General features: G+C 38.4%; 50 protein-coding genes, 4 pseudogenes and 1 riboswitch. Of the genes and pseudogenes, 28 read left to right on the forward strand and 26 right to left on the reverse strand.

All coding sequences use genetic code 11. The features are described 5' to 3' along the window. Nucleotides 1–164: 164 nt before the first annotated feature. The 4 genes and pseudogenes from Q0Y52_RS13050 to Q0Y52_RS13065 all read right to left on the reverse strand — a co-directional run bounded on the left by Q0Y52_RS13050 (nt 165) and on the right by Q0Y52_RS13065 (nt 5,973). The gene (locus Q0Y52_RS13050) at nt 165–689 is read right to left on the reverse strand and encodes a cupin domain-containing protein (protein WP_297822418.1); all 525 of its coding nucleotides are present in this window, start codon (nt 687–689) and stop codon (nt 165–167) included. A 57-nt stretch (nt 690–746) separates the two neighbouring features. After that, nucleotides 747–1,862 (reverse strand): annotated as a pseudogene (locus Q0Y52_RS13055) (purine nucleoside permease); the annotation flags it as partial. A 32-nt stretch (nt 1,863–1,894) separates the two neighbouring features. Beyond that, a complete protein-coding gene (locus Q0Y52_RS13060) occupies nt 1,895–4,300 on the reverse strand; it encodes a TonB-dependent receptor (RefSeq protein ID WP_297822236.1) in 2,406 nt (801 codons plus the stop codon). Nucleotides 4,301–4,605: 305 nt separating this feature from the next. After that, nucleotides 4,606–5,973, reverse strand: coding sequence for an 8-oxoguanine deaminase (locus Q0Y52_RS13065; protein ID WP_297822238.1), 1,368 nt, complete (start codon nt 5,971–5,973; stop codon nt 4,606–4,608). Nucleotides 5,974–6,411: 438 nt separating this feature from the next. On the opposite strand from Q0Y52_RS13065, the gene Q0Y52_RS13070 reads away from it, so the two are divergent. Further along, a complete protein-coding gene (locus Q0Y52_RS13070; RefSeq protein ID WP_297822240.1) occupies nt 6,412–7,245 on the forward strand; it encodes a sulfurtransferase in 834 nt (277 codons plus the stop codon). Between the two features lie 82 nt (nt 7,246–7,327). On the opposite strand, the gene Q0Y52_RS13075 is transcribed toward Q0Y52_RS13070, so the two are convergent. From Q0Y52_RS13075 to Q0Y52_RS13100, 6 genes are all read right to left on the reverse strand, one after another. Beyond that, nucleotides 7,328–7,540, reverse strand: a complete 213-nt coding sequence (locus tag Q0Y52_RS13075) for a hypothetical protein (protein WP_297822242.1) — start codon at nt 7,538–7,540, stop codon at nt 7,328–7,330. A gap of 91 nt (nt 7,541–7,631) precedes the next feature. Further along, a complete protein-coding gene (locus Q0Y52_RS13080; RefSeq protein WP_297822244.1) occupies nt 7,632–7,844 on the reverse strand; it encodes a hypothetical protein in 213 nt (70 codons plus the stop codon). A 370-nt stretch (nt 7,845–8,214) separates the two neighbouring features. Further along, a complete protein-coding gene (locus Q0Y52_RS13085) occupies nt 8,215–9,993 on the reverse strand; it encodes a sugar phosphorylase (RefSeq protein WP_297822246.1) in 1,779 nt (592 codons plus the stop codon). Nucleotides 9,994–10,003: 10 nt separating this feature from the next. Continuing rightward, complete coding sequence (locus Q0Y52_RS13090) at nt 10,004–11,227, reverse strand: glycosyl transferase (protein ID WP_297822248.1); 1,224 nt, start codon at nt 11,225–11,227, stop codon at nt 10,004–10,006. A gap of 12 nt (nt 11,228–11,239) precedes the next feature. Further along, on the reverse strand, nt 11,240–12,076 hold the full coding sequence (locus Q0Y52_RS13095; protein WP_297822250.1) for a mannosyl-3-phosphoglycerate phosphatase: 837 nt from the start codon (nt 12,074–12,076) through the stop codon (nt 11,240–11,242). Then, on the reverse strand, nt 12,069–12,959 hold the full coding sequence (locus tag Q0Y52_RS13100) for a kinase (protein WP_297822420.1): 891 nt from the start codon (nt 12,957–12,959) through the stop codon (nt 12,069–12,071). Before Q0Y52_RS13100 ends, Q0Y52_RS13095 begins: the two co-directional genes overlap by 8 nt. Before the next feature lie 216 nt (nt 12,960–13,175). Then, nucleotides 13,176–13,346: riboswitch (molybdenum cofactor riboswitch) on the forward strand. Here Q0Y52_RS13100 and moaA point away from each other — a divergent pair. From moaA to Q0Y52_RS13155, 11 genes are all read left to right on the forward strand, one after another. Further along, on the forward strand, nt 13,340–14,308 hold the full coding sequence (moaA, locus tag Q0Y52_RS13105) for a GTP 3',8-cyclase MoaA (protein ID WP_297822252.1): 969 nt from the start codon (nt 13,340–13,342) through the stop codon (nt 14,306–14,308). (Overlaps the previous riboswitch by 7 nt.) A 46-nt stretch (nt 14,309–14,354) precedes the next feature. Continuing rightward, on the forward strand, nt 14,355–14,957 hold the full coding sequence (locus tag Q0Y52_RS13110; protein ID WP_297822254.1) for a molybdenum cofactor guanylyltransferase: 603 nt from the start codon (nt 14,355–14,357) through the stop codon (nt 14,955–14,957). 2 nt (nt 14,958–14,959) lie between these two features. Next, nucleotides 14,960–15,499, forward strand: coding sequence for a molybdenum cofactor biosynthesis protein B (gene moaB, locus Q0Y52_RS13115; protein WP_297822256.1), 540 nt, complete (start codon nt 14,960–14,962; stop codon nt 15,497–15,499). 8 nt (nt 15,500–15,507) lie between these two features. Further along, nucleotides 15,508–15,993: a cyclic pyranopterin monophosphate synthase MoaC gene (moaC, locus tag Q0Y52_RS13120; protein ID WP_297822258.1), complete on the forward strand. Its 486-nt coding sequence runs from the start codon at nt 15,508–15,510 to the stop codon at nt 15,991–15,993. Continuing rightward, the gene (gene moaD, locus Q0Y52_RS13125) at nt 15,987–16,247 is read left to right on the forward strand and encodes a molybdopterin converting factor subunit 1 (RefSeq protein WP_297822261.1); all 261 of its coding nucleotides are present in this window, start codon (nt 15,987–15,989) and stop codon (nt 16,245–16,247) included. Before moaC ends, moaD begins: the two co-directional genes overlap by 7 nt. Before the next feature lie 8 nt (nt 16,248–16,255). Beyond that, nucleotides 16,256–16,717, forward strand: a complete 462-nt coding sequence (gene moaE / locus Q0Y52_RS13130) for a molybdopterin synthase catalytic subunit MoaE (protein WP_297822263.1) — start codon at nt 16,256–16,258, stop codon at nt 16,715–16,717. Between the two features lie 177 nt (nt 16,718–16,894). Continuing rightward, nucleotides 16,895–17,590, forward strand: coding sequence for a HupE/UreJ family protein (locus Q0Y52_RS13135; RefSeq protein ID WP_297822265.1), 696 nt, complete (start codon nt 16,895–16,897; stop codon nt 17,588–17,590). Nucleotides 17,591–17,626: 36 nt separating this feature from the next. Then, a complete protein-coding gene (locus tag Q0Y52_RS13140; protein WP_297822267.1) occupies nt 17,627–18,163 on the forward strand; it encodes a hypothetical protein in 537 nt (178 codons plus the stop codon). A 19-nt stretch (nt 18,164–18,182) separates the two neighbouring features. Beyond that, nucleotides 18,183–18,509 carry a DUF6488 family protein gene (locus tag Q0Y52_RS13145; RefSeq protein WP_297822269.1) on the forward strand — a complete coding sequence of 109 codons (327 nt, stop codon included), beginning with the start codon at nt 18,183–18,185 and terminating at the stop codon, nt 18,507–18,509. A 287-nt stretch (nt 18,510–18,796) separates the two neighbouring features. Next, entirely contained in the window at nt 18,797–19,978 is a 1,182-nt protein-coding gene (locus Q0Y52_RS13150) for an MFS transporter (RefSeq protein ID WP_297822271.1), read from the forward strand. Between the two features lie 353 nt (nt 19,979–20,331). After that, nucleotides 20,332–21,150: an HAD family hydrolase gene (locus tag Q0Y52_RS13155; protein WP_297822274.1), complete on the forward strand. Its 819-nt coding sequence runs from the start codon at nt 20,332–20,334 to the stop codon at nt 21,148–21,150. Nucleotides 21,151–21,464: 314 nt separating this feature from the next. Here the strand turns inward: Q0Y52_RS13155 and Q0Y52_RS13160 are convergent, their stop codons facing one another. Beyond that, the gene (locus Q0Y52_RS13160; RefSeq protein ID WP_271863711.1) at nt 21,465–22,619 is read right to left on the reverse strand and encodes an acyl-CoA dehydrogenase family protein; all 1,155 of its coding nucleotides are present in this window, start codon (nt 22,617–22,619) and stop codon (nt 21,465–21,467) included. Nucleotides 22,620–22,781: 162 nt separating this feature from the next. Between Q0Y52_RS13160 and Q0Y52_RS13165 the strand changes: the two genes are divergently transcribed. Further along, entirely contained in the window at nt 22,782–23,816 is a 1,035-nt protein-coding gene (locus tag Q0Y52_RS13165) for an AraC family transcriptional regulator (protein ID WP_297822279.1), read from the forward strand. A 376-nt stretch (nt 23,817–24,192) separates the two neighbouring features. Then, nucleotides 24,193–25,401 (forward strand): MFS transporter, encoded by a 1,209-nt coding sequence (locus Q0Y52_RS13170; protein WP_271863713.1) that lies wholly within the window; start codon nt 24,193–24,195, stop codon nt 25,399–25,401. Between the two features lie 195 nt (nt 25,402–25,596). Here the strand turns inward: Q0Y52_RS13170 and Q0Y52_RS13175 are convergent, their stop codons facing one another. Continuing rightward, complete coding sequence (locus Q0Y52_RS13175) at nt 25,597–26,268, reverse strand: nitroreductase (RefSeq protein ID WP_271863714.1); 672 nt, start codon at nt 26,266–26,268, stop codon at nt 25,597–25,599. Nucleotides 26,269–26,766: 498 nt separating this feature from the next. On the opposite strand from Q0Y52_RS13175, the gene Q0Y52_RS13180 reads away from it, so the two are divergent. Further along, nucleotides 26,767–27,423: a lysoplasmalogenase gene (locus Q0Y52_RS13180; protein WP_297822283.1), complete on the forward strand. Its 657-nt coding sequence runs from the start codon at nt 26,767–26,769 to the stop codon at nt 27,421–27,423. A 39-nt stretch (nt 27,424–27,462) separates the two neighbouring features. Here Q0Y52_RS13180 and fur read toward each other — a convergent pair whose 3' ends face one another. From fur to Q0Y52_RS13205, 5 genes are all read right to left on the reverse strand, one after another. Then, nucleotides 27,463–27,882, reverse strand: a complete 420-nt coding sequence (gene fur / locus Q0Y52_RS13185; RefSeq protein WP_271863716.1) for a ferric iron uptake transcriptional regulator — start codon at nt 27,880–27,882, stop codon at nt 27,463–27,465. 108 nt (nt 27,883–27,990) lie between these two features. After that, nucleotides 27,991–28,515, reverse strand: a complete 525-nt coding sequence (fldA, locus tag Q0Y52_RS13190) for a flavodoxin FldA (RefSeq protein WP_297822286.1) — start codon at nt 28,513–28,515, stop codon at nt 27,991–27,993. A 69-nt stretch (nt 28,516–28,584) separates the two neighbouring features. Next, nucleotides 28,585–28,794 (reverse strand): DUF2788 domain-containing protein, encoded by a 210-nt coding sequence (locus tag Q0Y52_RS13195; protein WP_271863718.1) that lies wholly within the window; start codon nt 28,792–28,794, stop codon nt 28,585–28,587. 85 nt (nt 28,795–28,879) lie between these two features. Next, a complete protein-coding gene (locus Q0Y52_RS13200) occupies nt 28,880–29,653 on the reverse strand; it encodes an alpha/beta fold hydrolase (RefSeq protein ID WP_297822290.1) in 774 nt (257 codons plus the stop codon). Between the two features lie 3 nt (nt 29,654–29,656). Then, nucleotides 29,657–31,309, reverse strand: a complete 1,653-nt coding sequence (locus tag Q0Y52_RS13205) for an electron transfer flavoprotein-ubiquinone oxidoreductase (protein WP_297822422.1) — start codon at nt 31,307–31,309, stop codon at nt 29,657–29,659. Between the two features lie 440 nt (nt 31,310–31,749). On the opposite strand from Q0Y52_RS13205, the pseudogene Q0Y52_RS13210 reads away from it, so the two are divergent. Both Q0Y52_RS13210 and Q0Y52_RS13215 read left to right on the forward strand, forming a co-directional pair. Further along, nucleotides 31,750–32,500: pseudogene (locus tag Q0Y52_RS13210) on the forward strand (electron transfer flavoprotein subunit beta/FixA family protein). Next, nucleotides 32,500–33,425 (forward strand): annotated as a pseudogene (locus Q0Y52_RS13215) (FAD-binding protein). Before Q0Y52_RS13210 ends, Q0Y52_RS13215 begins: the two co-directional pseudogenes overlap by 1 nt. Nucleotides 33,426–33,857: 432 nt before the next feature. Here Q0Y52_RS13215 and Q0Y52_RS13220 read toward each other — a convergent pair. The 3 genes from Q0Y52_RS13220 to Q0Y52_RS13230 all read right to left on the reverse strand — a co-directional run bounded on the left by Q0Y52_RS13220 (nt 33,858) and on the right by Q0Y52_RS13230 (nt 37,059). Next, nucleotides 33,858–35,384 carry a DUF3336 domain-containing protein gene (locus Q0Y52_RS13220; RefSeq protein WP_297822292.1) on the reverse strand — a complete coding sequence of 509 codons (1,527 nt, stop codon included), beginning with the start codon at nt 35,382–35,384 and terminating at the stop codon, nt 33,858–33,860. A 98-nt stretch (nt 35,385–35,482) separates the two neighbouring features. Beyond that, complete coding sequence (locus tag Q0Y52_RS13225; protein ID WP_271863723.1) at nt 35,483–35,791, reverse strand: isoamylase early set domain-containing protein; 309 nt, start codon at nt 35,789–35,791, stop codon at nt 35,483–35,485. A 293-nt stretch (nt 35,792–36,084) separates the two neighbouring features. Beyond that, nucleotides 36,085–37,059 carry a helix-turn-helix domain-containing protein gene (locus Q0Y52_RS13230; RefSeq protein WP_297822294.1) on the reverse strand — a complete coding sequence of 325 codons (975 nt, stop codon included), beginning with the start codon at nt 37,057–37,059 and terminating at the stop codon, nt 36,085–36,087. A gap of 180 nt (nt 37,060–37,239) precedes the next feature. Here Q0Y52_RS13230 and Q0Y52_RS13235 point away from each other — a divergent pair, with 180 nt between their 5' ends. The 3 genes from Q0Y52_RS13235 to Q0Y52_RS13245 are packed head-to-tail and all read left to right on the forward strand — an operon-like array spanning nt 37,240 to nt 40,903. After that, nucleotides 37,240–39,045, forward strand: a complete 1,806-nt coding sequence (locus tag Q0Y52_RS13235; protein WP_297822296.1) for an acyl-CoA dehydrogenase — start codon at nt 37,240–37,242, stop codon at nt 39,043–39,045. Between the two features lie 47 nt (nt 39,046–39,092). After that, entirely contained in the window at nt 39,093–40,097 is a 1,005-nt protein-coding gene (locus Q0Y52_RS13240; protein WP_297822299.1) for an NADP-dependent oxidoreductase, read from the forward strand. Nucleotides 40,098–40,138: 41 nt separating this feature from the next. Further along, the gene (locus tag Q0Y52_RS13245; RefSeq protein ID WP_297822301.1) at nt 40,139–40,903 is read left to right on the forward strand and encodes an SDR family oxidoreductase; all 765 of its coding nucleotides are present in this window, start codon (nt 40,139–40,141) and stop codon (nt 40,901–40,903) included. Nucleotides 40,904–41,062: 159 nt separating this feature from the next. On the opposite strand, the gene Q0Y52_RS13250 is transcribed toward Q0Y52_RS13245, so the two are convergent. Next, a complete protein-coding gene (locus Q0Y52_RS13250) occupies nt 41,063–42,274 on the reverse strand; it encodes an IS256 family transposase (RefSeq protein ID WP_297816481.1) in 1,212 nt (403 codons plus the stop codon). Between the two features lie 213 nt (nt 42,275–42,487). Continuing rightward, a protein-coding gene (locus Q0Y52_RS13255; RefSeq protein WP_297817896.1) for an IS3 family transposase occupies nt 42,488–43,677 on the reverse strand; the annotation gives its coding sequence in 2 pieces (ribosomal slippage) (nt 42,488–43,419 and nt 43,419–43,677; 1,191 coding nt in all). 310 nt (nt 43,678–43,987) lie between these two features. Here Q0Y52_RS13255 and Q0Y52_RS13260 point away from each other — a divergent pair. Next, nucleotides 43,988–46,477: a prolyl oligopeptidase family serine peptidase gene (locus tag Q0Y52_RS13260; protein WP_297822303.1), complete on the forward strand. Its 2,490-nt coding sequence runs from the start codon at nt 43,988–43,990 to the stop codon at nt 46,475–46,477. Nucleotides 46,478–46,899: 422 nt separating this feature from the next. On the opposite strand, the gene rrtA is transcribed toward Q0Y52_RS13260, so the two are convergent. The 3 genes from rrtA to cysK all read right to left on the reverse strand — a co-directional run bounded on the left by rrtA (nt 46,900) and on the right by cysK (nt 49,674). Next, on the reverse strand, nt 46,900–47,502 hold the full coding sequence (gene rrtA / locus Q0Y52_RS13265) for a rhombosortase (RefSeq protein ID WP_297822305.1): 603 nt from the start codon (nt 47,500–47,502) through the stop codon (nt 46,900–46,902). Between the two features lie 600 nt (nt 47,503–48,102). Further along, on the reverse strand, nt 48,103–48,546 hold the full coding sequence (locus Q0Y52_RS13270; RefSeq protein ID WP_297822307.1) for a hypothetical protein: 444 nt from the start codon (nt 48,544–48,546) through the stop codon (nt 48,103–48,105). A gap of 162 nt (nt 48,547–48,708) precedes the next feature. Beyond that, nucleotides 48,709–49,674 (reverse strand): cysteine synthase A, encoded by a 966-nt coding sequence (cysK, locus tag Q0Y52_RS13275; protein WP_297822309.1) that lies wholly within the window; start codon nt 49,672–49,674, stop codon nt 48,709–48,711. A 261-nt stretch (nt 49,675–49,935) separates the two neighbouring features. Between cysK and Q0Y52_RS13280 the strand changes: the two genes are divergently transcribed. The 7 genes and pseudogenes from Q0Y52_RS13280 to glnS all read left to right on the forward strand — a co-directional run bounded on the left by Q0Y52_RS13280 (nt 49,936) and on the right by glnS (nt 56,745). After that, on the forward strand, nt 49,936–50,772 hold the full coding sequence (locus tag Q0Y52_RS13280; protein ID WP_297822311.1) for a MoxR family ATPase: 837 nt from the start codon (nt 49,936–49,938) through the stop codon (nt 50,770–50,772). Continuing rightward, on the forward strand, nt 50,772–51,956 hold the full coding sequence (locus Q0Y52_RS13285; RefSeq protein ID WP_297822313.1) for a VWA domain-containing protein: 1,185 nt from the start codon (nt 50,772–50,774) through the stop codon (nt 51,954–51,956). The genes Q0Y52_RS13280 and Q0Y52_RS13285 overlap by 1 nt, the downstream gene beginning before the upstream one ends. Before the next feature lie 352 nt (nt 51,957–52,308). Further along, nucleotides 52,309–52,749, forward strand: a complete 441-nt coding sequence (locus tag Q0Y52_RS13290) for a hypothetical protein (RefSeq protein WP_297822314.1) — start codon at nt 52,309–52,311, stop codon at nt 52,747–52,749. A gap of 49 nt (nt 52,750–52,798) precedes the next feature. After that, nucleotides 52,799–53,155, forward strand: a pseudogene (locus Q0Y52_RS13295) (RDD family protein); the annotation flags it as partial. A gap of 635 nt (nt 53,156–53,790) precedes the next feature. Next, nucleotides 53,791–54,465: a rhomboid family intramembrane serine protease gene (locus tag Q0Y52_RS13300; RefSeq protein WP_297822315.1), complete on the forward strand. Its 675-nt coding sequence runs from the start codon at nt 53,791–53,793 to the stop codon at nt 54,463–54,465. An 8-nt stretch (nt 54,466–54,473) separates the two neighbouring features. Further along, nucleotides 54,474–54,953, forward strand: a complete 480-nt coding sequence (locus Q0Y52_RS13305) for a thioesterase family protein (RefSeq protein ID WP_297822319.1) — start codon at nt 54,474–54,476, stop codon at nt 54,951–54,953. A gap of 124 nt (nt 54,954–55,077) precedes the next feature. Beyond that, the gene (gene glnS / locus Q0Y52_RS13310) at nt 55,078–56,745 is read left to right on the forward strand and encodes a glutamine--tRNA ligase (RefSeq protein WP_297822321.1); all 1,668 of its coding nucleotides are present in this window, start codon (nt 55,078–55,080) and stop codon (nt 56,743–56,745) included. Nucleotides 56,746–56,844: 99 nt separating this feature from the next. On the opposite strand, the gene Q0Y52_RS13315 is transcribed toward glnS, so the two are convergent. Continuing rightward, complete coding sequence (locus Q0Y52_RS13315) at nt 56,845–57,588, reverse strand: YciK family oxidoreductase (RefSeq protein WP_297822424.1); 744 nt, start codon at nt 57,586–57,588, stop codon at nt 56,845–56,847. Between the last annotated feature and the right edge of the window lie 83 nt (nt 57,589–57,671).

Here is a 57,671-nt window from a genome sequence, read left to right on the forward strand (position 1 = left end):
TTTTTCTCAACGTTAAAATGAATTAAAAAACAATACTGATTAAATAGTATCAATACCTAGCAAAGTTAACAGCCTATTTTTGACTCAGTTCTTCAATGATTTGTGTATGCTGTGGAAACTGCTTCAACAACATAGCGGTTTTACCTAACTGCATATCAGGGTACTCAAAACCAGGGAGCTACGGCTTCACCAATGAGGCCGTATCCATATTTACCACCGGAAGAGATTTTCGATGCCTTCCAAGTCCCACCTTTAACCATCATTTGCATTTGATGCCCTTTGATGGGATCTGGCCCTAATATAGTTTGCTGTAAACTACCGTCGGTATTAAGCATGAAGTAGGTAATAGGATCGCCCATATGAAAATAATGCATGATATCTGATTGATTCATATGAAAATGGCCAATAGGGGATTGGGCACTTAACAAGTAATAAATACTGCTCATGGTCACTCTGTCGCCATTTTGAGTAGCAATAGTAGGCCGGTGATCCGCTTTAAATGTTTGCCGAAAATAGCCACCTTCAACATGTGCCTCTAGGTTCAAGGCTTTAGCCAATTGATTTGCGGTCAATAGGTTTTCGCTATCAGTGATACTCGATATTTTATTGATTGAGGCAGAACTCTCATTGCTTTGGGTAAGCTGCTGTTGGCTAACTTCATCTATATTGCCTTTTACTTCATAGGGCATAGTGGATTTGTATTGTGACCAATTAGCGACAATAGTATCCACTACTTTACTGCCTACTAAATAGGCTGATTCTAGGGCGGAACGCATGCCTGCATAACCATCTTCACCACTTTCAAGTCTTAAATTTTCAATTGCGGATAAATCAGGTGGTGGCATAGAGTAATTACTGCCTGTGCGAACCACCATAAAACGAGATTTATCCACTTTATCTGCATTGTCTAAATAAATCATGGACTGGTAACTGCCAGTATCTTCCATACCCGAGCTAACAAAATTTCCTTGTCCAGCTGTCCAGTAGTGAGTCTCAGTTATTCGCCCACTGATTTAATAAATCGCCATGCCAAAAAGTGGATGCGGCTAAATGTTTCACCTTTTAATACAAATGGTGGTTCTTTGTGCATTTGGATACCCGATGTATTTGTCTCGCAGAGCTTGCATAACCGGATAATCATTTAACGCAACATCTTTGGTCAGTGTGTATGCCCAATCAACCAACTGAGAGTTGAGTTGGTATACTTCGCCATTTGTGGACTGACCATGTCTATTGAGCTTACTAACGTTTAGAGTTTGCTTTTCCAATAATGGGTCGGTGGTAAATAGTGGAAAGTAACCGTTTGACCAGCTATCAGGTATTTCTCTGGCATCAATTTGATGGGCTAAATCACCGTCGAGTAACCAGGTCGCCCAAGCGGCAGAGCCTATGGATGCATCAGCAGGATCAAATCCTGCTATCCCAGCCACTAACCAATAAGCATGGGTTAAATCAAACCTAGGATCTAAACCTAATGCCATAATAGCCGAGGCTGCTTTGGCGGTGCCCATACCTGTAACTATGCCCATAACGCCGGTATCGGTATTAATACAAATATCATGGTGTGAAACGGCAAAAGGTAGACAAGTGTCAAGCTTCTGGCCTGATTTCCATAATTGAAACTCACCCGGTTTATCGCCTTCATCAGCACCAATTTCAAACATAGTGACAACGACCACTTTTATTTCTATGGGGGGAGTAACATTAGTTTGAATTAATTTACTGTTATCCTGGCAACTGCTCATTAAAAAGAGGGTTAAAACAACGATATTAAAAATAGTTAATCGTTTAAAAATTAATTTGCGCATACTTTTTGTCCCAATAAAAAAGGGTAAGTACGCATGACACATACTTACCCTCATAGAGTTTAATTTTTTGTATAGTTTAACTTCTATTAAAACTTATAGCTGAACTTCGCTTGGTAATGACGTGGGAGTTCAGGTAACACAATTTGAGAACCAAAGAGGTCAGGGAAGTTAGCTCTAAAGTATCTTTCATCAGTTAAGTTTTTGATATTTAGGCTGGCTGTCCATGAATCCGCTTCGTAAAATATTCCTGCGTTGATTAATGTATATGAAGGAAGCGTAACAACTTGAGAGAAACTTGAGAATGTTTCGTCTGCTTTGACAAGGCTAGCATTTACTGCATAACCGTTTTGGAAGTCATAAGTAGCATTTAAAGTGTAAATATTCTCAGGTATACCGGCCTTTCTAGCACTTTCTTTATCATCAACTAAGTTAAAGCCAATAACGGCTCCACCATACAACAATGATGCGTCAGTTACTGATGATAAATCTTCAATACCGAAGAATCCAAATTGATTACCTTCTTCCATTGCTGTTACGTTATAAACTTTTATATTTGTATAACCAGCGCCAACTACTAAGTTGTCGTTGATTACCCAACGTAACTCAAATTCTGTACCATTATTTTCAGTGGTAGAATTAGTTACAATTGCCTGAGCACTAAAATCTGTGCGTTCTTGCTCATAAATAGACAGAGCGAAGTACAGGCTATCGTCTAAGAATGAACCTTTTATTCCATACTCGAATAAATCTGATGTATCAAATGCACCATCCGATACTTGGCCTACACCTATTTCAGCACCTTGACCGGCAACGAGGGTTGCTTGTTCAGCAGCTGTGATATAGGGAATAAAACCAATTTCAGTTTTAAATGAAACACTAGCATTCCAAGAAACACCATCAAATGTTTCTTTTACTGAAACGATATCTGATGGTGTGAGTAATAAATCACCTCGACTGGTTGAATCTACGTCTATAGTGTCATAACGCAAACCTAGTACAATGTTTAGCCCCATATCCCAGGTGATGTCAGTCATAGCTGCAATACCTAAATCGGTATAGCTACCCTCATCATAGTTATCGAAGTCTTTTCCTATGCGCGTTGCCAATAAACGTCTATCAAGTGCAGTGGATGGTCCAGTTAGGTCACGACGGTTAAAATATTCGTTGGTAAAGTCATCACCGTGTAAAAAATCCGTGTGACGAATAGAAGGTGAAATTTGTACTTGGGCTAACATGCTATCAGTCTGGTATTCCGTTGAGAACACGAGTTTATTCTCAAACACCCAACTATCATGAAATTGGGAGAAACCGTAGGCATTCTCATTAAGATTTTCATAACCTTCATAGAACATTTGGTTCTTTATTTCCCAACCATTATCGGTGTAATAAAAAGCATCAAAATAGAGTGTCTCAACCGTGTTAAGTAAAACATCGTCAGCGGCAACTAACACTTGGTCGCCTCTTAGTTTGGTTTTACCTGGATTATCCAGTGATAAAATAGGAGAAAAATCAGCATTTGTAATTCTGTCAGGAAATAAGCCAAAATCAGCATTGTTAAAAATGAATGGGTTTATTCCGTCTCGTTCAAGATTATATTCTTGATGAGAAATTGAACCATCGCCATTTATGTCAAGTGGTTTTGCAGTACCGGTAACATAACTACCATTATCAATTAAGTCTTGGCTTAAGCGGTTCCAACCAGCTACTTGGTTGCCATCATAATCATGGTACATACCACCGAATTCTATACGTAAATTGTCAGTGATATCAACGTTAAAAGACGCCTGCAACACAGTTTGGTCCGTACCTGAATTTTGATAATAGCTGCCAGAATTTTCTACTTCACCGTAAAGGTAGAAACCCATGTCTTTACCGGCTAATTTACCAGGACCTCCTATTTCAGCAGTAAGTATGCTTTTGTCCCACGTACCAGTGGTGTAGGAAAATGCGCCAGTGTTATTTTCTAGGTACTGACCGCCACTTGCACGTGCTGATTTAGGGTTGAAATTTAAGTAACCCCCAATCTTAGACGGTCCATATATGGGAGATGCTGGACCACGAACAATATCAATTCGGCTAGATGCACCAATGGGTGTAGGGTAGTTACCCGGATTATCTAATCGCTTAACACCTCTAAAATAGGTTTCACCAGGCGTACCACGTACATCTAAAGAACCTGCCACACCAAAGAATGATTGGGTAAATGTTCCTGGTGCAAAAGCGACTAACTCGTCTATATCACTCACACTAAAACGTTCAAGCTGCTCTTGACTAATTGTTGATGCTGACCGTGGTGTTTCTAAAATCGATTTGCCAAAACCAAAAACGGCTTCAACATCTTGTCCTGGTAAGCTACCTAATGAACCTGTCACTTCAATACGCTCGACATCTTCTTCAGTTTCTTGTGCTAAGGCTTGTAAGGGTAAAAAAGTGGTAAGGCCAATAGCAACAGCTTTGGCTAATGGATTAGATATAAAAGTTCTGATTGTCATGATTGAGTTCTCAAGTAGTATTTTTGTTGTGTTGTATTAGACTCTATGGACTATTCAACAAAGTGTTTAAATGACTAATTAAATTGTTCAAATTTTTTTTGCACGATCAATGCCAACGGCATATCCAAATGCTCTAGGCTCAAAAATATTTATTAATACATTGAAAGTAATAGATATTTTGTTAAATAAATAAAACGAACATGGTTGATTTACTTCTCGTGTAGCCAAAGACTATAATGTTATGTGCACCAAATAACAACACTATTAAAATAATGCACCATCTTAGGGATATTGTCATAATAAAGCTACAAAACAAAGTTTTGACTTTGGAGCTTTTTAGCAAGATATTGGTGTTTATCCATGATTTGTTTGCTTAGTAGTGCACAGTGCTCTGTATTCTCAATTTGCCAATTGCCCCCAACCATCAATTTGTCTACATGGGATGCCCCGCAAGTTATCAATCCATCAAGTGGACTGCCTACACCAGAAAAACGCAGTTCATCTAGACTGAAAATGGCTAAATCAGCTTGCATTCCTATATCGAACATTCCTATAGTGGGCCTCTGTAAAACGGCTGCTGAACCCGTTGTTGCGTAACCCAATACGCGTTTGGCAGTTATAACCTCAGCTCCATAACGTAAACGCTGCTGTAGTAAAGATTGACGTACTTCTTGCATCATATTAGAACAATCGTTTGACGCTGAGCCATCTACAGCTAAACCTATATTACAGCCTGCAGACTCAAGCTCGACAGTTGGGCAAATACCTGATGCCAGTAACATGTTTGACGAGGGACAGTGAGCAATACCTACATTAGCTTGACCTAAGCGTTTTATTTCATCTTGATTAAAGTGGATACCGTGTGCCAGCCATGTTTTATTGCCCAGCCAGTCACAGTGTTCTAAATAATCTAATGGGCGCATGCCATATTGTTGCATACAAAAATTGTTTTCGTCTTCAGTTTCAGCTAAATGTGTATGCAGCATCACATTATTTTCTTTAGCTAACTGGGCGGTGTCTTGCATTAGTGTGGTTGATACAGAAAAAGGTGAGCAGGGTGCTAGCGCTATTTGTATAAACCCATCATCACTATTATCATGGTATTTTGAAATGAGTCTCTGACTGTCTTGCAAAATAGTATCTTCATCTTGGATAACACTGTCAGGTGGTAACCCCCCTTTACTTTTTCCTAAACTCATGGAGCCTCTAGTAAGAGTGGCCCGACACCCTAAACTGTTGATAGCCTCTACTTGAATATCAATAGCTTGTTCAAGCCCCTTTGGGAAAACATAGTGGTGATCTGCAATACAAGTTGCGCCCGATAACATCAACTCTAATCCCGCTAATTGAGTCGCAGTGTAGATCATTTCTTCGTCTAAGTTTTTCCATATTTGATACAGGTATTTTAACCATGGAAACAAGGGTTTATTCAAAGCACCTGGAACGGCTCGGGTCAATGTTTGGTAAAAATGATGATGTGTATTGATGAGGCCTGGCGTAACCACTTGGTTACTGCAATCAATATAACTATCTACATGTATTTTAGGCTTCATACCTGATGGTACCAATTCAACAATTTTGTTGCCTTTAATTACTAGTCCGTTACCTGCGTTTAGGGCATTGCCGGTAAATATCGCAGCGGGTGACTTAAGCCATAAGGTCTGATTTTGCATTTTAAATTCTCTAATACTAGATTGGAGTGGTTGATGTTTTTGAACTATAGATGGATGTAATTAAGCACATAATTATTGCACAAAAACTGCAACGTAGATGTAATAAAAAACTTAGAGTATATCGTGCGTTACATAAAGTATTTCTTTATTGTTAACCTTTGTATCAAATAGGTAAAAAATAGGTGCTGGGGTCTGAATGTGCAAATAAGTAACCAACTAATTAATTTCAGAAGAGTATTGATAACATTATGTAAATTATATGTGTTTTCAAACATAGTAGATATTGTCAAATGAAACTAGTCTTTTGTACTGCCTGTTGTCACCATGATGGTGCAAAGCATCACTAAGTTAAAACATTTGTATTATGTTCCGTTTTTTTGTGGTTTTAAGCTTCTTAGCTAATGACTATTGACCTTCCACTGAATTAAGGAATAAACAATGTCGCCAAAAACGAATATGGTGAGTAGCCAATGGCTAGTAAATAATATCGACCAACCAAACTTATTAATCTTATATTCTCAAATGGATAACCCTGTAACAGAAAAAACCGAAAGCAACCCAGTTGCCTATATTCCTAACTCAATATTTTTTGATTTTGAAAGTGTGTTTTGTGATGCTGATGCAGGATTACCTCACACTATGCCGAGCGAAACCAGTTTTACTGAACATGCTCAAAAGTTAGGCATCGATAACAACAGTGTTATTGTCATTTATGACAATAAAGGGATTTATTGTGCGCCCAGAGTTTGGTGGATGTTGAAGTCTATGGGTCATCAAGATGTATCTATATTAAACGGAGGCTTACCAAACTGGTTAGCTCAAAATTTGCCGACCGAACCAGAACTTGTTTTGGGGCGTAAACACGGAGATTTCAACACTAAATATTATAAAAAACACTTTATAAGTGCCAATGAAATAAACCATAGCTTAACTAATATAACCTTGCTGGACGCAAGAAGTTCAGGGCGTTTTAACGGCACAGAAGCAGAGCCACGCAAAGGGTTGCGCTCTGGTCATATTCCAACTTCTATTAATTTACCTTTCCAACTATGCCTTGAAGGTACATTACTAAAAGATCCTTGGGAGCTGAAGAAAATTTTTTCTGAATGGGTACTCACTGAAGACAGCTATTTAGTTTTTAGTTGTGGGTCGGGTGTCACCGCTTGCATTTTAGCCTTAGCAGCAACTGAAGCAGGATATACAAAGTTAGCGGTATTCGATGGTTCGTGGAGTGAGTGGGGGGCTAGTACTGACTTGCCGGTTGAGGTATAAATAGTTAAAAGCCCAAAAAGCTATTACCCTTTAAGGCTTTTAACTAATCAGAAATACGATTTAGTTAGTTTCGCCTTCCGTTTTAACTTCCAATTCCAAATGTGATAAAAAAACCATCTTGGTGGATACCCATTTCAGTAAAAATTGCACTAAGAATACTGTCTGCTTTTGCTTCTTCCATGCTGATAAGACCATCTTTGTCAGTATCTAGTGGATGAACTATTATTTCCTCAGACTTAGCTAATAAGTTAAATGAGGCAAATGTGACGATTGATGCGAATACAAACTTTCTCATAATGTTTTCTTCCTTTAATACTAAGGTAAATGGTGAATATGGGGAGCAGTTGATTACCAAGTTCGCACAGCTCCACAATTAATTTATATAGTTAATTTTCGTTATCTAATTCACTAATTGACAGATAACCGTCTTTATTAATGTCCAGTTCAGAAATCATTGCCGCTAACGAAACATCTTCTGCAGCCTCTTTAATACTAATTCGGCCATTGTTGTCAGAGTCCAATTTAGCTATTAAATTTTCATCAGCGATTAATGCTAATGATATAAGTGATAACGCCACCAATGCGATTAACTTTTTCATAGCTTGAATCTTTCTCATAGTCTAAAAACAACAAATATAGATAAATAGTAAACCGCTTTGACTGACTGTTTGCTGCTAATTTTTTCACAAAAATTACGAAGTGAAATATCAATAAGTATGGAGGGGGTTTGCTTATTTGTTCCTGTTACCACCTTAATTTATTTATGGAAACTGTTGTGCCAAATTATTAATTAGCAATTAAAACAACTACTTATATAAGGGTGGCGTTGTCAATATGTTTGATATACACGACTAATGTGTTATTTGTGAAAGTCAGTTATTGATTGAAATGGGTAATATATGTAAATATCAATTAAATAGAGTAGGACTTATGTGCTACACAAGTCCTACTCTATTTAACCAAAACACTCTATTTAACTAGGTTGAAGGACTCACTACCAATATTAGATATCCACATAGATTGATAAGGTGTTAGCTGGTATTCAATATCTTCCAGACTCATTGTATGGCCGCTGATAAGGTCAAACCAAGTGTCGGTACCAATTAAGTTAATGTCACTTAACCTAACGTTTTGTGGTTCATCGGTCACATTGAATATGCAAAAAATACTTTGTCTTCTGTCTATACTTTGACGCCAAAAACCAAATATTTGTTCGCCTAATTGTAACGTAAACTGGGTGGCATTAGGATGGAATGCTGGTTGTTCTTTGCGAATATTTAATAGCTTTATCATCCTCGCATGTACTTTGCTTTGTTGGCTATAGGGTGAAGCAAGTTGTTCCTGTAAATTTGTATAATCCCATTTATGCCTATTGATAGAACGTGTGTGACTGGTGTTTTTTACTTTTTCATAATCATTACCAGTGCCTAACAAGCTATGAATATAAATGCCTGGAATGCCTTCTAAGCCAAACATTATGCTATGGGCACATATAAACCTGTCTAATCCCCATTTGTCAGCTCCTTTTATGGTGCCTTGCAGTGCATCGTATAATGCAATGTTGATCTCATAAGCCTTTTGTTTACCATCTTCGGTAGTACGCCATGAAATTCTTCCACCAAAATTTTGCATGGTATTGACCAAAGACGTGAGTTCTTGATCTTCAAGTAGTCCCTCTGCAGGTCTTAATCCTATGCCATCATGGGACGCGATGAAATTAAAAAAGAACGTACCATTTTGGGCGGGAGGCATACTACTCAACCACGCCTTAATGTGTCTACACGAACCTGTTACTAAAGTATTGACTAACAGAGGTGGCAGCGAAAAGTTATAGATACCATGAGCTTCGTTGGCATTGCCAAAATAGGTTAGGTTTTGCCGATTAGGTATATTAGTTTCGGTTATAATTACAGCGTTGCTTACAGCATGTTCTATTAGTATGCGTAACAAACGAACCACTTCATGAGTTTGTTCAAGGTTTATGCAATCAGTACCTACTTTCTTCCAAAGAAAAGCAACTGCATCCAAACGAAAAATCCGAATGCCGGTGTCCAGATATTGCCGTATAATTGAAACAAAGGTGTCAAGGACCGCAGGGTTCCTAAAATCAAAATCAACTTGATCATGACTAAATGTACACCATACTTGTTTTTCCCCATGCTTCGTCTTGGTTAATCTAAGCAAATCAGAGGTTCTTGGTCTTACAACGTCGGATACATCATCTTCTAATGATGCAGTAAAAAAAAAGTCACTGCCTGTGCCTTCACCTTTGATAAAATTCTCAAACCATAAACTCCTGGATGAACAATGATTGATCACCACGTCAGACATAACGCGATAGTCTTGGGTAATTGATTGTATGTCATCCCAGTCACCTAAAGATTCGTTAACACTGGAATAATCAATTACCGAAAATCCATCATCGGAACTGTATGGAAAAAAGGGTAATAGATGCACGCTATTGATTGCACCACCACAGTATTTTTTTAAGAAACTGTGTAAAGAGTGAAGTGGTTTTTCTCCTGTCTTTTCAATGCTATCGCCATAGGTAATCAGCATGACATCTTTCTGATCCCAATTATTATGATGACTTTTAGGCGTTACTAATAAGTCAGCAGTATCAATGCGCATGGTGTGTAATAACTGCTTACATAAATCTGTGTAAGGCTTTTTTAATTCAACGTCTTGATAAATCACGGCTAAATGATGCTCAACACGCTCTGTCAGTTGTTCTAATACCGATAACATTGACTGCCCCTTAAGGTTTAAACTCTAAGTAATCTTGCTCTACCGCATCTTTTAATTGTTCTAATACGTCAGGCATGGCACTCACTACACGGTTCCAACTAGGAATGAATGGAGTTTCCATTGGGTTATCTAAGAAACTTTCTCCAGCTTTCATAATATTGCTGGCAAATAATTCAACTGCTTTTTCTTCACTATGAATATCCAACTTCAGACCATTCATAATGGCATCATTATTATAGGTTTCTATGAAATCTAAGGCAATCCGATAATACGTGGCTTTTAGTGATCTAAAAGTCTCAGTGGAGAAAGTTTCACCCTGAGTGGCAAGTTTCCTAATTAAGGCTTTAGTGATATCGATAGACATTTTAGATAGTCCACCTTGATCGTTATTTGCCGATAAATCTTGGTGTTTATGATCGTAAGTTTTGGCTATATCTGCCTGGCATAATCTATTATGGGAATAGTTTCGTTGCATTTCAGACAACACACCGATTTCTAAGCCCCAATCACTGGGAATGCGGATATCATTTAACACATCACGCCTGAAAGAAAATTCGCCCGCTAATGGATATCTAAAACTGTCCATATATTCAAGATATTCATTATGACCCACTACTTTTTGTAAGGCTCGTATTAAAGGTGTCACTAATAACCTTGAAACCCGACCGTTAATCTTTCCATCAGCTACACGGGCATAATAGCCTTTGCAAAATTCATAATTAAAAAGTGGATTTGCTACCGGATATATTAATCTTGCTAGTAGGCCCCTGTCATAAGTCAGAATATCGCAATCGTGCAATGCTACCGACTCTGCTTTGCCTGTCGCCAACACATAACCCATGCAATACCAAACATTTCGACCTTTGCCTAATTCCTTAGGCGCCAATCCTAACGCTTCTAATTTTGCATCTAAGGCTTTAAGTCTTGGTCCTTCATTCCACAATACGCGGTGATTTTGCGGTAAAGTGCCAAAAAAATTGAGAGCATGTTGATATTGTTTAAGATTGGCTCTGTCAAGGCCAATTACGATCTGAGATAGATAGGGAACTTTACTTATATGGTCGATGATGTTGGGTAACGCTGTGCCTTCAAGCTCGGAAAATAAAGAGGGTAATATAAGCGCCATAGGACGTCTTTTTGAGAACTCTACAAGTTCCTTTTCTAATTCCTCAACGGGCCTTTCAGACAAGTTATGTAAGGTTGTGACTATGCCATTTTGATAAAAATCAGCCATGATATCTCCGTACTACATGTTAAATTGTTTATGGGTAAATATTATTTTCTCTAGACATTCTGTCCAACCAGTTGGGCCATAAGCTTGGCTAGTATAAACGTCTGTTTGTCTGGATAATGTTGGTGGTGCATTTGTTGGTGATAAAATCCGTACCGCTATATCTGCAACCTCTAGCATGGCAACATCATTTTGTCCGTCACCCAAAGCTATGGAGGTACATTGTTTTACTTTACGTTCATTTTTAAACTGCTGTGCTAGCCAAGTTAGCGCTGTGCCTTTGTCACATTCTCCAGATAGGTGTAAAAATCGTCCTCCCTGCAAAGGTGTGACTCCAAGTTTTTTAATAGTTTGAACAAATATATTTTTTGTATCTGCACTGCCCAACCATAAAATAGGTTCACCGTACTCTCTAGTGGCAGCTAGTCTTGCCTGTCTTACTGAAAGCCCGGTTGCCGTTATTATTTCTGTATTAGACATGTTAGAAAAATGATTAAATTCGCCTGCAAAAAGTACTTTTAGCTCATCTATTAATGACAACCAATGCTCTCTTGGTTTAGAGAATTCTTTCACCCAGTAGCCATTTTTAGATTTTGTATCCCTAGGCTGAGTTTTGAAATAAAGAATAGGGATGTAAATAGCGGCCCCATTTTCGACAATAAAAGGCCCCTCTAATCCTATTTGTTGTCTTAAATCAATGAGTTCAGCGAAGGTTTTACTGGTGTTAGGGATCACAGGTATATTGATAGAATTAAGTCTATGTAGCATTTGTAATGCTGGGGCAAAACTATAGTTGTGATGGTCAAGTAATGTCCCGTCTAAATCTGTAAAAACTAATACATCGTTAACCATGGACTTCCTTAAGCTTATGAGCGGTGATGGCCCTTTCATGATTTAGTTCAAACACGTGGTCTGATGTGTTTGGCAATGTATCAAGTGCATGTTCAGTTAAACGTTGATAATGCTCAATAAAGCGCTGAACTTGCTGTTCATCCATGATGCCCTGATTGTTATTTTTGTCATTATTGGCTGTTGCAGCAATAAGCTTTTGTTCCTGCTCTAAACGCCAAGCATATATATCCTCAAAACAAGGGGCTTTTAACATCACCCATTTATTCATCCAACTATAGAGGGGTTTATAATGCAGAGAAAGTTGTAAGTTGACATGGTTACGCCAAGCTGCGTTATCGTCTTCTATTGCCTCTAATCCATTTACTGGTTGTGTTAACTGTTCAGGGGTTTGCGGCTCAACGCCCCAACACCAGCCTTCAAAAATTACTATGTCCACTGCAGAAGATACCTTTGTCCAATATGATGCAGGATGAGGGTTATCTGTGGCTTTATTAAATCTTGGGATAGTCGTGGGTTGTTGATGTTTTAGGTTATGCATTACCGATTTAGCCAGATGCATATTGTGAGTACCTGGCACTCCACGGGTGGTAAATAAAGGATGTACATCGGTTGCTATTATTTGACGTTCTATGCGACTAAGGTAGAAATCATCCAATGACATTACAACCACGTTCATGCCGTAAGTTTCAGTTAAGTAGTCTTTTATAAAGGCTGATAATGTCGACTTGCCAGAGCCTTGACTGCCATTAATTCCAACAAAATAAGTTGTCTTTGCACTTAATTGGTGCAATTTGATCTCTTCGGCAAGAGGAATAAAGTAATCTTCTGAGATTAAAGAAAAATCAATGGGGAGCTTATTTTTGTTGATGAAGGTGTTGATCATAGACTGTTGAAATCTCTGTTTTTGCACTTTATCCGTGCTTTTAATTAAACATTTAATAAGATACTAGTGAAAACCATTACAACTTATGTGCCATCTTGCATCGATTGGCCTGTAAACATTGCTTACCATTTTAAAAACACAAAAGTGGTTTACCATTACAAAATTATGATTATATGTTACAAATAGGTAACTATTGTTTGACCTCATAGTCAGATAATAGGTGCATAACTCCGAGCTATCTCACCTAAATCTAAGACAAGGTTTTTTAGCCGTGAATTTGGCAACGTTGCCAGTTCGCCAGGGTTGTAAGAGAAATCGAACAGCCTCCCGCAAGTGACACAAATTTTTTGTCACTTCACTTTGGAAAGGTGTTAAATAATATGTTAGAAGATAAATTTGGACGTCGCTTCCATTACCTACGGCTGTCTATAACAGATGTGTGTAATTTTTCATGTGATTACTGTTTACCTGATGGTTATGCTTGTGATACCGACCGTAACTTTTTGGCATTGTCTGAAATTAAAACCTTGGTTAATGGATTTGCCTCATTGGGCACCAGTAAAGTACGCATAACCGGTGGCGAACCCTCCCTTAGAAAAGACTTGCCTGAAATCATAAAAGCCTGTTCATCCGCCAATGGCATTGAGCATGTCGCTATGACGAGTAACGGCTATAAGTTGGATGCTGATATTCATAAGTGGGTGGATGCTGGACTTGATTCACTCAACATTAGCATCGATAGCCTCGACCCTCGTATGTTTGCAGCGATTACCGGCCATAATAAACTTAAGACTATTTTACGCGGTATCGACAAAGCCATAGCCTTAGGTGTAAAAGTAAAAGTCAACGCTGTATTGATGAAACAATACAATGAAAAAGAGCTGCAAAATTTCCTAACTTGGCTAAAAAATACACCTGTAACGTTGAGGCTGATTGAGTTAATGCAAACGGGTGACAATGTGATGTTTTTTAACGAGAACCATGTTTCTGGTATGCCAATAAAAGAACAGCTTCTTGAAAGTGGATGGAGCCAACTGATTCGAGATAAAACAGCAGGGCCTGCTCAAGAGTTTTTTCACCCTGATTATCAAGGCAAGATAGGCTTAATTATGCCATACAGCCAAGATTTTTGTGCAACCTGTAATCGGCTAAGGATTTCTTCTACTGGCAAATTGCATTTATGTTTGTTTGCTGACCAAGGTCTGGATATACGACCTGCTTTGCAGTCAGCTGACAGCAGTGAATTGCAAACTAAACTCATTGATTTGTTGGGTGATAAAGAGGCGACACATTGGTTACAAGATGGTTTCACAGGTGCGACAAAACATTTAGCTATGTTAGGTGGCTAATGAATTCTCAGATGAAAATGGTGTTGGTTTTTGGGGGGTATCATAGATGTTAGCTGGGGTGATTTTAGCGGGCGGAAACTCAAGTAGAATGGGAACAGATAAAAGTTTGTTAACATTACCAAATAGCCGACTATCGTTACTTGAACATTGCCAACGTCAATTGGCTTTTGTGTGTAATAATATTTTTATCAGTGGCTCTCAGCATGATCAGGGTATTGCTGATGTTATTCCAAATTGTGGACCTTTATCAGGTATTCATGGGGCGATAACGCATTTTGAAATGCATAACAGCAACATTAGTGAGTTACTGGTGATAGCGGTAGATATGCCAGATTTATACGCAGAAGATTTTGACCATTTACTCAAGATGGGCAGAAAAAATCGGTGTTTATGCATTTTTGAACAGTGCTTTTTACCACTTTATCTTCCGCTATCAGTCGATGTGACTGAATATTTGGCGAGTGCACTTAAGCACCAGCAGGACGAATCCTTGGTAAAGCCAAAACAGCGCCAATATTCTGTAAAAAAGATGTTGAGTTCTTTGCAGGGTCTACAAATACCTCCTTTGAAAAACACTCAATTAGGCAATATTAATACTCCAGAGCAGTGGCATCAGCGCTGCGATGAACCACCATTTATTGGGACTTAGACATGACAATGATTGAATCAACAACTAAACAGGCTCTGAATATCGCGGTGTTAACTGTGTCAGATACTCGCAGTGAGGAGAATGATACCTCTGGGCAATACCTTAATCAGGCTGCAGTCGCTGATGGTCATAATGTAATACACAAAAAAATTGTAATAGACGATAAGTTTCAAATCCGAGCGGTGGTATCTAATTGGATAGCGGCTGCTAATATTCAAGTTGTTTTGGTGACAGGTGGAACAGGCTTTACTGCAAGAGATACTACTCCAGAAGCCATGTTGCCGTTATTTGAAAAAGAGATTGAAGGTTTTGGTGAATTATTTAGACATGTGTCTTACTTAGAGATTGGTACATCAACGGTACAATCAAGGGCGTTAGGTGGCATGGCCAATGGTACGGCAATATTTTGTATGCCAGGCTCTACTGGCGCGTGTAAAACAGCGTGGAACAGCATCCTTCAACAACAGTTAGACTCGACCCATCGCCCGTGTAATTTTGTTGTTCATTTAAAAGACATTACCGAATGCTCAAGCAGAGGATAATACTTAATATGCAAAACCAAAGTGAAGGTTTGACTCATGTAAATGAGCATGGGAAGGCCAATATGGTTGATGTGACAGATAAACTGATAACACAACGCCAAGCTGTGGCAGAAGGATATATATCCATGTCTACACAAGCTTTTACCATGTTAAAAGATAACACTCATGCCAAAGGTGATGTGTTATCGATTGCCCGTATCGCGGGAATCCAAGGGGCGAAAAAATGCAGCGAACTTATACCTTTATGTCACCCATTGATGTTGTCTAAAGTTCAGCTCGATTTTAAAATATTGGATGTTGATAATAAAGTTCGTATACAAGCTATGTGCAAGTTAGCGGGGCAAACGGGTGTAGAGATGGAAGCACTTACGGCGGTAAGTGTGGCTGCTTTGACCTTATTTGATATGTGTAAGGCTGTTGACCCTCATATGGTAATTAGTGATATCAAGGTACTGAGTAAACAAGGTGGCAAAAGCGGTGATTGGTCATGTTAAAAGTTTTATTTTTTGGTCAACTTAAAGAAGTTATTAAGACTGAATGTCTAAACATTGAGATCATTCAAAATGGCAAGCATTTAAACACAGTAGCTAAGCTACGCAGTATTTTGCAGGCAAAAGACAATACATGGGAAGAATATTTGGCTTATGGCAAAGCGTTGGTTGCGGTTAATCAAGAGATGACGAGTGATGATACTGTGCTGTGTGATGCCGACGAAGTCGCATTTTTTCCTCCTGTGACCGGTGGGTAATCAATTTCATGAGTCATTTTACGCAAATCGTTGTGCAAACTCAGGATTTTGACTTTGCTCATGAATACCAAAAATTAAGAGACAGTAATCACAGTGATGGTGCTCTGGTGACATTTGTTGGCTTGGTTCGGGATACTAATCTTCAACAATCTGTTAGCAGTTTATATTTAGAGCATTACCCAGCGATGACAGAAAAAGTATTGAATAATATTGTACAAACAGCTAAAGCTAAATGGCAACTAGGCAGTGTGTCTGTAATTCACCGCGTTGGGCAGCTAAAAGTATCAGAACAAATTGTGTTTGTAGGTGTAACGAGTCAACATCGACAATCTGCCTATCATGCTAACGAATTTATTATGGATTATTTGAAAACCCAAGCGCCATTTTGGAAAAAAGAAACCACCACACAAGGTGACAACTGGATAGAAGCAAAAACCAGTGACATGCAAAAATTTAAAGACTGGTCGTAACTAAGAGATTTGTTACTCTTTGGTGATCAGGACAAGTGTGAGGCTAAAATCAAAAACTATAAAGACCAAGTAAGTTTATTTACTTATGATGATTATAAAACAGTCAATTTTTTTTCATTTGGTACCTAAGCTGTTTTGTTGCTTCAATTCCAACTCACAATTAATGATGAGTAATCTTTGTTAAATAATATTCTAAATTTGAGCAAACTTGTATTTGCCATTCTATTGATCAGCCTCTCCATAGACGTTCTTGCTCATGGTGTTGATGACGATACTCGTGTGTTTTTGGAGCAAAATGTTGGCGTACAATTTTTCCCATTTATGTATATTGGCGCAAAGCACATGTTTACAGGATATGACCACATACTTTTCCTCGTAGGTGTAATTTTTTTCTTGTATCGAAGCCGAGACGTATTGTTATATGTGAGTATGTTTACAATTGGCCACAGTATTACCTTATTTTGGGGGGTGTTAGGCGATATCCATATAAATCCTTATCTCATAGATGCGATTATCGGATTTTCTGTGGTGTATAAGGGCTTTGATAATTTAGATGGATTTAACCGAGTCTTTGGTAAACAACCCAGTACAAAGGTCGCTGTTTTAATATTTGGTTTGTTCCACGGTTTTGGTCTAGCTACCAAGATTCAAGAGTTTGGGCTTGCATCACAAGGCCTAGTAACCAATTTGATTGCTTTTAACATCGGTGTTGAGCTTGGCCAATTTATGGCATTGATTTTTATTGTTATCGCGATTAACTTTTGGCGAAATCTATCTTCATTTCAACGTTTTTCCTCTATCACTAACACTATGTTAATGAGTGCAGGATTAATGCTTATGGGTCTTCAAATGACGGGATATTACTTAATGTAACAACCTGTTTATTATAGAATTAACGAGAATTATAATATGAAACAATATGTAGTCAGCACAAAAACACTCGTAAAATCAACCATAGTGGCGACGGTAATGGCTGTGATTGTGTTGGTTTGTTTTATACTACCTGCGGAATTTAATATTGATCCAACACACATAGGTCACAAGCTGGGTTTAACAGTATTGGCACATAACAAGAGTAAAGGGGCTGAAACTGCAATAACGGTAACTGCGAACTTTTCTGAACTGGCACAAGATGTTATTGAGGTTGTTGTACCAGTGGGCAAAGGCATTGAATATAAATTTCATATGCAACAACATAAAAAAATGAATTATGAATGGTTAACTGATGGTGAACCCCTCTATTTTGACTTACATGGCGAGCCTGAAGGTGACACAACTGGTTATTTTGAGAGTTACGCTATAGCCACCTTGAGTGAGATGAAAGGTAGCTTCACTTCTCCATTTACTGGCTCACATGGTTGGTATTGGAAAAATACCAGTGACAAACCTGTTGCTATTCAATTAATGGTTGAAGGGCAATACACCGTGATCGGACTAAAACAGTAACAATGTAAAGGTCAATAAAATGAAAATACTAATTTATACAATACTACTCATCACATTGTTAAAACAAACCACAGTTCATGCTCATCAAGGACATAATGAAATTAGTAGCGATAACGCTATTAATATTGCTAGTAAGTCATTAAAAAAATTAACTTTTAAAGATCTTGGTTATGGTGTTGGCAAGCTTGAAACAAGCTGGAAATCACTGAATGATTCAAATTTTAATGTGTTAGAGGTATTAGAGACAACCCTTATCATAAGTGCGACTAATAGCTTAAATGACCAAGTCATTTATTTTGAAATAACAAAAAATGGGAAGGTGCTTAGTGTTAAACACACCTATTAATAGGTGTGTTTGAGAAGTGGAATTATTAAATGTTAATTTGTGAGATATGAAGCCGTTAAAGCGTTTGTTAGGCAATGTTTTTTTCAGATTGAGCCTCAGGCTAACATTTAGGTGAATGGATAATATCTTTAGAACGTCGCTTGTTGTTAATTTTTCTGACCTTCGGTTTTGAGTGTGTTCCAGCCAGTAACCTGCTGAAATTGAGTACATGCGTTTTCACTTTATGACTAAATCACTCAGTCTTAACAGATTGACGTTTTTGGCATAAAGGTAATTGAGGTAATATTATGAATAGCCGCCTTGTAAGGGCACGTAGAGCCGTTTTAAGTATTTTTTTTGTTAACGGATTAATTCTAGGAAGCTGGGTTCCCCATATTCCATTAGTTCAAGAAAAGCTGAATGTCGGAGAGGGAATACTAGGCCTTGCACTATTAAGCATGGCTTTAGGGGCTGTCGTGTTCATGCCCTTAAGTGGTCTATGGAGCGGACGTTTTGGCAGTAGCAGAGTAACCACATTGACAGCTTATACTTATTGCTTTGCCTTACCATTACCGATCCTCGCCCCCAGTCTTATAACTCTGATGGTAGCGTTATTTATTTTTGGTGCATGTACAGGAGCAATGGATGTTGCCATGAACGCCCAAGCTGTGACTGTTGAAAAACGGTTTAACAAACCAGTGATGTCCTCTTTTCATGGATTTTTTAGCTTAGGTGGTTTGGTTGGTGCAGGTATAGGTGGACTTGCTTTAGCTAATGGTTTGAGTTCAATGTTTCATGTATCCTTAATTTGTGGTCTGATGCTTATAGCTACCGTCACTACTGTTAGGCATTTCCTACCTAAAGAAGCTGATGTATCAACAGAAAAACCAAAACTTGTTCTTCCTCGAGGCCCTACTTTAGGACTCGGTGTGCTTGCCTTTTTGGTTCTTATGGCTGAGGGTGCGATTGCTGATTGGAGTGCAGTTTACCTTAAAAATGTTTTATCAACAGGCCCAGGATTAGCGGCTGCCGGTTATGCCGCTTTTTCACTTATGATGGCAATTGGGAGGCTAACGGGAGATAAGTTTGTCGCCAATATTGGTCCTGTGAGTATTACGCGAATAACTTCTATTATTGCCACTTTTGGATTGGGCGCTGCTTTACTCATAAATCATCCTGCTGCAGCTATTGTTGGGTTTGGCTTTTTAGGGCTAGGTCTTTCAAATCTCATTCCTGTAATCTTTAGTGCGGCTGGGCGTGTTCCAAATGTTGCCCCCAGTACAGGTATTGCCACTGTTGCAACAGCTGGTTATTTTGGCTTCTTAGTGGGACCACCTTTAATAGGATTTATTGCAGAAGTTCTTAGTCTGCAAATAGCTTTAGGGCTGGTCACGATAGCTATTTTTGCGGTAAGCGTCTTCGCTTCCTTAACCAAACCAGCTGAAGGTGGTGGGGTGAAAACTAAAGATAGCGCTCCATCAGGAACTTAATTTAAATAGAAAACATAAACTTAATTGGAACAATGTTTCAATTCACTACGAATGACTCCTTTGATGGAATAGGTTTATTATAAAAGCTGCAACTTGTTATGCATATCAAAGAGTTTACGTCATCGCATCTGACTTATCAGTATGAAAAGAAGTGAGATGTAATAGTTTTCAATTGATAATTAAAATAACAATTGTGCTTCGCTAGTAACGTGAATAAATTTCAATTTTGAGTGTTTCTTAAGATCTCAGAATTGATCATAAGAGATATAAACTAATTTATCTTGCAACACGTACTTAATCATTATGTTAAATGTAGGGCTAATTTTTAGCTTGTAATTGGGTTGTATACGTTTATGGATCTTATTTTTTTTGACTTAGATGGCACTCTGTTAAACGATGCATCTGAAATCTCACTTTTTACCAAAGAAACCCTTGTTTTGTTAAGCGAAAAAAATATTGCTTATACGATAGCAACAGGGCGCACTATGTTGTCAGCTCAGCGTATTTTGGACGGACATGAGTTTGAATTGCCGCAGATATACAATAATGGGGTGACAATATGGGATCCTAAAATTCAACAAATTACTTTGGAAAATCTACTTGATAACGCGGAGATTTCAACTGTTGTCGATGCTGCATTAGTACAGGGTATTACTCCTTTTGTTAACGTCATCGATAATCATAATCATTTTATTTTCCATACTGAAACACGTCACGATGTAGAAAAAGAACTTGTGTATAAATACTTTTCTAGTTCCAAAGCCACACTTTTACCTTTAGAAGCGTTTCCTGTTAATAGTCAGGTTACTAATATCAGTATGATTGGTTTTGCCGACACTATTAAAAAGATATGGTTAGAGCTCAATTTACATGAAAATCTAATTGCTTACTCAGGTCCAGCACATGAAGGTGATAACTTTTGGTGGTTAGATGTTCATCACCGAAGCGCTAATAAAGGCACGGCAGTTACCAACCTAACAAAGCAGTTGGGAGCTAGCAACGTTGTATGTTTTGGCGATGGTGATAACGATTTAAGTATGTTTGCCCTTGCTGATGAAAGTTATGCTCCAGACAATGCGCAAGCTGAAGTTAAAAAGTCTGCGAGCGCTGTAATCGGAAATAATCATAGTGATGGTATTGCACATTTTTTGCGTGAGCGCTTTTCACTTTAACGATTAAAAATATTGTTAATAAATAGTGAGGTTGCCTCCTAAAGAGGCACGCCTAATATAATTTTTTCCCAGTCTACTAATTGTGTTTGGAGCTAAACTAAGCAGGCTTCAAACCCTGATCCGTTGGTTGAATAATTACAGGGAAGGGAAGGTCGATATTCCCTGCTTTATAGCTTTCTATAACAAGTACAAGTCTGCCAGCAATAAACAAAGATGATGCTATGAGTGCAACAAGAATACGATGTTCAAGATCAACAGAAATAGTCTTAATATTTCCAATTAATAAATTTTTATTGTTGTATTGTTTTGACTATTCATCGTCCTAAAATATCACGGGCAATGACTTCTTTCATGATTTCGGATGAACCGGCATAGATAGTTTGAATACGCGCATCACGATAAAAACGAGAGATGGGATATTCATCGGTATAACCATAACCACCAAATAATTGTAAACACTCATTCACCATGGTGAGCTGCATTTCTGTGGCGGCTAGTTTTAGCATGGCAGCATCAGTGACCGTCATTTCATCACGCTTGTATTTAAGCATATGTTTTTCTAGCAGTGCGCGACATAATTCAAGTTCAGTTTGACTTTGTGCTAACTTGAAGCGGGTATTTTGAAACTGTGACACAGTCTGACCAAATGCCTTACGCTGCTTGACATACTCACAGGTTAAATCCATGGCACCTTGTGCGTGCCCAATCGCCTGTACCGCGCAGCCTAGTCGCTCGCGAGGCAGTTCTTGCATCAAATAAACGAATCCCTTGCCCTCTTCGCCTAATAAAGCGTCACTTGGTATACGCATGTTTTCAAAAAACAATTCGGCGGTATCACTGCAGTGTTGGCCCATTTTCTCAATGGGTTTACCGGTAGAAAAACCGGTTAGGCTGGTATCGACTAAGAATAATGAGATACCTTTAGCGCCAGCTTTAGTATCTGTTTTGGCGCAAACAATAATCATATCGGCTGTATTGCCGTTGGTGATGAATGTCTTAGAGCCATTGAGGATATATTCGTCACCGTCTTTTACTGCGCTGGTGCGCATGCCAGCAACATCACTGCCGGCACCCGGCTCCGTCATAGCGAGAGCGGTTAGTACCTCGCCAGTCACCATACCCGGTAACCAGCGGTCTCTTTGCTCTTGGTTACCAATATTTAATATGTAGGGCGCAACAATATTTGCGTGGATATTGTAGCCGGTGCCCAGTCCCTGAAAGCCCATGCGACAAATTTCTTCCTGGATCATCTGGCAAACGTCAAAGCTTGCTCCAGCAGAGCCGTATTTTTCAGGAAAATCTACCAGTAACATGCCAGCGCTACCCATGATGTTCCACATTTCACGTGGCATCTTGTGGTTTTTCTCCCATGTTTCGTAATGGGGAGATACTTCCTGTTCTAAAAAGCGCAGGATCATATCGCGAAACATTTGCATTTCTTCAGTATTGCTTTCTTCAATTAAAGACATAATAAATTTCAATATTTTCGTGGTTATATGTTAATTATTGACAATTAGAATGTCATAAGCAATGAGGAAAAAAGTCATTATTTTAACATTTTCGGACATGCCCCTTTAGATTTCATGTAAATATTGCTTTAATAAGGTAATTATTGTTAAAAACGGACAACTATGGCACTGCTACATAATTACGTAAACCAGCAAACCATTGCCAGCTATTTTGCACGGTCACATTTAAATAATGGGATTTTGCTGGGAGGAAATAATCAACAAATTTTGGCTCGTGCCGAACTAAGAGCCTCACAGCTAGAACAACCAAAATCTAGAGTGTTGGCCACACAATTAGCCAGTATTGTAAAAAGCTGTTGGCAACTAAGCGGTGATGAATTTTTAGGTTTTACTGAGCACAAAGTAAAAGTGGGTATGTTTAACTTATTAGCCGAGCGGTTGATTATCTGTAAAACCCTTGATGATGTCTTTATACACACTGCTGCTTTTTACAATTTAACCGGCGATCAGTTGCAATTTGAAATTAACAAAAAAGGCGCGCTAGTTTCGGTTAGTCTTAATGCTAATTTTAAATCAGATAGTGAAAATCACACACCCAATAGTTTATTGAGTGAATTATTATTGTTAGTTTGTCATCGATTTGCTAGCTGGTTAGTGGGGCAGGTTATCCCATTGAGTGTAGTTCAAGTACAGCATGCTAAACCTGCACACCATGAAGAATACCGATTAATGTATCCTTGTCTTTGTACCTACCAAAGTGATAATAATGCCCTGCTGTTTGATGCCAAATATTTAAATCTACCTGTGGTGCAAAACCAAGAGGAATTATTGGGATACATAGAACAGATCCCTTTGCAGTGGTTTAAAAAACAATCTTATTACGATACTTGTAGCGCTCAGGTGTTGCGATTATTAGAAAATGTTACATGGGGGGATAAGTCAAATTTGGAAACCGTAGCGGCAGAGCTTAATATGACATCCAGAACATTGCGAAGGAAATTGATTGCAGAAGGCAGTCGTTTTCAACAATTGAAAGATAATGTGAAGCGAGACAAAGCCATCAGCCTTTTTGAACAGCCTAATTTAACCTTGGCAGACATCAGTGTAGCTTTAGGATTTACAGAATTGGCAACATTTTCACGTGCTTTTAAACATTGGACTGGTGTCTCACCTAGTACCTATCGAAATTGTCGTTAGTTAATTTAAACCCAAAATAATGTTAACTACATAGCTCCAGTGATCTTAAAATTAGCAGTCCCAATATAAAATAGACTATGTGCCATTTATCTTCATTAGGTAAACTAGAACGATGCGTGTTTTCAACAACAAATATTTAAGTTTATTTGTGTGATGGTAGTTACTTTTTATGTGGAAAAAATATTGAAAATATATGGTGATAATTGTGAAAAGGTAATGCGTATATGAAATTGTATCTATCAAAACGTTATGCCGCTGTACCTCAATTAATAATAAGAGATGAAATCTGGTGTTGTTGTTACCGAGTCTTGCAACTGGCATCCGTTTGTTTTGGCAAGCGTTCCTCAAGTGATGTAAGACTGTTGACGTATGTTCAATGAGCACAAGTAAATACCAATCTAATGTTTTAGCCAAACGTACTTTATTGTTGGCGGCGGGCGCTATGGGTTTTGCGCAAACAGTATTATTCGCCATATTGGCGCCCCTTGGAAGAGAAGTGGGCCTAGTCGAAGTGCAAATTGGTGCGATTATTTCTGCCTCATCCTTGACGCTGTTTTTGGTCAGTCCCCTTTGGGGCCGCGCAAGCGATCAATGGGGTAGAAGAAAAATCCTATTAATTGGTTTATTTGGTTATTCTATTGGCACTGTGATGTTTGCCGGTGTTTTTCAGGCTGCACTGTTGGGGTACCTTGTTCCAGTAACAGCCCTAACACTTTTAATTTTAACACGTGTTGCCAACGCCACGGTAATGGCAGCGGTGGCACCATCAGCAAACGCCTACATGGCCGATATTACCTCCGTTACGGAGCGGATTAAAGGAATGGGGGCAATAGGAGCCGCCGGTAATATTGGTTCCATATTGGGGCCAGCTATTGGTGGTTTACTCGCTAGTATCAGTCTACTTACGCCGCTGTATTTTTCGGTATTTTTAACCTTAGCCGCCGCTATATTGACTCTGTATGCTTTACCTGAACTTCCTAAGCCTACCGTTATAAAAAAGCCCAAGAGACTAAAATATAGCGACCCAAGGATTTTCCCCCTGGTGATTGCCGGCGTGTTTTTGTTTATGGGATTTGCCATTGTGCAACAAACTATCGCATTTCGCTTTCAAGATGTATTGGGGCTCGATGGCATTCAAACAGCAAAAATTGTGGGTATTAGTTTGATGTTTTCGGCTGCAGCCGCTTTACTCGTGCAATTGTTGGTTATTCCACGCCTGCATGTCAGACCATTTGTGCTGCTTAGAATATCCATGCCTATAATGATGATCGCTTTTGCCATGATGGCTTTGAGCCAATCTCAGAACATGTATATGCTAGCCATGTGCATTCTTGGTCTGGGTATGGGGCTAGCAGGTCCAGGGTTTATGGCCGGTGCCTCTGTTGCTGTCTCATCTGAAGAGCAAGGCGCTGTTGCTGGAGTCGCTGGCTCATGTGGGCCATTAGGATTTACTGTAGGACCGTTACTGGGTACCTACTTATATTCTATAGACGGAGCTTTACCTTACTGGTTCGCTTTCACAAGTTATTTATTGTTGTTTTTCTTTACTCTAAAGTTTAGTGACAAAAAATCTGCACAACCTTAACTCTCATTATGTAACTGGGATTTATTTTGCATTTTAAATTTACATTATCCATTGGCTTTTATACAAACTGTTAATGATTAAAAAAACTTGATAACTACCACAGGAAATTGATTAAACTGGCGACGCTTAATTGATATTCGGGTGGTAGTTAATGTTGTTGTGTAGCAAATATAATATTTATATCTTTTTTTGTTTTTAAAATCCGTGATAGCTCACAAAATCTTCATTGTCAGCTCGAACAGAACGGACGTTATTTGCTTCAAAGTTTTCATCTGGATAACCCATGGCGATGCAAATCATGATGGCTTCAGTGTCTGGAATTTGCGCATGTTTATGCACAACATCTGATTGCATTATACCTTGGCCATTAATTACGCAGCCCAAGCCTAAGTCCCATGCTGCCAAAACGATACCATAAGCTAAAGAACCTAAGCCAAATTGAGTTATGCCTGCAGGCTCTAACGATTTGTCGTAGGTAAGAACCAAGGATACCGGCGCATCAAACTGGCGAAAACCTCTCATCATCCATTCCATACGTTTTTCTTTATCTTCTCTAGTTATGCCCATGACTTCAAACAGTTGTATTGCTACATCTATTTGACGCTGCCTGTGTATGCCCACATAATCTTCTTTATAGGGAAAATCACGAACATGTGGCTTACCAGCAAGGGTGTTTTTAGTATTGTCTTCACGTATTTTATCAAGCACTGTACCCGTTACAGCATGTATTCGCCAAGTTTGTGTGTTGTAAGAAGATGGAGCCCATTTAGCGCTATTGATGACTGTATCGACCAGCTCTTTAGAGACGGCTTTATTTTTAAAACCACGAACACTCTTTCGAGATGCTGCGAATTCTGCAAAATTCATATAAACCTTTTTAATTAGATGTTTTAGAAGAAAGTTAAACACTATAACTGAACGTTGTACTGGGTAAAAATCATGCAAACTTATCATTGAATTTAAGTCTGCTTTATTAGGCAGAGCTGACTCTTTTGGTTCATCATTACTTAATTAAACAAAACGGCTTGATGCCCACACTACTTTAGTTTGATAGTCTGTTTGTATTTGGTCATGGCTGTATGCCCAAACAAAATGTTTGTCTGCGTCTCATAACAAAGATATACAATTGAAACTCTTGGTGTTGTCATTTTAGTTTGAACTCAACTATCTATAAGCACCAGTTGTGAAGGAGGGGAATGATATACATAATATATTATACAAAACATAAACTAGTTACTGCCCTTACCAAAATTTCATCTCAAATAAACTTCATGAAATCACATTTCAGAGGGTCTCAATGTGTGGACAAAAAGTAATAATCGCTTAATAATCGCACATGTTCTCAAGTGCTAATAGTGAATGAATATGTCTAAAAATATAAAATTTTCATTTCTTTTTTTTGTATTACTATATTTGGTTAGTTTGAGTATTTTTGATGGTGTTTTGTGGCTACTAAAAATTATTCCTATCGCCTTGTTAGCCGTTGGGGTGATGAATACGGTACCTAGCTCAACTCGCAATATATTACTATTAGCACTCTTTTTTAGTGGTTGTGGTGATTTGTTACTTGCGTTTGATGTATTTATTTTTGGTGTGGCTGCATTTCTAATAGCTCAGCTTAGTTACGCTGTGTTATTTGGGCACCACTGGCAAGGCATTCACAGTCGTTGGCCCCTAAGTGTGTTGCTAATAATGTATATGTTGAGCATGGTGTGGTTGCTGATACCCAACCTTGGGAATTTACAGTTTCCAGTGATGGTCTATTTGCTGGCTATTGCTGCAATGGGTCTAATGGCTTTGCATTCATCCTTACCTATGCGTTGGGGAGTATTGGGAGCCATAATGTTTATTATCTCTGATTCTTGCATCGCCATTAATAAATTTGTTAATCCATTGCCCTATGAGAGTTATTGGATAATGAGTACCTATTATGCGGCACAATTTATGATGGTTACAGGCTTACTCATTTCAGCGAGGCAGCAGAAAAAACTTATCCCCTTCAGAAAAAATCAAGACAAATAAAACGCCACTAGGAATGTGGCGTCTTTATTCTTAAAAAAATTAATCTTCGTCACATTCCACTTTACACTCACCATACAAGTATAAACTGTGATGGGTTAACTTCATATTATGACGTTCGGCTACTTCATCTTGGCGTTTTTCAATAACGTCATCTTCAAACTCAATGACCTTGCCGCATTTTAAACACACTAGATGATCATGATGATTTTTATGACTTATTTCAAAAACTGATTTCCCACCTTCAAAGTGATGACGGTTCAAAATGCCTGCATCATCGAACTGATTTAATACTCTGTAAACCGTGGCTAAACCGATATCTTCGTCATGATCTATAAGTATTTTATAAACGTCTTCAGCACTGATATGTTGATTTTCAGGAAGTTGTAATATTTCTAAGATTTTCAAGCGAGGAAGGGTAACTTTTAATCCCGCTTTTTTTAGTTCTTTATTTTGATCCATGATCTTACTTTCATAAAAAAGTGTTAGGTCATTATAGGGTACTTATTTGGATTTAAAAGCTATTTACCATGCTCAGTTAAAAAAGGAGGTAACCCTCCTTTCTTAATATTAGCCCAATTCAGCTAAACAAAGTTCGTCATATATTTGTTTAGACCAAGCTTTGACTCGTTGTTCAGTTAATTCGGGTTGACGGTCTTCATCGATACCTAAACCTACAAAATGGTTTTCATCAGCCATTCCTTTAGAAGCTTCAAAGTCATAACTTTCTGATGGCCATTGGCCTATTAAAATAGCACCTTTAGCTTCTACTATATCTCTTACCATTCCCATAGCATCTAAGAAATATTCAGCATAATCTTCTTGATCACCACAACCAAAAATCGCGACTAGCTTATCTTCAAAATCAATTAATTCGAGTTCTGGAAAAAAGTCATCCCAATCACATTGAGCTTCACCATAATACCAAGTCGGAATACCGAAAAGTAGCAGGTCAAATTCAGCAATATCTTCTTTGCTGCTTTTGGCAATGTCTTTAACGTCTATTAGGTTTTTGCCTAATTCTTTTTGGATCATCTTAGCAATATGTTCTGTATTGCCAGTGTCGCTGCCGAAAAATAGCCCCACACTTGCCATTATAACTTTTTCCTCAACTTAAATAAAAATTCAATCTGGTTACAATTAAAACTAATATCATTACAGATATCAGCCCTCTATAACCAATTGCATTATGCCTTTAAATATAAATCCAGCGGCACCTAAAAAAAGTACGAAATATACAACAACCTTACCAATTAATGGCACGTTATTTTTCTTAAGTACATCAAAAACCACGTAAGCCATCAGTAAAAATAGACCTACAATCGCAACATCTAAAGCTATTGATTCAATTTGCTCATAATGGTCACTTAACATGTACTTTTTTCAACTCTCTTAAAATCTGGCGCATACTAACATAGACTTTTTACTATGAAAAATGAATGAGTTATAGCAATCTTATTTATTTAAATAAAAATGCCAATATAATCTTTGCACACAATTCAGGTTTTTCTGCATGTAACCAATGACCTGTGTTATTGACCATTTTTGATCGACTATCAGGAAATAGCTTAAGTACCGTTTTTTCATGTACTGGTAACAAATAATCTGAATTTTGACCTTTAATAAACAACACTTTCCCTAAATAGGGTTGAACCGCCTCTATGGCAGCTGATAACTTCGCGTAATCTTTTTCAAGTAATTCAAGATTAAATCGCCATTTCCAAGTATCGTTTTCATTATATAGGCTTTTTAATAAAAACTGCCGTGTTGAAACATCTAATACATATTCTGATAAGGCTATATCCGCTTGTTTTCGGCTTGTGATATCGGACAAAACCACATTGTTTAAACCTTGAAACACATTTGTATGACGCGCTGAATATCCAACTGGTGCTATATCCAATACGATTAAGTGACTAATTAGTTCATGTTGATTTATAGCAAGTTGCATGGCTACTTTACCACCCAAAGAATGTCCGACTATGTCTAACTGTTTAATCTTAAGACTGACAATAAGATCAGTAATACGTTGAGCGTACTCAGAAAAATTAAAGGCGTGTGTAAATGCGGACTTTCCATGATCAGGTAAATCTATCGACAACACCTGAAATGTGTCAGTAAGTTGTCTACGTAATGCTGATAAATTATCCGAACTTCCAAATAAACCGTGAATTAACATAATCCAAGGTTTATCTGGGGTGTCTGAATGTATTTGGTAATTAATTTCAGTCATAAATTACATATTTGGATAGTTTGGCCCACCGGCACCTTCAGGGACGACCCAAGTAATATTTTGGCTCGGATCTTTAATATCACATGTCTTGCAGTGAACGCAGTTTTGCCCATTTATCTGAAGTTGTTTTTCACCTTGTTCAGATTCGATGATTTCATATACCCCAGCAGGACAATAGCGTTGAGCAGGTTCATCATATTGTGCCAAGTTTACTGTGATAGGTACTGTAATATCCTTAAGTTTTAAGTGGCAAGGCTGTTCTTCTTCATGGTTTGTGTTTGATAAAAATACAGATGATAATTTGTCAAAACTTAAAACGCTATCCGGTTTAGGATAATCAATTTTAACGCAGTCTTCAGTATTTTTAAGTTGCACGTGGTCAGCTACGTCATCTTTAAAAGTAAAAGGCATATTTCCCTTAAACCAATTCTGCTCAAGGGTGTTGAAAGCTCCGCCCAGAAAGGTACCAAATTTATGTAGGGCAGGGCCAAAGTTACGAGATCTGAATAATTCATCATATAACCAAGAATCTTTGAAATTTTGGGTGTAATTGGTTAAATCTTGTGAAGGGATAGCATCTGTCTGGCTTAATACTTCCATAAGTGACTCTGCGGCTAATAACCCAGACTTCATAGCAGTGTGATTACCTTTTATTTTTGCAAAATTTAAGGTGCCGGCATCACAACCCACCAATAATCCTCCAGGAAACGTCATTTTGGGTAAAGAATTAAAGCCACCTTTGGCAAGAGCTCTTGCGCCATAAGACACGCGTTTACCACCTTCAAGATACTGTTTAAATACAGGATGGTGCTTAAGGCGTTGGAACTCGTCAAATGGACTGATATGTGTATTACTGTAGTTTAAGTCTAGTATTAGCCCGACCAACACTTGATTATTTTCTGCGTGATAAAGGTAAGAACCACCCGTGGCATCAGTGATAGGCCAACCAGCTGTATGTACTACTAAACCTGGTTGGTGTTTAGTAGGATCAATATCCCATATCTCTTTGAAACCAATGCCATAATGTTGTGGTGATTGACCTTCATCCAATTCAAATTTTTCAATTAGCTGTTTACCTAAGTGCCCACGACATCCTTCAGCAAACACCGTATATTTTGCTTTTAATTCCATTCCGGGCATATACGAGTCTTTAGGCTGACCTTCTTTGTCAAGCCCCATATCACCGGTAATAACACCACCGACACTACCATCTTCATTGAACAGCACCTCAGAAGCCGCAAAACCAGGAAATATCTCTACCCCTAACGCTTCCGCTTGCTCAGCCAACCAACGACATACATTACCCATACTAACGATATAATTGCCCTCGTTGTGCATGGTTTTAGGTGTCATGAAACCTGGGATTTTAATCCCTTTCTTTTCATTGTTGAGCCAATAAATATCATCTGCAGTGACTGGAGTATTAAGTGGGGCTCCTCTTTCTTTCCAATCTGGAAATAATTCGTCTAATGCACGGGTTTCAAATACTGCACCAGATAAAATATGCGCACCCACTTCTGAGCCCTTTTCTACTACGCAAACCATTAATTCTTGGTTTTTTTCCTGAGCTATTTGCATCAACCGACACGCAGTTGACAGACCAGCAGGGCCAGCACCGACTATAACTACATCAAACTCCATCGATTCTCGTTCCACTTGTTTGTCCTCTTTTAAATTTAAACTATTCATAAAAATGTATTTAACTATTCATAAAATAAATACTTCTAAGCATTATTCATAAGCATTTTTTAGTCGGCGAATGTCTATTAATGCAGCAGATTACGTCTTTAATTGGATAATATTCGCGCCATTAGTCAGCAAATTTAAAGTGCTATAATAATATAAAAAAAACAATAAAATCTATATTTAACAGGGTCTTAATTAATACGTTAGTGTTTAAATAAGGTGATCCTAAACACAATCCCATTCATATATTATTACATGTTTTACTCGTTGAAAGGATCACCCATAACAACTCACTACAAATTGATATCTAAGTTGACGATAACGTCAACACAAAGTAAATTGTCGTCATCCAGATTTGAGTCGCTAGATAATTCAAATTATAAACTTGATACCTGTAAGTAGAGGTGAAAATGAAAATTCTCGTGCCAGTAAAACGTGCCATTGATTACAATGTAAAAGTCAGGGTTAAACCAGACAACAGCGCTGTAGATTTAACCAACGCAAAGATGTCGATTAATCCTTTTTGTGAAATTGCTGTAGAAGAAGCTGTACGCCTCAAAGAGAGAGGGTGTTGCAACTGAAATAGTAGTGGTATCTATAGGCAATAAAAGCTGTCAGGAACAGATACGCACATCACTTGCGCTAGGAGCAGATCGCGGTATACAAATTGATACCGACTTAACACTTGATTCGTTGCAAATTGCCAAGTTATTACAAAAGATAGTTGAACAAGAATCACCTGATCTAGTTATCCTAGGAAAGCAAGCTATTGATTCTGATAATAACCAAACTGGTCAAATGTTAGCTGCATTAACAGGTATGCCACAGGGTACATTTGCATCTGAAGTGCTAGTCGAAACAGGAAAAGTAAAAGTCACCCGTGAAATTGACGGTGGTTTACAAACTATTGAATTGTTATTACCCGCAGTTGTGACAACAGACCTGAGACTAAATGAACCTCGTTACGCATCTTTGCCAAATATAATGAAAGCTAAACGTAAACCTTTAGATGTGATACCCGCGGCTGATTTTGATGTTGAGCTAACATCCGGTGTCAAGGTATTGAAGGTTGAGGCACCTGCACAACGTCAAGGTGGAATTAAAGTGGCTAATGTTGCTGAATTAGTCGAAAAATTAAGAAATGAAGCGAAGGTAATCTAATGACTATTTTAGTATACGCAGAACATGACAACGAACAGCTTAAAACCGAAACTCATAAACTTATGCATGCCGCATCACAAATAGGTGGCGATATACATTTATTAGTTGTTGGTTCTGGATGTGAAGCTGTGGCGACCCAAGCTTCTAAAATAGACGGTGTAAGTAAAGTATTATTGGCTGACAATGCCGAATATGCTCAGCAAATGGCGGAAAATATAGCTGAACTAGTGTCCGAACTAGGTAAAGACGCAAGCCACGTATTGGCGGCAGCTACCACTACTGGCAAAAATTTTATGCCCAGAGTGGCGGCTTTGTTAGATGTTGCCCAAATTTCTGACATCATAAAAGTTGAAAGTATTGATACCTTTTTAAGACCTATATATGCAGGTAACGCAATTGCAACAGTACAATCTTCTGATAAAATTAAAGTGATTACTGTTAGAACCGCCGCATTTGATGCGGCAAGTGAAGGCAACTCAGCACTAATAGAGACTTGCACTGTAGTGAAACCATTAGATAAATCTGTATTTGTGTCTGCGGAATTAACAGAATCTGAAAGACCAGAATTAACGGCCGCAGATGTAATTATTTCTGGTGGTCGTGGCATGCAAAATGGAGAAAACTTCAAATTACTTGATGGCATTGCCGACAAACTAGGTGCTGCCATGGGTGCGTCAAGAGCAGCAGTTGATGCTGGTTTTGTACCGAATGATATGCAAGTAGGTCAGACAGGTAAAATTGTTGCACCTAACTTATACATAGCAGTAGGGATCTCTGGGCAATTCAACACTTAGCTGGAATGAAAGACTCTAAGGTTATTGTTGCTATTAATAAAGACGAAGAAGCACCAATATTTCAAGTGGCCGATTATGGTTTAGTGGGTGATTTGTTTGAAATATTACCAGAGCTTGAAGCAGCTTTATAAGTAATATTAATCATGTTTTGTTAAAGCCATGGCGGTTAACGCCATGGCTTTTTTTTTGGAACTTATCAATTTTATCCTTTCGCCATTTTGTTATACAACTGCACGAAGTATGTTGTGTGAGTATAATTAGGTTTTCTATGCATTATTTAACTATTAACCATGGTTTGCTTTCAGATACAAAGACAAAGAAATCTTCCTATTTTAATTTACAGGATATTAATAATAAGGACATTGCTGCCAAATAACCTTAGGATGTTTTCTTAGGACTCTAAAAGCTTTTCCTTGTTTAACGTGTCTACTTTAACAACATCTAAGGTGTTATTCGTCTCATACAGATAAAGCTAATGCCAAAACTCTGGAGTCATACAAATACAACAGATCTAGTTGAATCGATGTAGCCAATTTGTATGTAATTAAACGTTTAAAATAAATTTAACTATCAATCTCTGATTTTTTCAATAGTGTTGAAGTCATTGACCGCTCAGTTTTTCGGCGAGATTTTTTATAAAAACGTTTAATGTTATGATTTGAATGGTTGTCCACAATCTCTTCTAACTTGTGACTAATATTAGAGCAAATCCTAATCTGTTCTAACTGTGGCCAGGTTGAACGTTCGCCATCTGTGACCAACGCCTTAATTTCGTCTGTAGTGAGTTGCCCTAGAATCTTTTGTGGACTTACAAAGCTGAAACTAGGAACAATATTTACATCACCTTCGTAATCCTGTGCCAAAACTGAATAGAACATATTCATAGCTTTCCCAATATCCGGAAGCTTGCGAAGATATCGACGACTAAATTGTTCCCCTGTTTTTAAAAACTCATGTGAAGAAAAACGTATAATATTTTTGGCGCTTTTGGGAATGGGCATATATTCTTCACCCTTCATAATAGCAAGCGCTAACGGATTCGCCTGACTAACGATATAATGGTTTACGCCATAAAGTCTGGCCAGCCTTTTTGAAGGAAGGTCATCTGTAACGGCTCCATCTACCCATCGACGATTTGGCAAATATGGCTGGGTTTCGCCATACACATTTTTAGCCATCAACATAACAGGCGGGAAAACACCCGGCACTGCACAAGATGCCATGACTGCAGATCGCACATAAACATTAGGTGATGTCACCGCATTCATTAATCTGGAAGTTTGGTGTTCTTCAAAGGGTGCGATAGTGATACTAATCATTCTGCCTGTTTTCTCATAAGCTTCCTGAAATGTGATATTGGGGATCAAGGACTCCAATGTCATTTTTAAAGAAACAGAGTCCACTTGGTCTCGAACCAAGCGTTTAGGGTTATTGTCAATATTAAGTTGTAAGGGGTCTAGCAGTATGTCATCTCGAAGAATATGTGTAAGTTCTTTATTTGAATAGGTGCCAAGTAATGCAGCAAATATTGCCCCTGCGCTTGACCCAGAAATGACTTTTGGTAACATCTTATATTCGAATAATGTCTTGATTACTCCAAGATGAAAATGCCCAAGTGAACCGGCACCACTTAGCATCAAAGCTGTACGGCCAAAACAGTGACTTGCACGTTCAAAAAAATCTTGTTTGTCTTCTCTCGAAACATCACTTGACTCAGCTAGCGTAGAAATATGTTCTAGTGCATTAACTATCTCATCAACATACTCTTCAATTAATCGTTTTGTACCAAATTTTGCCAGTTTATATAGAATAGGTTTACCCATACCGCCTTGGTTACCATGAATGCCCTCGTTGAGGGCAAAAAGTAACCCAACATCATCCTTCTCTTGTCTTAGCCTTCTGAGCATATCAATTCTGGTACGAATGTTCAGGTGATCATAACTATTTGATACTTCTTTATATTTCCATGCTTCAAGCCCAGAAATTGAGTCGTGCTCGATGGCAAATTGTTTCCAATCAGTATAATTTTTTGCATGACGCATTTTATTATCTAGACGAAAAAGAGAGAGGTGTTTTGAAATCGACAACATAAGATTATATTCCTGAAAATATTAATGATGTTGAAATTAAAAAAAGGATTTAGGAAGGCGAAATCATCTAGTGATTTCACCTTCCTGGAGCTAATGGTTCAAACTTGTACAACCGAGTTATCAGCATAAGATACTGGAGAAGGAATGTAAGCATCAGCCTCCCAGTCATTTTCCCATGCCTTATCATCTAGTAAATATCTAAACTGATACTTTGAGTCATTGGGTAAACTAACAGTGGTGGTAAAATCACCATTTTTAAGTTTTTTCATCGGCGCTGATGACAGGTCCCATTGGTTAAAATCACCCACTAAACGAACTAAACCTGCATCATTGGCTTGTTCCTTAGATAACTTAAATGTGACCTTACACATTGCTTTAGATTTTAAATATTGTTTTTTAAATGCCATCGTGTTTTCCTTTTTACCTGATGTATAAATTAAACTGCTGTAAATAACTGTATAAAAATAGCCAAGATGCTCAAAAAATGGGCAGTAACGTTACGCTTTGGTGCAATCTATAAACCACACTAAAACGCTGGCGGTAATAAACCAAAGTATTGATAAGTAACAATTAATTATCTTAATGTTAATTGTAAATATAAATGTATATCTATTTTACTGATAAATTATGGCAATCAGTCTTAGTCGAATTGAGTTTAGTGCAAAAAATATGCAAAATTATTTTAATTAAAATTTTAGTCTTAACGTTTAAACTTTTTTGCATACTGGCTAGGGGATAATCCAGTATGTTTTTTAAATAACCGTGTAAAGGAGCTCAGGTCGTCATAACCTACTTGAGAGACTATTCGTTCGATGCTGTCGTGGGTTGTTTCGAGTTGTTTTTTAGCGGCCTCAATACGCAATGTTTGTAAATATTCTAACGCATTTAGTTCAGTCGCCTTTTTGAATCTACGATTAAATGTTCTTAAGGTCAGATTAACCAATAAAGGTAAGTCACTCACCACTATCCTATTATTGTAGTTTGTTTCTAGCCACTCTTGAACAATTAATACATCAGGGTCTTGATGATATTTCTTGGTGAGAATATTGGCATAAGCTACTTGTTCACCTCGATAAATATCAATTACATGTGCTTTAGCCGTCGTTGTTGCAACATCATGGCCGCAATATCGTTCAATTAACATCAGGGCTAAATCAAACCAAGCCATACCCCCACCAGAACAATAGATATTTTGTGCAGAGGTGATCATTTTTTCCGCACATAAATTTACCTGAGGATAGCGGGTTTTAAATAGACTGGCATAACCCCAGTGTGTGGTGGCTTCTTTTCCATCTAATAATCCCGCTTCTGCTAATAAAAATGCACCGCTGCAATTGCTTGCAATATCTGATTGGTTCGCAAAGTGTTTTTGAATATGTGCTAATAAGGGCTGGTTGTTTTTAATAACATTAATAAGCTCGCCACCAATAGTGGGTATTAACAATAAGTCGGTCTGTTCAACATCTTCAATCGCAATATGGCTATTGATCACCAATTGATTAATACAACGAACAGGTCGTTTTTTTATTGATGCAATTTGTACCTCAAAAAAAGGTGATGGTTGCTGACCTTGCATACGTTGCCAAGTTACTCCTGCTAACGCAAACAAGTCCAAAGCACCAGTAATAGCGCTCGCATATGCTTGATCAAAGCCTAGTATGGTTACTTTAAACAATAGAAAATACTCGAGAATAACTAAGGTGATTAGTCATAAATAATTGTTCGTTATATCTGTCAAAAATGACCATTAATATGTCATATATGACAATAATAGCGAAGTCATATTTTTGTCAATCTATGGGCATTAATTACAGCAACTACAGTTATCAACTGTAATCACTTGTTAGGGTAAAATATGAACAACGAACTGGTCAAACGTAAAGAATTGGCATTTCAATTATACGAAGTATTAAATACAGAAAGCCTCTGCGGGCGAACAAGGTTTACCGAACATAATCGAGAAACATTTGATGCGGTGATGGATATCGCCAATAAAATTGCCACTGAAAAATTTGCCACTCACAATGCCAAAGGTGATGCCAACGAGCCAACTTTTGATGGTCAAAAAGTACATATGATAGCTGAGGTAAAAGAAGCCTTTGACGCCTATGTTGAATCAGGCTTAATTGCAGGCCGATTTGACTTCGATGAAGGCGGAATGCAGTTACCAGAAACTATTATGACAGCTTGTGCTGGTTATTTTATGGCTGCTAATCCTTCAAGTACTGGTTATCCCTTTTTGACTATGGCTGCAGCAAACGTTATTCGCAACTTTGCATCACAGCATCTGAAAGATACCTTTATGCCGAAGATGTTAACAGGGGAATTTACCGGCACCATGGCTCTGACAGAACCACACGCAGGCTCGTCTTTAGCCGATATTCATACCACTGCAATGAAGCACGAAGACGGAAATTATCGGCTCAAGGGTAATAAGATTTATATCTCTGGTGGTGATCATGAACTGTCTGGCAACATAGTGCATTTAGTTCTGGCTAAAATCAAAGGCGCACCGGCGGGTGTTAAAGGTATTTCATTATTTGTGGTGCCTAAATTCCGCCTCGATGCAGCTGGAAATCCAGCTGAGAGAAATGACGTAGCCTTGGCGGGTCTTATTCATAAAATGGGATACAGAGGTACCACCTCTACAGCTCTAAGTTTTGGTGAAAAGGAAGACTGTCACGGATACTTAATAGGCGAAGAGCATCAGGGTTTACGTTATATGTTTTTAATGATGAATGAAGCACGTTTAGGTGTGGGTTTTGGTGCTGCAATGATAGGTTATAGTGGTTACCAATATTCATTAGAATATGCCAAAGAACGTACCCAAGGACGTGTTGCACCGAATAACAAACCTACCGATAAACCTGCCACCATCATTCAACATGGTGATGTGAAGCGAATGTTGTTGGCACAAAAATCTTATGTGGAAGGAGGCATGGCACTGTGCTTTTATGCTGCCCGATTAGTTGATGATTCACATACTCTCACCTCAGATGATGAGAAAAGACAGGCATCAGAATTATTGGATTTGTTGACGCCTATTGTTAAAGCATGGCCATCAGAGTTCGGACCAAAAGCTAATGATTTAGCGATTCAAGTATTAGGTGGTGCGGGATATACCCGTGAATATCCGGTTGAACAATGTTGGCGTGACAATAGACTCAATCCCATTCACGAGGGAACGAATGGTATTCAAGCATTAGATTTATTAACCCGTAAACTTTGGCAAGCAAATGGTTCAGGGCTGAAATTATTACAACATAGAATGGAATGCGATTTTGCCCAAGTGACGGGTGCACAAAGTCAGAAGTTGATAGCAAATTTATTGCCCTATATAAAACAAATGCAGTCCTTGCTGGCTATACTTGCGCAACACTTAAAGTCTGAAAAGCAACCCATTTTACTTACTAACGCAACCTGCTTTATGAATGTATTTGGCCAAGTCGTGATGAGCTGGTTGTGGATACGTCAGGCAAATGTAGCTGAGAATGCATTGGCGGTAGCTGATTTATCTGCAGAGGATGAGGCGTTTTATTTAGGTAAAGTACAAGCTGCCAAGTACTTTTTACGCTGGGAATTGCCTGCAGTTCAAAGAGATATTGCGTTGTTAAATGATATGGATGATAGCTGCAGTGAAATGCAAGCTGAATGGTTTTAATCAATTCATCAATTAAAAGTTAACACATAAAAAAACATGGAGACATCATGAAAAATAAACAATTCTTATTGGCATCGAGACCTGTGGGAACACCTACTAGAAAAAACTGGGCTTTTGTAGAGAACGATGTTGCAGATTTATTAGATAATCAAGTATTGGTTCAAGTGGAATTTATTTCATTAGACCCTGCCATGCGTGGTTGGATGAATGACGGTAAATCATACATAGAACCAGTTCAAATCGGCGGCGTGATGCGTGCTGGAACCGTTGGCAAAGTGCTTAAGTCCAAGAGTAGTCAATTTTCAGAAGGTGATTACGTTTATGGGCATTGTGGTGTGCAAAAATATGCCGTAGTGGGTATTGAGGGACTGCACAAAATAGATCCAGGCTTAGCTCCATTAGAGCGTTACTTAGGTGTATTGGGAATGCCTGGAATGACTGCTTATTTTGGATTGTTGGACACGGGTTTACCTAAAGCAGGCGAGACAGTATTGGTCTCTGGTGCTGCTGGAGCAGTAGGTTCAGTGGTAGGTCAAATTGCTAAGATAAAAGGCTGCAAAGTAGTAGGTATTGCTGGGGGGGCTGAAAAATGTACCTACCTAGTGAATGAGTTAGGTTTTGATGCGGCCATTGATTATAAAAATGAGAATGTGAAAAAGGCTTTACGGATTGTCTGTCCTGAAGGGGTTGACGTGTATTTTGATAATGTTGGTGGTGAGATACTTGATGATGTCTTAACTCAAATACGTATGAAGGCGCGTATAGTAATTTGTGGTGCTATTAGCCAATATAACAATACAACAGCTGTAAAGGGACCTTCTAACTATCTTACTTTACTGGTAAATAGAGCCAGAATGGAAGGCATAGTAGTGTTTGATAATGTTGCAAATTATTCTAAAGCTGCAGCAGAAATGGCAGGTTGGATAGCAGAGGGGAAATTAGTCGCTAAAGAACATGTGGTTAAAGGTATAGAGCATTTTCCAGAAACATTATTAATGCTATTCAACGGTGAAAACATGGGTAAATTAGTCTTAAAAGTAGAAGCAGATTAACAATAATAAGCAAATGGCATATTTAGATTGAGAGACATTTTATGAAAAAAGATATATTTGATTTAACCGGTAGAGTCGCGTTAATTACAGGTGCAAGCCGAGGTATAGGGGAGTCTATATCACGATTACTTGCTGCCTATGGTGCAAGAGTGATTGTTTCTAGTCGCAAGATAGATGGTTGTGAAACTGTTGCACAAAGTATTCGCGACAACGGCGGTGATGCAATTGCTATGGCCTGTCATGTAGGGGAAATGACACAAATTGACAACATCTTTGGGCAGATAACTGAGAAATATGGGCGTATAGATATTTTAGTTAACAATGCAGCCGCTAATCCATACTTTGGACATATTTTAGATACTGATTTAGCGGCGTTTAATAAAACTGTTGATGTGAATATTCGTGGCTATTTCTTTATGTCTACTGCTGCTGGTAAAATGATGAAAGAGCAGGGTGGTGGCGTTATTTTAAATACTGCGTCAATAAACGGAATATCGCCGGGTATGGGACAAGGTATTTATTCCATTACTAAAGCGGCTGTTATTAGTATGACGAAGTCCTTCGCAAAAGAATGTGGTGGTCTGAACATAAGAGTTAACGCTTTATTGCCAGGTTTAACCGAAACCAAATTTGCCTCAGCACTGACGAGTAACGAAAAAATACTTAAAACAGCACTTATGCAAATACCGTTAGGAAGAACTGCACAGCCTGATGAAATGGCAGGTACGGTTTTGTACCTTGTCTCCGATGCTTCTAGTTACACAACTGGCACAACAGTTGTAGTTGATGGCGGTTTTTTAAGTTAAGCTCTTTAGTTAAATAAAGTTTTTAGACGGCAGCTGTTAAGTTGCCTTTTTTATTTTTGCTAGTATCAAAACGGTGGCGTAATTAATCTTATAATCGATAGTAAAGCAAAGATATTATTTGCTAGCGATGAGCCTGTAACAGATTCTGTGTAACTGCCATTATTTAAGATGTTTCTCGAGGCGGTCCCCGAACTCGATAATAAAGCGAACCATCGCCTGTCGCCAGTTATGAATTGGCATAGACCATTTTTTTGATGCTTCGGTAATAGCTAAGTACACCATTTTCTTAGCTGAATCGTCGCTTGGAAATATCTTTCGTTTCTTAAGTGCCTTACGGATAACGCTGTTGAGAGACTCAATCGCGTTGGTCGTATATATCGCTTTTCGGATGTCCGCAGGATAATTAAAGATAGTATTTAAGTTCTGCCAGTGTGCTCGCCATGACTTACTAATTTGCGGATATTGCTCGTCCCAGGTGTCGCTAAAACGCTCGAGTTCAAGCAAGGCTTCTTCCTCTGTACTTGAACGATACACACTCTTTAAATCAGTAGTAACAGCCTTGTAGTCTTTCCAAGAAACGTATTTAAGTGAGTTACGCACCATGTGCACGATACAAAGCTGAACATGGGTTTGTGGAAACACTGCGTTAATCGCATCAGGGAAGCCTTTGAGGCCATCTACACAGGCAATTAGGATATCTTCTACACCACGATGTTGCAGCTCAGTCAGCACACTCAACCAGAACTTAGCGCCTTCGTTCTCGGCTACCCACATGCCCATTAGCTCTTTGTGGCCTTCGGTATTAATACCAAGCGCAAGGAAGATGGATTTATTGATAACACGTTTATCTTGGCGAATTTTCACCACAAGACAATCGAGATAAATAATCGGATAAATGGGGTCGAGCGGTCGTGATTGCCATTCAACGACTTTGTCGATGACGGCGTTAGTCACTCTCGATATAAGCGTGGGTGAGATGTCTGCCCCGTACCATTCATCAAAGGCTTGAACGATTTCCCTTGTACTCATGCCTTGAGCATACAGCCAAAGAATTTTCTCATCCATGGACGTAAATCGAGACTGATTTTTTTTGACCAACTTAGGCTCAAAAGAGCCATCACGATCACGTGGTGTGTCGAGGTCGAACTCACCATCTTCCGTTTTTATACGCTTAGAAGTCATGCCATTACGACTATTTTTGACTACTGATTTAGCATGTTTCTCGTAGCCTAAATGCTCATCCATCTCAGCGTTTAATGCAGCTTCAACGGTTATTTTCTTCAGCATTCGACTGAAATCATTCAGGTCTTCTGGGGTTTTAATGCCTTTGGCCGCTTCTTTAGCGAAAGCTTCAAGTTCTTTTCTGTTCATTTGCATCTGCCTATCCTTAACTCTCAATAGAGTAATTTATGATAAGCAGTTACACAAAATTTGTTACAGCCTCCTTGCGATATATTTGGTATGTCTGACGCTTTTTTTAGCCTTTTCAAAAGATGTTTATATTACCGTTCACGCCATTAAAATCCTCACCTTACACATAACCTCAAACTCGCTCCCAGAATGAACAATAAGCTTATGAAGTGGTCAAGTCATTTTGGCCACGGGTTTGTAGTATTTTCGATACCGATATTCCGATTCATTTGGTGTCAATCCACCATTATATGAATGCGGCCTAAACTCACTGTAATAGCCAATAATATAATCATTGATACCGTGCTTAGCTTCACTAAAACTACAATAGCCAGTTGTTGGTATCCATTCTGTTTTTAAGCTTCTAAAAAAGCGTTCCATTGGACTATTATCCCAGCAGTTTCCTCGTCGGCTCATACTTTGCGTTAATCGATATCGCCATACTAGCTGCCTAAATTGGCGACTTGTGTAGTGACTTCCTTGATCGCTATGGTACATCACCTCTTTAGGTCTTCCACGACTTTCAAATGCCATGGTCAACGCCTGACAGGTTAAATTACTATCAGGCGAATGACTCATCGCCCAACCAACGGGTTTTCTTGCAAATAAATCCATGACGACCGCTAAGTAAGCCCATCGGTTGCCTGTCCAAATATACGTCACATCGCCGCACCACAATTGATTAGGCTCAATGACGGCAAATTGCCTATCCAATATGTTCGGGATAGCCACATGCTCTTTAGTCGCCTTCTTGTAGGCATGTTGCGGTAGTTGGCAACTGACTAAATTCAACTTCTTCATGATATTACTGGCACGATAACGAGATAAAGGGAAACCATTGTCGGTTGCCATAATCGCTATCGTTCTTGCGCCCGCTGAGCCGTTGCTTTGCCGATGCACTTCTTTCACCTGGCCGTACAATTTAGCGACCTCTGGTGATAAGCGTCTATCTCGCCCAAGCCAATATTTGTAGGTGCTGCGGTGGACTCCAAATACCTCACATAGCACTTTTATCGAATAACGGCGTTCATCACTCTGACTCAGTTTCTCTACTAGAGAGAGTTGTTCATGGAGTCCGACATCAACAGAGCGGTAGCCTTTTTTAATATTTCCTTCTCAAGCTCAGCTCGCGCAAGCTTCTTCTTTAAATCCTTTATTTCTAGCTGGTCAGGCGTCATTGGGGTTTGCTCAACTCTCACGCCTTTACGTTCTTGTTGAAGTTGTTTTACCCACTTTCCTATCGTTGAAAAACCAACCCCCATTGCCTTAGCGGCTTCGTCGTGAGTGTAACTTTGATCAACAACCAGTTGTGCTGTTTCCAATCTAAATTCAGGACTAAAAGTCCGTCTTGTTCTTTTGCTCATCTTTGGCACCTAATCTTGCTATGCAAATAGCATAACATCTCTAGTTAGGTGGCCAAATTAACTATGCCACTTCATTATCAGTATGGATTTATGAATAAGCATTCAATCCGACAGCTTATAGCCATTATTGCCAGATGTTAAAGGTACTTCTTACAAAATATAAGTGATACAGCTTTTTTGTTGGTGTAAATGATACGAAACGTAAGGCATTAAAATATATACAAGTTTTTACTTATTGTTTTGCTAAGTGACCTCAAAGTGCGTTTTAATGGTGAAGGCGTCTATTTCAATATTGTCTAAGGCTTACTGTATGTTTAAATTGAATAAAAAAGACTTGTTATTAGCTAGTGTTACTTGTTTCCTATTGGCCTGTTCGTCAACCCAATCTAATGTGCCTATTGTTATTAACGATGACGCGGCACAACCAGAGTTAATCAAAGCAGTTCAGTCGAACCCAACTAACATTCAGTCTAAACTGTTAACCCTAGAACAAATTATGGCTGATCCTGATTGGATGGGACGCCAACTTACTTCTGCGTATTGGGCTGATGATAGTAACGCTGTGTTTTATAAACAAAAGCAGCTAGGTTCGCCCTTATCTGACTTATGGACTAAATCGATAAATGATCAAAGCAATGGCAATAAAATAGAGTTAGGTGAACTGCACTTACATGCCTACGAAAAACGTATTGTTAGTCAAAATAAAAAAATGGCCGCATGGGTATTTGAAGGTAATGTTTTTGTTAAAAACCTTGCAAATAATAAATTAAAGCAGCTAACCAAAGACAACAAACAGCCATACAACTTAATGTTTCTAAATGATGGGCGTTTAAGTTTTCAAAGTGGTGATGCAATTTATGCTATTCACCCAGAAAAAGGTCTTTATGAGCAACTCGTCTCATGGAAATTTGCCGATGAACCTAAGGCATTAGATGAGCCTGAAGATTACATTGCCGAGCAACAACAACAGCTAATTGAAGTGGTGGCTTTAAAACGTCAGCAAAAAACTTTACGTTTTAAAAGAGAACAACAGCTTAATCAGCAAAATAATACCCTTGCCCCTGCTGATTTTTATTTTCCAGAAAATAATGAAACCGTAGAAGTAAGTTTATCGCCTAACGGAAAGTGGTTAGTGCTGGTTGAACAAGAACAGTCTAGTTGGCGTGATGATGGTGATGTTATGCCTAATTATATTAATGAAGGCGGAAGAATAACCACCGACAATGTGCGCCGAAGGGTTGCTGATGCTCAACCAGTAAAACACAATATTTGGATACTCAATTTAGATAATAGATCGAAGCGTAAACTCAGTTATAACAGTTTGCCTGGATATAACGAAGACGTATTGGAAGCGGTGAAACGTGAGAATGCTGAAGCTAAGGGTGAAAAATATACTGCCAATCGCCTGCCTAGAGACATTAGCCTTATGCAAGATTGGTATTGGTCGCAAGGCGCTATTCAATGGCATGTCGATGGTGAAAATGTTGCGGTTATGCTGGAAGCGTGGGACAACAAAGACAGATGGCTTGCTACCATTGATACTGCTAAGGCAATTTTAATCAATCAACACAGGTTACATGATAATGCTTGGGTTAATTATAAGTTCAACAGCTTTGGCTGGTTAAATACAAGTGCTGATCTGTACTATTTGTCTGAGGAGTCAGGCTATGCACATCTTTATATTAAACCGCTAAATAGTCAAGCTAGAGTCGTGACATCTGGAAAATTTGAGGTGGACTCTTTAACGTTAACCTCAGACGATCAATTTATGTATTTTAAGGGCAATAAAAAACATCCGGGTATTTACGAGATATACCGTGTGACTTTAGCTGACAATACGCTACAAGAAATAACCAACCTTAATGGCATGACAGATTATAAATTAAGCCCAGATGAACAGTCGTTACTACTGACTCATTCGAGCTTAGTACGTCCACCAGAGCTATATCTACAATCTGTTGATAACCAATCAGTTTCGCAGCTAACTCAAACAACCAGTCAGGCATTTCTGGACATAAACTGGCTTGCCCCCGATATAGTGCCAATTCAATCTTCACATACAGAAAAACCCATATATTCGCGGATATATACCCCCAGGAATATGCAAGCTGGTCAAAAGTATAAAGCTATAGTATTTAATCATGGCGCAGGATATTTACAAAATTCTCATCTTGGGTGGTCGGGCTATTTCAGAGAATTTATGTTTCACAACTTGTTGGTTCAACAAGGTTATGTGGTACTTGATATGGATTATCGGGCATCAGCTGGGTATGGGAGAGATTGGCGCACGGCTATATATAGGCAAATGGGTACGCCAGAAATCCAAGACCTTGAAGATGGTGTTAAATGGTTAGTTGCAAACCTTGATGTGGATGCAAAAAGGGTCGGAACTTATGGTGGATCTTACGGAGGCTTTATGACTTTCATGGCACTGTTTAATTATCCTGATTTATTTCAAGCGGGTGCCGCTTTGAGACCTGTAAGCGACTGGGCGCACTACAATCACGGTTATACATCAAACATACTAAATACACCTGATATCGATCCAATTGCTTACGAAAGGAGTTCTCCTATCTATTTTGCTGAAGGTCTGGAAAAACCATTACTAATTAATGCACCTATGATAGACAGTAACGTATTCTTTGTAGATGTGGTGAGGCTAGTTCAGCGTTTGATTGAATTAGAAAAACAAGATTTTGAAACGGCAGTTTATCCAGTTGAATCACACGGTTTTGTGCAACCCAGTTCATGGTTGGACGAGTATCGTAGGATCTATAAATTGTTTGAAGTTAATTTATAAATATGTTGTTAATTGTCATGAACGGCACTCTGATTTTGCACACTCTTTTTAATGATGACAGTGAACATAATTATTGATAGTGGTGAGGCTTTCAGGTTCAGAGTTGCGCCTGAGATTGCTAAGGAACAGTATGATAAATAAGCCTTGTCAAATCATACAATCATTATGAAAGTAGTCTGTTAACCTAATAGTGATACAAGTTGTAATGCTCAGAAATATGGAGTGCTTTCAGTTATTACTTTGAGATCATTGGATATGATGTTTAGCGTGGTGAGAGCTTTTAACTTGAATATTTTCACTGTTTACTCTTATCTATTAACGTTTCAAATACTTCTAGATATAGCGCCATGATGAATATCTAAATAGTCTCAATATGTGTTGTATTTATTGTGTTTTATTAATAGGAAAGTTAACCACTTATTTTATGGCTTTTGCTGCGCTAGTTGAGCGTTATTTACTAGCAAATAATACATGATTATAATGCAGCCAGAGATTGTTCCAAACAAGTGAGCATCAACCGCGACATTAGCCTCTATAAGTTTGGCAACATCTGCGCTGGCTCCAAATACTTGTTCGTATATAACCTTAACCCACACAATTATAAACATTATCCATCCGGTCTTTAATTTTTGTCGAATATCAAAATAAGCGCCAATGACAAACAAACCATGAAGTACACCAGACAAACCAACGTACCACTGCATTTGCTGTGCAAAGTAATATATGCCTAAAGATGTCCCCAAACACAACACTAAAAATTGAATCAAGTAGCGATGCATTTTATAGTAATGACCGTGCAATGCCCATAACAAGGTTAATCCTGTTAGGTTTAATAACAGATGTGAGGTGTTAGTATGCAGTAAATGCCCTGTTATTAAACGCCACCACTGAAAATGATTAAGCTGATTTCTGTCATAAGCGAAAAAATTACTGCTCATTGGCTCGGTAAGGGCCAAAACAATACTAACGATTACTATTAACAAGGGAATTAGGCTGTATTTTAAATTTACAGGTAAATAGGACATATTATTTTGTTAAATTGTCAATGAAGCTATGTTACCTAATTTTATTTGGATAAGTTAGCTTCCGTTCATGTTATTGATTTATTTTTAGAATATAGTAAATCAGTTAAAATTATAGAGACAGGCTTAGGTCTAAATTCATCGGTACAGTCGTTGGGGAAACCCTGATTATGGCTTAGAAATAGGTCCGATAACATGGCCTCATTTTTATGAGGGTAAAATTCATGTTCAGCCAAATACTAACTTTTTTATTTTGTTTAAGGTTTAGTCTAAAGGTAACCGCTCATTGATATTAGCCCAATTGTGAATACGTGGCGCTTGATTGACTTGTAATTCAGCTGAGTTTTCCTTGTATTAATCTTCAAAGCCACAACAATTAAGACACCTATTAAATTTAGGCTACATTCTACAAGCAATTTGCCAAAAGTGACCAAGTAAAACCCATGCAGTGATAAAAACGAGACTTTAATTGTAGAATTAAAAACAATAATGGAAAATGAGCTTTAAGGTAAAAAACGGCGATGATGCTACTAGATTAGTTGACGATGAAATGATTAACGGGTTGGGGGCAAAAATAAATTAAAAAGCTATAGAAAACTATGCCTAATTCAAACTGACCTCATCTACTGTCCAGATATTATCTGTTTTTACCAGTTTGACAGTACGGATATCTTTCAATATGTCGCCATTTAACTCTCCCTCAAAAAATAAGGATATTTGTGCTTTTTTAGCGAATTCCTTTCTGCCTGCACTGCGTGTTTTAGAACTTATAGATACCTTATCGAAACGCATATTTAGCAAGTGATTCTGGACACCTTTGTTGGTGTGATAGGAACGTATTAAGCGTTTCATTTTAGGTGAGCTTAGCTTTATAGCACCTTCAAGCCCTTTGTCACGGTAAATATGCTCAAAAAATTCAATCGCAGCATATTCAGGATTGGCACTATTTAACATACCAAATTTACCACCACCTTGTTTCGAGGGGGACTCGTCACATCCACTGAAATGCACAGTAAATATTAAGATAAAAATGATTTTTTTTAACATAATAATTTCCATCTTGATAGTTGAAGAATTACAAATAACAGTAACAAACTTACTCTAATGTTTTTATCTTACCGAATTTTAATATCCAAATTACTAGGGAGACACTAACCTCCCTATCAAATTCATGTCAACATTAACTACTTAACTGACAAGTTCATACTATTACTGGACATTTTCTGACTCAGAAAACTCACCTGCAAATAAAGGACTACTTAAATAACGCTCTGATGCGCTGGCCAAAATAACCACTATGATTTTGTTTGCATTTTCAGGTTTCTCTGCCCAACGTTTGGCTGCAACTACTGCCGCACCTGAAGATATGCCTGCTAAAATACCTTCTTCTTTCATTAACCGATGCGTCATGGCCATACAATCTTCATTACTCACTTGTTCAACCGCATCCAGCATATCTAAGTCTAAGTTGCCAGGTATGAAACCTGCACCTATGCCTTGAATTTTGTGTGGTCCTGGAGTGAGAGCTTCACCTGCTTTGGCTTGTGTGATAACCGGCGAGTCCGTGGGTTCAACGGCCACAGTGGTAATGGCTTTGTTTTGAGTGTTTTTGATATACCGGCTTACTCCAGTAATAGTGCCTCCTGTGCCTACACCCGCTACAAAGATATCAATTTTTCCATCTGTATCATTCCAAATTTCAGGGCCAGTGGTTTTTTCATGTATTTCGGGATTTGCTGGGTTTTCAAACTGGTGCATAGGGATATATTTTAATGGATCAGAAGCAACAATTTCATTGGCAGCAGCAATAGCACCTTTCATACCCTTAGGCGCTTCTGTCAAAACCAAATTTGCTCCCATGGCTTTAAGTAACTTACGACGCTCTAAACTCATTGAACTAGGCATGGTTAATGTGATTTTATAACCTCTAGATGCCGCAACAAACGCAAGGGCTATACCAGTATTGCCACTAGTTGCCTCAACAATTTCATTGCCTGGTTTAAGTAATCCTTTTTTTTCAGCATCCCAAATCATATTTGCACCAATGCGGCATTTAACACTGAAACTTGGGTTTCTTGATTCAATCTTTGCGTAAACATTACCGCCTGTAACACGATTAAGTTTGACCAAAGGTGTTTTACCAATGGCGAGTGAATGGTCGTCGTATACTTGCATTGTTATTTCCTTACTTAATATTATATTTTTACGAATAATCTTTGATTGTTACACTGGAGATTGAATATTGATATAGCCTGTTTTTTTTTATATATAAAAAACAACAATAGGCCATATAAATATTATTGATACATATAGAGTGTAAAACTGTTTTATCATAAAGATATTCGTAACTCGAGATAAGAGGGTGAGGTCTGATTTTAAGAGCTTTTTCGCTATATCTTATGGTTAATCAATTGTTAATAAAGTTTGAGGTTTTACATGGCGTTTATTGGTACAGAAAAATATATTGCTAGTCGTGAGTTGCAACTTGCTGTCAACGCGGCTATCACGTTACAAAAACCGTTGTTGATCAAAGGTGAACCAGGCACGGGTAAAACTATGTTGGCAGAAGAGCTAGCAAAAAGTTTAGATGCCAATTTGATACAGTGGCATATTAAATCTACGACTAAGGCCCAACAAGGGTTGTATGAATATGACGCTGTATCGCGTTTACGTGACTCGCAATTAGGTGATGAAAAAGTACATGACATCGGTAACTATATTGTCAAAGGTAAATTATGGCAGGCATTTGATGCAGAAAAGCGCACCATATTATTGATTGATGAAATAGACAAAGCAGATATCGAGTTTCCAAACGATTTGTTATTAGAGCTGGATAAAATGGAGTTTTTTGTTTATGAGACTCAACAATTAATTAAAGCTAAACAACGTCCTATTGTGATCATCACATCGAACAATGAAAAAGAATTACCCGATGCTTTTTTACGCCGTTGTTTCTTTCACTATATCCAGTTCCCTGATGCTCAAGAAATGCGTCAAATAGTAGATGTGCATTTTCCAGAGATAAAAAAAATATTACTAAATCAAGCTTTGGAATCATTTTTTGATCTACGTGATGTACCTGGCCTTCGTAAAAAGCCATCTACTTCAGAATTATTAGATTGGTTGAAATTATTGGTGGCTGAAGACATACCGGCTGAGGCATTACAAAATAAAGACGGTAAGCAAAGTATTCCTCCGCTTTATGGCGCGTTGTTAAAAAATGAGCAAGATATCCATCTATTCGAAAAACTGGTCTTTATGGCGCGTCGTTAATGTTAATTGATTTCCTTTTTAAACTCAGAGATTACGGCTTATCAGTGAGTCTAAGAGAGCTTTTGGATTTGCTGAACGCGTTAGAAAAAGGTGTCATATTTGCCAATATTGATGACTTTTATTTTTTATCAAAAATGATCATGGTTAAAGATGAAAGTCAATTTGATAAATTTGATCGTGCATTCGCTGACTATTTTGAAGGCGTGCAAAGTATTGATTTGTTTGGTAAGGATATACCGGAAGAGTGGTTAAAAAATGCATTGGAAAGGCATTTCAGCGAGGAAGAAAAAGCACAAATTAAAGCACTGGGTGGTCTTGAAGAGTTGATGAAAACTCTTAAAGAACGTCTAGCTGAGCAAGAAAAACGTCATCAAGGAGGCAATAAATGGATTGGTACAGGCGGTACATCACCTTTTGGTGCTAATGGATACAATCCAGAAGGTGTGCGTATTGGTCAGGAAGGCAATAGAAATTTTTCCGCAGCAAAAGTGTGGGATAAACGAGAATTTAAGAATCTAGCGGGTGATGTTGAGTTAGGCACACGGAACATTAAGGTTGCGCTGCGTAAACTGCGTAAGTTTGCCCGTACAGGCGCAACTGAAGAGTTAGATATACCGACTACTATTGGTGCAACGGCTAAAAATGCTGGGTTTTTAGACATTCATATGGTTAAAGAGCGTCACAACGCAGTGAAAGTGTTGATGTTTTTTGATGTGGGTGGCTCGATGGATGCCCATATTAAAGAATGTGAAGAATTGTTTTCAGCTGTGCATACAGAATTTAAACATCTTGAATATTTTTATTTTCATAATTGCGTCTACGAAGGTGTCTGGAAAGACAATAAAAGGCGTGAGTCAGAAGTCATACCTATTGCTAATGTTATTCACAAATATGGCGCTGATTATAAACTGATATTTGTGGGTGATGCCACTATGGGTCCCTATGAAATAACATATCCAGGTGGTAGCGTAGAGCATTGGAATGAAGAAGCTGGTTCTGTTTGGATGCAACGTTTACTTCATCATTTTGAAAATGCAATATGGCTTAATCCGCAGTTAAATCAGTATTGGAATTATTATGCCTCAGTGAGCATAATGAAAGGATTGATGACTGACAGAATGTATCCCCTAACGTTAGATGGGATAGGAGAGGGGATAAAAAGCCTAACTAAAAGAAGTGTATGAAAGAACCGGTTATGGAAAAACACATCACCTTAGAAGCGAGTTAATCAGATAATAATATAGAGTCTGAATCGACAGATAATACCCAAAGTATTGCGGATTTAACTCGCAAAGAAACCCGACAAATTGTCACGCCATATGCTTTTTTTGTAGCTGACGATTTGCTGGGTATACCGCTTGCAGGACCGTTTCGCCGGGGATTTGGTTCACTCATAGATTTGTTTTTTATTACTTTGTTAACACAAGTCAACAGCTTAGTTTTAGCTGCAGTCGCTGCTTGGACCTTTTTTAGAGCCGGTAATAGATTAAAGACTAAAAAACGTTTTAACGGGGTTCGAATTTTTTTAGGCTACTAGTGGCGTTATTATTATTTGTTGTGGCTTTGGGCATTGTTGATGAGATTAATGACGACAACTCTCCTGATCGAGATTCATCTGATGCTTCAGTAAACACGGTCAATACAGTGGAAGGAATAACGTTAGTGGCTTTAACGGCAAAGTTTTTGCTTAAAACCAAAGCCATAAAACAACAGGTTGCACAAGGTGAGTGCGAGCCAACCTATGATTGTTTTCAATCTTTAGGAGAAGAACTTGTACAAGATGTCGTTGCTATTGGTTTAAATAGAGATGCCATAGAGGGGGGGTTGGAAGGGTATCTAGGCTCAGTATCTAAAAACCTTACTAACGAGCAACAAACGGAGTTGAGTGCCCATCTACAACAATTTGTCGATACAAAGAAAACTGCTAATGATAATAAAATCGCTGAGCAAGCATCTATTAAAAAGATCCCCTACTAAGCTAGTCGAAAGCAGTTTAGAAAAGGACAAGCCTTATACTCAGTATAAAAGTTTAATTAATTGGTTAAAAAAATTAGTCGAAGAATTTGGTCTTGGGCTTGGATGGGCAGCGTTTTATTTCAGTATATTCACTGCATGGTGGAAAGGTCAAACACCGGGGAAAAAAATGATGGGTATGAAGGTAATTAAACTAGACAACACACCTTTAAACCTGTGGGAAAGCTTTGGCCGTTACGGTGGATATGCTGCTGGTTTTGCAACGGGACTTACAGGGTTCATGCAGGTTTTTTGGGATCCTAATCGTCAAGCGATTCAAGATAAAATTTCAGAAACACTAGTGATTGATTTACGCAAGCCCAAAGTCCCTTTTATTAAACAAACAGCGTCATTACCCCATGGCAAATAGAATAATCCATTTACTAAGCCATCGGAACTGGCCAAAATTCGATGCTGGACGTGACGTTCAGGGAAGATGAACGTCAGATATATGCCGAGGATGGGGCGAAAAACATGGCCCATTCAGATGTGCGCTACTTAATTTAATCAAAGCCCACCCGCTTAAAGGCAGCGGTGCTGGCAAAATAATGCGAACGGGTTGGGATAGCAAGTTTAGAGCGGGAATACTGTTTGGTAAAAAACCAACTAAAGTATAATCCGACCCTGCCAGGCAGAAGCTTTAGCAACTTTATATTCATACGAATTTAGTGTTTACCTCTATCATATCTCGGTAAACCGACATCATGACATGACTATTAAGAAGTTTAGATAAATGCAACACACAACAATATTAGTAATTCAGCAATCTAAGTATAGATCTTCAGGCTATTTGGATAGTGACATCTATGGATGTTCAATGTTAATCAAAGCCCGGTATTTAAGATAAGACTTAATGAAAGGTTTGCTTGTGAGTTTTATTTGTCTATCTAGGTAACGTGATGCACTTTAAAATGTTCGGTTTGTGTTAAGTTTATTATTAGTAGTTTACAAGTTCATTTTGCTTCTGCCTCTTTAAAATTAATGACTCTGCCCAATATCAAGTTCATGACACATAATAAACGCTTGTCTAAAAGTATCCTCTATTCAATATTAGCAATTACCTTTCTGTGGTGCTTAAAGTCTGCTGAAATTTTGTTCGGATTGAATTTATCTTTTATGGGATTGGTGCCCTTAGATACACAAGGTATGTTAGGTATTATAACAGCGCCTTTAGTACATGGTTCTTTGGAACATATTTTTAATAATACTTTTACGATCCTTATTTTAGCTAGTTTTTTGTATTATGGTTATCCTAATTCTTGGTGGAAGGTGTTAATTTTTGTGTGGATTTTGTCCGGTCTGGGTGTGTGGTTTTTTGCCCGACAGGTTAACCACATAGGCGCTAGTGGTGTGACACATGGTTTATTTTTCTTTTTGTTTGTGGCCAGTATATTCCGCCGCGATAAAAGTTCAGTCGCTATAATGATGATTGCTTTTTTACTTTACGGTGGTATGACAATGACGATTTTTCCTAGAGAAGAAGGTATTTCTTTCGAGTATCATTTTTTCGGTGCCTTAGCGGGTGTTGTTGCCGCTTTAATATGGCGTGACAGTGATCCTAAACCTGCGGTAAAACGCTATGAATGGGAAGAAAGTAGCTCGCAAGATGACATAGACATAGGCGATGAATGGCAAGTTGATGACCCTTCAGAAGCAGAAGAAAAACACCGATTTCATTAAGGAAAATAATGCATAACACCGCGCAGCCAAACATATCAACGGTCAAAAATCAGTTCACTTTATTATTAAGAGTTCGATATGGTGAATGTGACGCTCAACAAGTTGTATTTAATGCACGATATGCTGATTATATTGACATTGCTTTAACAGAATACTTCAGAGTAGCAGTAGGTGGTTTTCAAGCTTTGTTGGATAAAGGCTTAGACAACCAAGTGGTGAGTTTGCATATTGATTGGCATTCGCCAGCAAAGTTCGATGATGTTTTGGCCATTGAAGTGTCATTACAAAAGCTTGGCAATACTTCTTATGCTTTTGAGATAATGATCAGCGACTTTGCATCAAAAAAAATCATAGCTAAAAGCACCACTACTTATGTAATGGTCGACACCCAAACCTATCAAAAAACACCCATACCCGATTGGTTAAGAGAAAAATTACAATCACCTGCAGCATTACCTTTGGTTAACCATGCTGGCGTGACTATTTAATACGCGATGGACACAGAGAAGTCAGGGAAATACCTAACACGCCTATAAAAAGTGTTATGTTCATATTTGATACTGGTATAATAAATACCATATATTTCGTTAATTTTACCAAGAGGGTGCATTAATGGCCGAGGCTGACAGTCGTCCGACCAATTTTATTCGTCAAATCATAGATAAAGATATTAACGAAGGTTTACATACTAATATCCAGACTCGTTTTCCGCCTGAGCCAAATGGTTACCTGCATATTGGCCATGCGAAGTCTATATGTCTTAATTTTGGTATTGCCCATGATTATCGAGGACAATGTAACCTTAGGTTTGACGACACTAACCCTGAAAAAGAGGATATAGACTACGTTAATGCTATTCAAAAAGACGTATCTTGGTTAGGTTTTAAATGGGATGGTGATGTGCGTTATTCATCTAATTATTTTGACCAACTCTATGACTTTGCAATTGAATTAATAAATAAAGGTTTGGCTTATGTGGATTTTTCAAGCCAAGAACAGATGCGTGAGTTGCGTGGCACTCTAAAAGAGCTAGGTAAAAATAGTCCTTATCGTGATAACTCTGTAAGCGAAAACTTAACCTTATTTGAAAAGATGCGCAGAGGTGGGTTTAAGGAAGGGGAGTGTCTACTTAGAGCCAAAATTGATATGAGTTCTTCTTTTATGTGCATGCGCGACCCTGCCTTGTACAGAGTTCGGTTTGCCCACCATCACCAAACAGGTGACAATTGGTGTATTTATCCTATGTACGATTTTACCCATTGTATTTCTGATGCGATTGAGGGTATTACCCACTCTTTATGTACATTGGAATTTCAAGACAACAGACGTTTATATGATTGGGTGCTAAGCAATATCAGCATTGAAACTACACCTCATCAATATGAATTTTCAAGACTTAATCTTGAATATACAGTGCTAAGCAAGCGTAAATTAATTCAACTAGTCGACGAAAATCTGGTTAATGGTTGGGACGATCCACGTATGCCAACATTGGCAGGCTTGCGTCGACGTGGTTACACCTCGGCATCTGTGAGAGAGTTTTGTAAACGTATCGGTGTGACTAAAATCGATAACATGGTTGAAATGTCTATGCTTGAAGCTTGTCTAAGAGATGAGTTAAATGCTGATGCGCCCAGAGCGATGGCGGTGCTTGAGCCACTAAGACTGGTAATTGAAAATTATGAAGGTGATGATGTCGAAAACCTAATTGCACCAAACCACCCAGCAAATGAAACTATGGGCCATAGAAGTGTGCCTTTCAGCAAAATAATCTTTATCGAAGCTGATGATTTTAGAGAAGAAGCCAACAAAAAATTTAAGCGCTTAGTGCTTGGCAAAGAAGTGCGTTTAAGAAATGCCTATGTCATTAAGGCTGAACGAGTTGAAAAAGATGAGCAGGGTAATATCACCACTGTTTACTGTAGCTACGATAAAGATACCTTAGGTATAGATCCTGCTGATGGGCGAAAGGTGAAAGGGGTTATACACTGGGTGTCGGCAACAAAGGGTATTCCAGCTGAAATACGTTTGTATGACAGATTATTTAAAGTACCCAATCCTGCAGCAGAAGAAGATTTATTAGCTTGTATCAATGAAGAGTCCTTAGTTGTTAAACAGGGAATCATTGAACCTAGCCTTGTTAATGCAGAACTTAATGAACCAGTTCAATTTGAAAGAACAGGTTATTTTTGCAAAGACCAAGATAGCCGAGTTGATAAGTTAGTCTTCAATCGTGCGGTAGGACTCAGAGATACTTGGGCGAAAATGGATCAATGTTAAGGGAAACTAAAGGACTATACAAACCGGACATTAACTGTCCGGTTTTTTGTTTAAGTCAGCTACGTTTTAAAATGCTGCAGGATGAAAACACATATCAGCCTACTTGGGTTGCGCATCAAGCGTCTGACCATTCTCTGTACTTTTTTCATTGTCCATTAGGTATAAATACAGCGACATAATTTCTTCTGGCATTTTTAAATGATCTGCATTTTCTGCAGGGAAAGCTTTTGCTCGCATAGCCGTTTTAGTAGCGCCAGGATTGATGCAATTAAATCGAATGCTACTGTTATCATACTCATCAGCTAATATTTGCATCATGCCTTGGGTGGCAAATTTAGAAATAGAATAAGGTCCCCAGTATGCCCTTCCTTTTAAACCCACACTTGAGGTTGTAAATATCACTGAAGAATCAGCAGCCTTTTTCAGAGCAGGCAGTAACGCTTGGGTCATTAAAAACTGACTGGTGACATTCACCTGAAATACATTTTGCCAGTCTTGTTCACTAATTTGTGAAAAGGGTCCTAAATGTCCTAAGACACTGGCATTATGTAATAAGCCATCTAAACAACCAAATTGATCACTAATAGTGCTTGCCATACCCTGGTAGTGTTTTGCTGTTGCTCCTTTTAAGTCCAACGGCACAATGGCTGGTTCATTTCCCCCATTATCTATTATTTCATCATAAACACTTTCTAACTTTATTACCGTTTTACCCAGCAAAATGACAGTTGCGCCATGGCTTGCATAGTGCAGAGCCGCTTGTTTTCCAATACCGTCGCCGGCCCCTGTGACTAAGATTGTTTTTTTATCGAGATAAAGTTTTTGGGGGGTGTAGTTGTGCATAGTAAACATCTAATTAAATCAATAACTAAATGATATCACTGAAGTACTGGCATGAGAAAGTCATAAGCTTACGGTATTTCATT

Origin of the sequence: uncultured Paraglaciecola sp., from assembly GCF_943787955.1 — a bacterium.
In the GTDB taxonomy this organism is placed as follows: domain Bacteria; phylum Pseudomonadota; class Gammaproteobacteria; order Enterobacterales; family Alteromonadaceae; genus Paraglaciecola.

Excerpts from the sequence above, each read along its gene's own strand:
- Q0Y52_RS13140 (WP_297822267.1), top strand. The coding sequence starts at position 17,627 with ATGAAACAATATGTAGTCAGCACAAAAACACTCGTAAAATCAACCATA.
- fur (WP_271863716.1), bottom strand. The coding sequence starts at position 27,882 with ATGGATCAAAATAAAGAACTAAAAAAAGCGGGATTAAAAGTTACCCTT.
- Q0Y52_RS13165 (WP_297822279.1), top strand. The coding sequence starts at position 22,782 with ATGGCACTGCTACATAATTACGTAAACCAGCAAACCATTGCCAGCTAT.
- Q0Y52_RS13270 (WP_297822307.1), bottom strand. The coding sequence starts at position 48,546 with ATGTTAAAAAAAATCATTTTTATCTTAATATTTACTGTGCATTTCAGT.
- Q0Y52_RS13090 (WP_297822248.1), bottom strand. The coding sequence starts at position 11,227 with ATGGCTGATTTTTATCAAAATGGCATAGTCACAACCTTACATAACTTG.
- Q0Y52_RS13260 (WP_297822303.1), top strand. The coding sequence starts at position 43,988 with ATGTTTAAATTGAATAAAAAAGACTTGTTATTAGCTAGTGTTACTTGT.
- Q0Y52_RS13075 (WP_297822242.1), bottom strand. The coding sequence starts at position 7,540 with ATGAGAAAGTTTGTATTCGCATCAATCGTCACATTTGCCTCATTTAAC.
- Q0Y52_RS13245 (WP_297822301.1), top strand. The coding sequence starts at position 40,139 with ATGAAAAAAGATATATTTGATTTAACCGGTAGAGTCGCGTTAATTACA.
- Q0Y52_RS13220 (WP_297822292.1), bottom strand. The coding sequence starts at position 35,384 with ATGTTGTCGATTTCAAAACACCTCTCTCTTTTTCGTCTAGATAATAAA.
- Q0Y52_RS13155 (WP_297822274.1), top strand. The coding sequence starts at position 20,332 with ATGGATCTTATTTTTTTTGACTTAGATGGCACTCTGTTAAACGATGCA.
- Q0Y52_RS13050 (WP_297822418.1), bottom strand. The coding sequence starts at position 689 with ATGCCCTATGAAGTAAAAGGCAATATAGATGAAGTTAGCCAACAGCAG.
- Q0Y52_RS13080 (WP_297822244.1), bottom strand. The coding sequence starts at position 7,844 with ATGAAAAAGTTAATCGCATTGGTGGCGTTATCACTTATATCATTAGCA.
- Q0Y52_RS13240 (WP_297822299.1), top strand. The coding sequence starts at position 39,093 with ATGAAAAATAAACAATTCTTATTGGCATCGAGACCTGTGGGAACACCT.
- Q0Y52_RS13305 (WP_297822319.1), top strand. The coding sequence starts at position 54,474 with ATGCATAACACCGCGCAGCCAAACATATCAACGGTCAAAAATCAGTTC.
- Q0Y52_RS13315 (WP_297822424.1), bottom strand. The coding sequence starts at position 57,588 with ATGCACAACTACACCCCCCAAAAACTTTATCTCGATAAAAAAACAATC.
- moaC (WP_297822258.1), top strand. The coding sequence starts at position 15,508 with ATGCAAAACCAAAGTGAAGGTTTGACTCATGTAAATGAGCATGGGAAG.
- Q0Y52_RS13085 (WP_297822246.1), bottom strand. The coding sequence starts at position 9,993 with ATGTTATCGGTATTAGAACAACTGACAGAGCGTGTTGAGCATCATTTA.
- Q0Y52_RS13225 (WP_271863723.1), bottom strand. The coding sequence starts at position 35,791 with ATGGCATTTAAAAAACAATATTTAAAATCTAAAGCAATGTGTAAGGTC.
- Q0Y52_RS13300 (WP_297822315.1), top strand. The coding sequence starts at position 53,791 with ATGACACATAATAAACGCTTGTCTAAAAGTATCCTCTATTCAATATTA.
- rrtA (WP_297822305.1), bottom strand. The coding sequence starts at position 47,502 with ATGTCCTATTTACCTGTAAATTTAAAATACAGCCTAATTCCCTTGTTA.
- Q0Y52_RS13160 (WP_271863711.1), bottom strand. The coding sequence starts at position 22,619 with ATGTCTTTAATTGAAGAAAGCAATACTGAAGAAATGCAAATGTTTCGC.
- moaB (WP_297822256.1), top strand. The coding sequence starts at position 14,960 with ATGACAATGATTGAATCAACAACTAAACAGGCTCTGAATATCGCGGTG.
- Q0Y52_RS13280 (WP_297822311.1), top strand. The coding sequence starts at position 49,936 with ATGGCGTTTATTGGTACAGAAAAATATATTGCTAGTCGTGAGTTGCAA.
- Q0Y52_RS13285 (WP_297822313.1), top strand. The coding sequence starts at position 50,772 with ATGTTAATTGATTTCCTTTTTAAACTCAGAGATTACGGCTTATCAGTG.
- Q0Y52_RS13250 (WP_297816481.1), bottom strand. The coding sequence starts at position 42,274 with ATGAACAGAAAAGAACTTGAAGCTTTCGCTAAAGAAGCGGCCAAAGGC.
- Q0Y52_RS13150 (WP_297822271.1), top strand. The coding sequence starts at position 18,797 with ATGAATAGCCGCCTTGTAAGGGCACGTAGAGCCGTTTTAAGTATTTTT.
- moaD (WP_297822261.1), top strand. The coding sequence starts at position 15,987 with ATGTTAAAAGTTTTATTTTTTGGTCAACTTAAAGAAGTTATTAAGACT.
- moaA (WP_297822252.1), top strand. The coding sequence starts at position 13,340 with ATGTTAGAAGATAAATTTGGACGTCGCTTCCATTACCTACGGCTGTCT.
- Q0Y52_RS13065 (WP_297822238.1), bottom strand. The coding sequence starts at position 5,973 with ATGCAAAATCAGACCTTATGGCTTAAGTCACCCGCTGCGATATTTACC.
- glnS (WP_297822321.1), top strand. The coding sequence starts at position 55,078 with ATGGCCGAGGCTGACAGTCGTCCGACCAATTTTATTCGTCAAATCATA.
- fldA (WP_297822286.1), bottom strand. The coding sequence starts at position 28,515 with ATGGCAAGTGTGGGGCTATTTTTCGGCAGCGACACTGGCAATACAGAA.
- Q0Y52_RS13195 (WP_271863718.1), bottom strand. The coding sequence starts at position 28,794 with ATGTTAAGTGACCATTATGAGCAAATTGAATCAATAGCTTTAGATGTT.
- Q0Y52_RS13100 (WP_297822420.1), bottom strand. The coding sequence starts at position 12,959 with ATGATCAACACCTTCATCAACAAAAATAAGCTCCCCATTGATTTTTCT.
- Q0Y52_RS13095 (WP_297822250.1), bottom strand. The coding sequence starts at position 12,076 with ATGGTTAACGATGTATTAGTTTTTACAGATTTAGACGGGACATTACTT.
- cysK (WP_297822309.1), bottom strand. The coding sequence starts at position 49,674 with ATGCAAGTATACGACGACCATTCACTCGCCATTGGTAAAACACCTTTG.
- Q0Y52_RS13070 (WP_297822240.1), top strand. The coding sequence starts at position 6,412 with ATGTCGCCAAAAACGAATATGGTGAGTAGCCAATGGCTAGTAAATAAT.
- Q0Y52_RS13180 (WP_297822283.1), top strand. The coding sequence starts at position 26,767 with ATGTCTAAAAATATAAAATTTTCATTTCTTTTTTTTGTATTACTATAT.
- Q0Y52_RS13235 (WP_297822296.1), top strand. The coding sequence starts at position 37,240 with ATGAACAACGAACTGGTCAAACGTAAAGAATTGGCATTTCAATTATAC.
- Q0Y52_RS13110 (WP_297822254.1), top strand. The coding sequence starts at position 14,355 with ATGTTAGCTGGGGTGATTTTAGCGGGCGGAAACTCAAGTAGAATGGGA.
- moaE (WP_297822263.1), top strand. The coding sequence starts at position 16,256 with ATGAGTCATTTTACGCAAATCGTTGTGCAAACTCAGGATTTTGACTTT.
- Q0Y52_RS13170 (WP_271863713.1), top strand. The coding sequence starts at position 24,193 with ATGAGCACAAGTAAATACCAATCTAATGTTTTAGCCAAACGTACTTTA.
- Q0Y52_RS13175 (WP_271863714.1), bottom strand. The coding sequence starts at position 26,268 with ATGAATTTTGCAGAATTCGCAGCATCTCGAAAGAGTGTTCGTGGTTTT.
- Q0Y52_RS13200 (WP_297822290.1), bottom strand. The coding sequence starts at position 29,653 with ATGACTGAAATTAATTACCAAATACATTCAGACACCCCAGATAAACCT.
- Q0Y52_RS13060 (WP_297822236.1), bottom strand. The coding sequence starts at position 4,300 with ATGACAATCAGAACTTTTATATCTAATCCATTAGCCAAAGCTGTTGCT.
- Q0Y52_RS13145 (WP_297822269.1), top strand. The coding sequence starts at position 18,183 with ATGAAAATACTAATTTATACAATACTACTCATCACATTGTTAAAACAA.